General features: G+C 68.5%; 50 protein-coding genes (2 of these 50 running past the window's edge). 25 read left to right on the forward strand and 25 right to left on the reverse strand.

All coding sequences use genetic code 11. The features are described from left to right. Positions 1-1346, forward strand: the 3' portion of a protein-coding gene (locus TSB10P1A_RS05990) for a pseudouridine synthase (protein WP_186386987.1). It extends 685 nt beyond the left edge of the window; 1346 of the gene's 2031 nt are visible here — the last part of the coding sequence; the start codon falls outside the window, past its left edge; the stop codon is at positions 1344-1346. Continuing rightward, the gene (gene rsmD, locus TSB10P1A_RS05995; RefSeq protein ID WP_186386988.1) at positions 1343-1897 is read left to right on the forward strand and encodes a 16S rRNA (guanine(966)-N(2))-methyltransferase RsmD; all 555 of its coding nucleotides are present in this window, start codon (positions 1343-1345) and stop codon (positions 1895-1897) included. The genes TSB10P1A_RS05990 and rsmD overlap by 4 nt, the downstream gene beginning before the upstream one ends. A 5-nt stretch (positions 1898-1902) precedes the next feature. On the opposite strand, the gene TSB10P1A_RS06000 is transcribed toward rsmD, so the two are convergent. The 3 genes from TSB10P1A_RS06000 to TSB10P1A_RS06010 all read right to left on the reverse strand — a co-directional run bounded on the left by TSB10P1A_RS06000 (position 1903) and on the right by TSB10P1A_RS06010 (position 6335). Next, positions 1903-2184, reverse strand: coding sequence for a hypothetical protein (locus TSB10P1A_RS06000; protein WP_186386989.1), 282 nt, complete (start codon positions 2182-2184; stop codon positions 1903-1905). Positions 2185-2327: 143 nt separating this feature from the next. Continuing rightward, the gene (mutL, locus tag TSB10P1A_RS06005) at positions 2328-4229 is read right to left on the reverse strand and encodes a DNA mismatch repair endonuclease MutL (protein WP_186386990.1); all 1902 of its coding nucleotides are present in this window, start codon (positions 4227-4229) and stop codon (positions 2328-2330) included. A 159-nt stretch (positions 4230-4388) separates the two neighbouring features. After that, a complete protein-coding gene (locus TSB10P1A_RS06010; protein ID WP_186386991.1) occupies positions 4389-6335 on the reverse strand; it encodes a methyl-accepting chemotaxis protein in 1947 nt (648 codons plus the stop codon). A 291-nt stretch (positions 6336-6626) separates the two neighbouring features. On the opposite strand from TSB10P1A_RS06010, the gene TSB10P1A_RS06015 reads away from it, so the two are divergent. After that, positions 6627-7499 carry a TIGR01459 family HAD-type hydrolase gene (locus tag TSB10P1A_RS06015; protein ID WP_186386992.1) on the forward strand — a complete coding sequence of 291 codons (873 nt, stop codon included), beginning with the start codon at positions 6627-6629 and terminating at the stop codon, positions 7497-7499. Positions 7500-7709: 210 nt separating this feature from the next. On the opposite strand, the gene TSB10P1A_RS06020 is transcribed toward TSB10P1A_RS06015, so the two are convergent. Both TSB10P1A_RS06020 and TSB10P1A_RS06025 read right to left on the reverse strand, forming a co-directional pair. Then, entirely contained in the window at positions 7710-8384 is a 675-nt protein-coding gene (locus TSB10P1A_RS06020) for a protein phosphatase CheZ (protein WP_186386993.1), read from the reverse strand. 139 nt (positions 8385-8523) lie between these two features. Next, complete coding sequence (locus TSB10P1A_RS06025; RefSeq protein WP_067220588.1) at positions 8524-8907, reverse strand: response regulator; 384 nt, start codon at positions 8905-8907, stop codon at positions 8524-8526. A gap of 239 nt (positions 8908-9146) precedes the next feature. On the opposite strand from TSB10P1A_RS06025, the gene TSB10P1A_RS06030 reads away from it, so the two are divergent. The 7 genes from TSB10P1A_RS06030 (at position 9147) to TSB10P1A_RS06060 (ending at position 16092) form a co-directional block, all read left to right on the forward strand. After that, the gene (locus TSB10P1A_RS06030; RefSeq protein WP_186386994.1) at positions 9147-9602 is read left to right on the forward strand and encodes a MaoC family dehydratase; all 456 of its coding nucleotides are present in this window, start codon (positions 9147-9149) and stop codon (positions 9600-9602) included. 149 nt (positions 9603-9751) lie between these two features. Continuing rightward, on the forward strand, positions 9752-10753 hold the full coding sequence (locus tag TSB10P1A_RS06035) for a bifunctional riboflavin kinase/FAD synthetase (protein WP_186387120.1): 1002 nt from the start codon (positions 9752-9754) through the stop codon (positions 10751-10753). Beyond that, entirely contained in the window at positions 10750-11694 is a 945-nt protein-coding gene (locus TSB10P1A_RS06040; protein WP_186386995.1) for a DMT family transporter, read from the forward strand. The genes TSB10P1A_RS06035 and TSB10P1A_RS06040 overlap by 4 nt, the downstream gene beginning before the upstream one ends. 15 nt (positions 11695-11709) lie before the next feature. Then, positions 11710-12225: a signal peptidase II gene (gene lspA, locus TSB10P1A_RS06045; protein ID WP_186386996.1), complete on the forward strand. Its 516-nt coding sequence runs from the start codon at positions 11710-11712 to the stop codon at positions 12223-12225. 112 nt (positions 12226-12337) lie between these two features. Next, positions 12338-13048, forward strand: coding sequence for a hypothetical protein (locus TSB10P1A_RS06050; protein WP_186386997.1), 711 nt, complete (start codon positions 12338-12340; stop codon positions 13046-13048). A gap of 177 nt (positions 13049-13225) precedes the next feature. Further along, positions 13226-14722 carry a pitrilysin family protein gene (locus TSB10P1A_RS06055; RefSeq protein ID WP_244293002.1) on the forward strand — a complete coding sequence of 499 codons (1497 nt, stop codon included), beginning with the start codon at positions 13226-13228 and terminating at the stop codon, positions 14720-14722. Positions 14723-14766: 44 nt separating this feature from the next. Next, entirely contained in the window at positions 14767-16092 is a 1326-nt protein-coding gene (locus TSB10P1A_RS06060) for a pitrilysin family protein (RefSeq protein ID WP_186386998.1), read from the forward strand. 178 nt (positions 16093-16270) lie between these two features. Here TSB10P1A_RS06060 and TSB10P1A_RS06065 read toward each other — a convergent pair whose 3' ends face one another. Then, a complete protein-coding gene (locus tag TSB10P1A_RS06065; RefSeq protein WP_186386999.1) occupies positions 16271-17737 on the reverse strand; it encodes an EAL domain-containing protein in 1467 nt (488 codons plus the stop codon). A 265-nt stretch (positions 17738-18002) separates the two neighbouring features. On the opposite strand from TSB10P1A_RS06065, the gene TSB10P1A_RS06070 reads away from it, so the two are divergent. Next, on the forward strand, positions 18003-18200 hold the full coding sequence (locus TSB10P1A_RS06070) for a heavy-metal-associated domain-containing protein (RefSeq protein ID WP_186387000.1): 198 nt from the start codon (positions 18003-18005) through the stop codon (positions 18198-18200). Between the two features lie 24 nt (positions 18201-18224). Here the strand turns inward: TSB10P1A_RS06070 and TSB10P1A_RS06075 are convergent, their stop codons facing one another. From TSB10P1A_RS06075 to TSB10P1A_RS06085, 3 genes are read right to left on the reverse strand one after another with little or no spacing between them, the layout of a single operon-like run. Further along, on the reverse strand, positions 18225-18953 hold the full coding sequence (locus tag TSB10P1A_RS06075; RefSeq protein WP_186387001.1) for an ABC transporter ATP-binding protein: 729 nt from the start codon (positions 18951-18953) through the stop codon (positions 18225-18227). Then, positions 18950-20188 carry an ABC transporter permease gene (locus tag TSB10P1A_RS06080; RefSeq protein ID WP_186387002.1) on the reverse strand — a complete coding sequence of 413 codons (1239 nt, stop codon included), beginning with the start codon at positions 20186-20188 and terminating at the stop codon, positions 18950-18952. Before TSB10P1A_RS06080 ends, TSB10P1A_RS06075 begins: the two co-directional genes overlap by 4 nt. A gap of 4 nt (positions 20189-20192) precedes the next feature. After that, complete coding sequence (locus TSB10P1A_RS06085; protein WP_186387003.1) at positions 20193-21206, reverse strand: efflux RND transporter periplasmic adaptor subunit; 1014 nt, start codon at positions 21204-21206, stop codon at positions 20193-20195. A 308-nt stretch (positions 21207-21514) separates the two neighbouring features. Here TSB10P1A_RS06085 and TSB10P1A_RS06090 point away from each other — a divergent pair, with 308 nt between their 5' ends. Next, entirely contained in the window at positions 21515-22972 is a 1458-nt protein-coding gene (locus TSB10P1A_RS06090; protein WP_208984901.1) for a sigma-54 dependent transcriptional regulator, read from the forward strand. A 79-nt stretch (positions 22973-23051) separates the two neighbouring features. Then, positions 23052-23678 carry a hypothetical protein gene (locus TSB10P1A_RS06095; RefSeq protein WP_186387005.1) on the forward strand — a complete coding sequence of 209 codons (627 nt, stop codon included), beginning with the start codon at positions 23052-23054 and terminating at the stop codon, positions 23676-23678. A gap of 6 nt (positions 23679-23684) precedes the next feature. On the opposite strand, the gene TSB10P1A_RS06100 is transcribed toward TSB10P1A_RS06095, so the two are convergent. Continuing rightward, entirely contained in the window at positions 23685-25313 is a 1629-nt protein-coding gene (locus TSB10P1A_RS06100; RefSeq protein WP_186387006.1) for a VWA domain-containing protein, read from the reverse strand. 301 nt (positions 25314-25614) lie between these two features. Here TSB10P1A_RS06100 and groES point away from each other — a divergent pair, with 301 nt between their 5' ends. The 3 genes from groES (at position 25615) to TSB10P1A_RS06115 (ending at position 28032) form a co-directional block, all read left to right on the forward strand. Further along, complete coding sequence (gene groES / locus TSB10P1A_RS06105) at positions 25615-25902, forward strand: co-chaperone GroES (protein ID WP_186387007.1); 288 nt, start codon at positions 25615-25617, stop codon at positions 25900-25902. Between the two features lie 104 nt (positions 25903-26006). Beyond that, a complete protein-coding gene (gene groL, locus TSB10P1A_RS06110) occupies positions 26007-27644 on the forward strand; it encodes a chaperonin GroEL (RefSeq protein WP_186387008.1) in 1638 nt (545 codons plus the stop codon). A gap of 175 nt (positions 27645-27819) precedes the next feature. After that, positions 27820-28032, forward strand: a complete 213-nt coding sequence (locus TSB10P1A_RS06115; protein WP_186387009.1) for a SlyX family protein — start codon at positions 27820-27822, stop codon at positions 28030-28032. Positions 28033-28058: 26 nt separating this feature from the next. Here the strand turns inward: TSB10P1A_RS06115 and hisG are convergent, their stop codons facing one another. Genes hisG through hisS form a run of 3 tightly spaced genes read right to left on the reverse strand, consistent with a single transcriptional unit; the run spans position 28059 to position 31827 of the window. Beyond that, entirely contained in the window at positions 28059-29057 is a 999-nt protein-coding gene (gene hisG / locus TSB10P1A_RS06120) for an ATP phosphoribosyltransferase (protein ID WP_186387010.1), read from the reverse strand. An 11-nt stretch (positions 29058-29068) separates the two neighbouring features. Beyond that, positions 29069-30220: an ATP phosphoribosyltransferase regulatory subunit gene (locus TSB10P1A_RS06125; RefSeq protein ID WP_186387011.1), complete on the reverse strand. Its 1152-nt coding sequence runs from the start codon at positions 30218-30220 to the stop codon at positions 29069-29071. Then, the gene (hisS, locus tag TSB10P1A_RS06130) at positions 30217-31827 is read right to left on the reverse strand and encodes a histidine--tRNA ligase (protein WP_186387012.1); all 1611 of its coding nucleotides are present in this window, start codon (positions 31825-31827) and stop codon (positions 30217-30219) included. The genes TSB10P1A_RS06125 and hisS overlap by 4 nt, the downstream gene beginning before the upstream one ends. 269 nt (positions 31828-32096) lie before the next feature. On the opposite strand from hisS, the gene TSB10P1A_RS06135 reads away from it, so the two are divergent. From TSB10P1A_RS06135 to TSB10P1A_RS06155, 5 genes are all read left to right on the forward strand, one after another. Then, positions 32097-33248: a glycosyltransferase family 2 protein gene (locus TSB10P1A_RS06135; protein ID WP_186387122.1), complete on the forward strand. Its 1152-nt coding sequence runs from the start codon at positions 32097-32099 to the stop codon at positions 33246-33248. A gap of 40 nt (positions 33249-33288) precedes the next feature. Beyond that, positions 33289-34836 carry a glycosyltransferase family 39 protein gene (locus TSB10P1A_RS06140; RefSeq protein ID WP_186387013.1) on the forward strand — a complete coding sequence of 516 codons (1548 nt, stop codon included), beginning with the start codon at positions 33289-33291 and terminating at the stop codon, positions 34834-34836. 71 nt (positions 34837-34907) lie between these two features. Further along, positions 34908-35696: a ChbG/HpnK family deacetylase gene (locus TSB10P1A_RS06145; protein ID WP_186387014.1), complete on the forward strand. Its 789-nt coding sequence runs from the start codon at positions 34908-34910 to the stop codon at positions 35694-35696. A gap of 315 nt (positions 35697-36011) precedes the next feature. Next, complete coding sequence (locus tag TSB10P1A_RS06150) at positions 36012-36701, forward strand: Crp/Fnr family transcriptional regulator (protein ID WP_186387015.1); 690 nt, start codon at positions 36012-36014, stop codon at positions 36699-36701. A 170-nt stretch (positions 36702-36871) separates the two neighbouring features. Continuing rightward, entirely contained in the window at positions 36872-38305 is a 1434-nt protein-coding gene (locus TSB10P1A_RS06155) for an amidase (RefSeq protein WP_186387016.1), read from the forward strand. A 436-nt stretch (positions 38306-38741) separates the two neighbouring features. On the opposite strand, the gene TSB10P1A_RS06160 is transcribed toward TSB10P1A_RS06155, so the two are convergent. From TSB10P1A_RS06160 to TSB10P1A_RS06185, 6 genes are all read right to left on the reverse strand, one after another. Next, positions 38742-39611 carry an oxaloacetate decarboxylase gene (locus TSB10P1A_RS06160; protein WP_186387017.1) on the reverse strand — a complete coding sequence of 290 codons (870 nt, stop codon included), beginning with the start codon at positions 39609-39611 and terminating at the stop codon, positions 38742-38744. Between the two features lie 63 nt (positions 39612-39674). Then, positions 39675-40949, reverse strand: coding sequence for a TRAP transporter large permease (locus TSB10P1A_RS06165; protein ID WP_186387018.1), 1275 nt, complete (start codon positions 40947-40949; stop codon positions 39675-39677). 3 nt (positions 40950-40952) lie between these two features. After that, complete coding sequence (locus TSB10P1A_RS06170) at positions 40953-41459, reverse strand: TRAP transporter small permease (RefSeq protein WP_186387019.1); 507 nt, start codon at positions 41457-41459, stop codon at positions 40953-40955. A gap of 82 nt (positions 41460-41541) precedes the next feature. After that, positions 41542-42540, reverse strand: a complete 999-nt coding sequence (gene dctP, locus TSB10P1A_RS06175; protein WP_186387020.1) for a TRAP transporter substrate-binding protein DctP — start codon at positions 42538-42540, stop codon at positions 41542-41544. Between the two features lie 980 nt (positions 42541-43520). After that, positions 43521-44195: a DNA-3-methyladenine glycosylase I gene (locus tag TSB10P1A_RS06180; protein WP_186387021.1), complete on the reverse strand. Its 675-nt coding sequence runs from the start codon at positions 44193-44195 to the stop codon at positions 43521-43523. A 175-nt stretch (positions 44196-44370) separates the two neighbouring features. Next, positions 44371-45090 (reverse strand): protein phosphatase CheZ, encoded by a 720-nt coding sequence (locus tag TSB10P1A_RS06185; RefSeq protein ID WP_186387022.1) that lies wholly within the window; start codon positions 45088-45090, stop codon positions 44371-44373. A gap of 232 nt (positions 45091-45322) precedes the next feature. Here TSB10P1A_RS06185 and TSB10P1A_RS06190 point away from each other — a divergent pair, with 232 nt between their 5' ends. Together TSB10P1A_RS06190 and TSB10P1A_RS06195 are read left to right on the forward strand one after the other, a co-directional pair. After that, positions 45323-46057, forward strand: coding sequence for a DUF2927 domain-containing protein (locus tag TSB10P1A_RS06190; RefSeq protein WP_208987020.1), 735 nt, complete (start codon positions 45323-45325; stop codon positions 46055-46057). A 185-nt stretch (positions 46058-46242) separates the two neighbouring features. Next, positions 46243-46971 (forward strand): L,D-transpeptidase, encoded by a 729-nt coding sequence (locus TSB10P1A_RS06195; protein WP_186387023.1) that lies wholly within the window; start codon positions 46243-46245, stop codon positions 46969-46971. 103 nt (positions 46972-47074) lie between these two features. Here the strand turns inward: TSB10P1A_RS06195 and glcF are convergent, their stop codons facing one another. The 3 genes from glcF to TSB10P1A_RS06210 form a co-directional block, all read right to left on the reverse strand. Beyond that, positions 47075-48406, reverse strand: a complete 1332-nt coding sequence (gene glcF / locus TSB10P1A_RS06200) for a glycolate oxidase subunit GlcF (protein ID WP_186387024.1) — start codon at positions 48404-48406, stop codon at positions 47075-47077. Position 48407: 1 nt separating this feature from the next. Beyond that, positions 48408-49628, reverse strand: a complete 1221-nt coding sequence (locus TSB10P1A_RS06205) for an FAD-binding protein (RefSeq protein ID WP_186387025.1) — start codon at positions 49626-49628, stop codon at positions 48408-48410. A gap of 71 nt (positions 49629-49699) precedes the next feature. After that, on the reverse strand, positions 49700-51196 hold the full coding sequence (locus TSB10P1A_RS06210) for an FAD-linked oxidase C-terminal domain-containing protein (protein WP_186387026.1): 1497 nt from the start codon (positions 51194-51196) through the stop codon (positions 49700-49702). 242 nt (positions 51197-51438) lie between these two features. On the opposite strand from TSB10P1A_RS06210, the gene TSB10P1A_RS06215 reads away from it, so the two are divergent. Both TSB10P1A_RS06215 and TSB10P1A_RS06220 read left to right on the forward strand, forming a co-directional pair. Continuing rightward, on the forward strand, positions 51439-52500 hold the full coding sequence (locus TSB10P1A_RS06215) for a LysR family transcriptional regulator (protein WP_186387027.1): 1062 nt from the start codon (positions 51439-51441) through the stop codon (positions 52498-52500). Positions 52501-52685: 185 nt separating this feature from the next. Further along, positions 52686-53084: a cytochrome c family protein gene (locus tag TSB10P1A_RS06220; protein WP_186387028.1), complete on the forward strand. Its 399-nt coding sequence runs from the start codon at positions 52686-52688 to the stop codon at positions 53082-53084. 169 nt (positions 53085-53253) lie between these two features. On the opposite strand, the gene TSB10P1A_RS06225 is transcribed toward TSB10P1A_RS06220, so the two are convergent. The 3 genes from TSB10P1A_RS06225 to TSB10P1A_RS23535 all read right to left on the reverse strand — a co-directional run. After that, positions 53254-54666, reverse strand: a complete 1413-nt coding sequence (locus TSB10P1A_RS06225; protein ID WP_186387029.1) for a DUF3422 family protein — start codon at positions 54664-54666, stop codon at positions 53254-53256. Between the two features lie 78 nt (positions 54667-54744). Beyond that, the gene (locus TSB10P1A_RS06230) at positions 54745-56127 is read right to left on the reverse strand and encodes a TRAP transporter large permease subunit (protein ID WP_186387030.1); all 1383 of its coding nucleotides are present in this window, start codon (positions 56125-56127) and stop codon (positions 54745-54747) included. Positions 56128-56141: 14 nt separating this feature from the next. Then, positions 56142-56282, reverse strand: partial view of a TRAP transporter small permease subunit gene (locus TSB10P1A_RS23535; protein ID WP_208987021.1) — the 3' end only. The gene runs 822 nt beyond the window's last position; 141 of the gene's 963 nt are visible here — the last part of the coding sequence; the start codon falls outside the window, past its right edge; its stop codon occupies positions 56142-56144.

Below are 56282 nucleotides of genomic sequence, written 5' to 3' on the forward strand. Positions count from 1 at the left end.
TGCTGCTGACCAATGACGGCGGCCTGTCGCGGGTGCTGGAACTGCCGGCCACCGGCTGGCTGCGCCGCTACCGCGTGCGCGCCTATGGCCAGATCACCCAGGACCGGCTCGACAAGCTGGCCGACGGCATCGAGATCGACGGCGTGCTCTATGGCGCCATCGAGGCGCAGATCGACAAGGAGCAGGGCGATAACGTCTGGATGACGATCGCCCTGCGCGAGGGCAAGAACCGCGAAATCAAGAAGGTGCTGGAGCATCTCGGCCTTGCCGTGAACCGGCTGATCCGCATCTCCTTCGGCCCGTTCCAGCTTGCCGAACTGCCCGAGGGCGAGGTGCGCGAAATCCGTGGGCGGGTGCTGCGCGACCAGCTCGGCGAACGGCTGGCCGCCGAGGCCAATACCGACTTCGAGGCCCCGCTGCTGACGCCGGGCGGCGAGGCCGACGGCGACGATGCCAAGCCGGCCCGCAAGTCCGCTCCCGGTGCCGGCCCGCAGCGCGGCAAGCCCGCGGCCGGCAAGCCCATCTCTGGCAAGCCCGGAGCCGCTAGAGCCGAGGACCGTTACCTCAGTGCCCGCGAGGGCCGCGAGGCGCGCGAGAAGCCGTCGCGCAGCCGGCGCAAGGACGAGAGCCGGGCAAAGCCGTCGCGGGACGAGGCAGAATCTTCGGCCTATATCTCGCCGCGCTCGCGCTTCCGCTTCACGCCGGAGACGATGCCCCGCGCGCCCAAGGGCGACAGCCAGGCGAGCGGCGCCCGCCGGCGGATCTGGGACGAGGACGGCTCGCTGGTGGTCGACACCGCCCCCGTGTCCGACGACGCGCCGCGCGGCGCGGGCCGCGGCAAGCCGGGCGGCGGAAAGGCATTTGGCGGCAAGGCTGGCGGCGGAAAGTCCTTCGGAGACAGGAAGCCCTTCGGGGACAGGGCCGAGCGCAAGCCCTTCGCGGCCCGTTCAGGCGACGACCGCCCGCGCCGTTCCGGCCCGCGCGAGGACAGGTCGCGCGAGGACAGGCCGAGGGACGATCGGCCCCGCGAGGATCGCCCAAGGGGCGAGCGACCCTTCGGCGACAGGCCTAGAACTGACAGGCCCATAACTGACAGACCCGGAACTGACAGGCCGCGCGACGACCGCCCGAGAGGCGACCGTCCCTTCGGCGGCAAGCCCGGCGGAGACCGGTCGCGCGAAGACCGGCCACGGGGAGACCGTCCCGGGGGCGGCCGTCCGGCAGGTGGGCGTCCCGGCGGAGGCCGCCCGGGCAGCAGCCGTCCGGCGGGCAAAGGCCCCGGCGGCAAGGGTCCTGGAGGCAGGGGGCCCGGCGGGAAGGGTCCTGGTGGGGGCAAGCGCCCGTGAGGATTGTCGCCGGACGCTTCCGGGGCTCGCCGATCGAGGCGCCGCGCGGTGACGCGACGCGCCCGACCAGCGACCGGCTGCGCGAGACCCTGTTCAACGTGCTGGCCCATGGCCATGGCGAGGCGCTGCAGGAGACGCGCGTGCTGGACCTGTTCGCCGGCAGCGGCGCGCTGGGGCTGGAGGCGCTGAGCCGCGGCGCCCGCCACTGCCTCTTCGTCGAGGAGGCGAGTGCCGCGCGTGCAGCGATCCGCGCCAATGTCGAGGCGCTCGGCCTGACCGGGGCGACCAAGATCTTCCGCCGCGACGCAACGCGCATCGGCCCGGTCGGCACCATCGCGCCCTTCGACCTCGTCTTCGCCGACCCGCCCTATCGCAAGGGGCTGGGCGAGCAGGCGCTCGCCGCCTGCCTTGCCGGCGGCTGGCTGGCGCCGGGCGCGCTGGTGGTGTTGGAAGAAGACGCCAAGACTGAGATCACCCCCATCGACGGGCTGGAAGAGCTGGACCGCCGCACCGTCGGCGACAGCCAGTTCGTCCTCTTCCGCCGGGTGTAGCGCCGTCAAGACCCGGGTTGGGACGGCTCCTTGCGGCGCGGGCGGGTGCGGCGCAGTGCCGCCGTCAGGCCCTTCGGCGCCTTTTCCTCCAGTCGGATGAAGGCCTCATCGAGCCGCAGCAGCCGGCGACGGCGGGTGCGCAGCCAGCGCGTCGCCTGGCGGCTGCTGCCAAGGATCAGGATCGGCCCGCCGGCGATGAGCGGCACGCCGGTGGGGATTGGTGTCCAGACGGTCGCAAGACCGAGCAGGATCATCACCACGGCCGCCGCCCAGACGAACAGTTTCATGCGCGATCGGCTCCAGGACGGATGGAGCCCGCACGGGCGCTCCCTTGCACGCAAATGGCACGGGCGCATGACGGGCGTATGACGGGCGCATTACAGGCGCGCGAGCGGCTGAGAAAACGCCGCGCCGCGCCCTCTTCCCTGCGCTATTTGCGGCCGAACAGCCGCTCGATGTCGGAGAGCTTCAGCGAGATCCAGGTCGGGCGACCATGGTTGCACTGGCCGGAATTGGGCGTTGCCTCCATCTCGCGCAGCAGGGCGTCCATTTCCTCCGGCCGCAGGCGGCGCCCGGCGCGCACCGACCCGTGACAGGCCATGGTCGCAGCGACATGGTCGAGCCGCTCGCGCAGGCGGGTGGAACTGTCCCATTCGGCGAGATCGTCGGCAAGATCGGTCACCAGGCCGCGAATGTCGATCTGGCCGAGCAGCGCCGGCGTCTCGCGCACCGCCACCGCGCCGGGGCCGAACGGCTCCAGCACCAGACCGACGGCCTCCAACTCCTCGGCGCGCTCGGCGAGACGCGCCACATCTTCCTGTGGCAGTTCGACGATCTCGGGGATCAGGAGGCCCTGGCGGGCGACGCCGCGCTCGGCGAGCGCCGCCTTCAGCCGCTCGTAGACCAGCCGTTCATGCGCGGCGTGCTGGTCGACAATGACGAGGCCGTCCTCGGTCTGGGAGATGATGTAGGTGGCATGCACCTGCGCGCGCGCCGCGCCGAGCGGGCGCGTCTGGCGCTCCTCCATTGCCTCATTGGCAGGGGCGAAAACATGCGCGCGGGCATCCGCCGAGGGCATGTCCAGCGTCTCGAAGCCCGCCTGCGTCGCCTCGCCGAAGCCGGATATGACCGGCGCCCCGCCATCGTCTGCCTCCCCATCGTCGAGCGGCCGGAAGGGCGAGGCGCGCCAGTCGGTTGAGGCTGGCGCCGGCGACGTTGCTGAGCGCTGGTAGCCATACGTGCCGCCCGAGGCGGGGCGTAGGCCGGCGGACGGGCCGGCCGCAAAGCCTGTCGAGAAGGACGCCATCGCTGACCTTGCGGTGTGCGAGGAGGCGAGATGGCCGGCCTCCGCAAAGACCTGGCGCAGGGCGCCGACGATCAGTCCGCGCACCAGTTGCGCGTCGCGGAAGCGCACGTCGGCCTTGGCGGGGTGAACGTTGACGTCGACCTGGCGCGGGTCGAGTTCGAGGAACAGCACGGTGACCGGATGCCGGTCGCGGGCGAGCACATCGGCATAGGCGCCGCGCAGCGCCGCCATCAGCAGCTTGTCGCGCACCGGCCGGCCGTTGACGAAAAAGAACTGGGACAGCGAATTGGCCTTGTGGAAGGTCGGCAGGCCGGCAAGCCCGTGCAGCCGCACGCCCTCGCGCACCGCATCCACCGGCCGGGCATTCTCCACGAAATCGGTGCCCATCACCTGGGCGATGCGGGCTTCCAGCGCCCGCTCGCCGCTGGCCGCGGCAAAGGTCGTCGCCTGCCGGTCGCTTCCCGACAGTTCGAAGCGCACCGACGGGTTGGCGAGCGCCAGCCGGCGGACCACGTCGGTGACCGCCGCGCCTTCCGCCCGGTCCGACTTCAGGAACTTGAGTCGCGCGGGGGTGGCGAAGAACAGGTCGCGTACCTCCACCTGGGTCCCCCCCGCATGGCTGGCCGGGGACGGACCGTCCTTGCGCCCGCCCTCGACCCGGATGGCCCAGGCATGGGCGTCCGACGCATGACGCGAGGTCATGGCAAGGCGCGCGATCGCGCCGATGGAGGGCAGCGCCTCGCCGCGAAAGCCGAGGCTGCGGATGTCGAACAGGTCGTCCTCGGAGAGCTTGGAGGTGCAATGCCGCTCGACCGCCAGCGCCAACTGGTCTGCGGGAATGCCGCAGCCGTCGTCATCCACGCGGATCAACGTCTTGCCGCCGGCCGCCGTCGCCACGCAGATGCGCGCGGCGCCCGCATCCAGCGCGTTCTCGACCAGTTCCTTGACCACGCTGGCCGGCCGCTCGATCACTTCGCCCGCCGCGATCTGGTTGATCGCGTGGTCGCTCAATTGCCGGATCGTCATTCCCGGACCTTCACCTGCGAATCGCCTCGTCTCCCGGCGCCAGCATCGCCCGTTTGGCCTCGCGGGACCAGCCACCCCGGCAACCCTGCCGCGAAACGGGAAAGGAGCGCCCCGGGGCGCTCCTCTCGATGTCAGCCGTAGAGTGAAGCAGCGCAGCGTTCAGGCGGCGGCAACGCTCTTGAGGAACCGCTCGATCTCCTCGCGGAAGCGCGCCGTATGACGCGCCGCCTCGCCGGTCGCGCCCAGCACCTGCTGCGCCGAGCGGTTGGTCTCCTCCACCGCCGTGTCGAGTTCGCCGATGCTGTCGACCACGGAGCGGGTGCGGGTGGCAGCCAACTGGATGTTGGAACTGATCTCGCTCGTCGCCGCCCCCTGCTCAACCACCGCCGCGGCAATGGCGCTGGTGTGATCGTTGACGTCGTCCATGGTGTTGGCGATCTCGGCGATGGCCTTCGCCGTTTCGGAGGTCGCCGCCTGGATGGCCGCGATCTGGGCCGAGATCTCGCCGGTGGCACGCGAGGTCTGGTCGGCGAGTTGCTTCACCTCCCCCGCGACGACGGCAAAGCCCTTGCCCGCCTCGCCGGCGCGCGCGGCCTCGATCGTGGCGTTGAGCGCCAGCAGGTTGGTCTGCTCGGCGATCGCCTGGATCAAGGTCACCACCTCGCCGATCTTGGAGGCGGAGGCTGCAAGGCCGGAGACCTTCTCGTTGGTCGCCCGCGTTCTGTCGGTCGCGCGGGTGACCACCGTCGTGGTCCGCTCCACCTGTTCCGAGATCTCGTGGATCGAGGAGGAGAGTTCCTCGGCCGCGCCCGCAACGGACTGCACATTGCCGGAGGCCTCGCTCGAGGCCGAGGCTGCGCCTTCCGCCTGCTCCGCGCTGGAGGCTGCCACCGCCTCCAGCGTGCGCGCGGTCGCCTCCAGGCTCGCATTGGCGTGATCGACGGCCGCCAGCACGTCCCGGGCGGTGGCCTGGAACCCGCTGATCAGCGCGTCGACCTGCCGCTGACGCGCATCGCGCGCCTCCCGGTCGCCATGCTGGGCGCGCTCCAGCCGATCCTGCTCGATGCGGTTGTCCCGGCACACCTCGATGGCGCGGGCGATGTCGCCGATCTCGTCCGAGCGCTCGCGCCCCACGGCCTCGAAGCCGGTCTTGCCGGCGGCCAGTTCCATGATCTGGTCGGCGACCGTGCGCAGCGGATTGCAGATCGACCGCACGGCGTAGACGACCGCACCGGCGGCAATTGCCAGCAGCAGCAGGCCGACGCCGATGCCGGCCGCCCGCGCCCGTCCGGCAATCGTCGCATAGGCGGTGCGGTCCACCGCGATCACCGCGACGGCAACGGGATGCCCCGAAAAGTCGGCGACATCGATCTTGTCGACATAGAAATCGCCGGAAGCCGAGACGAGGCCGCCGCCCGCCGCCTGCGCGGCAAGGGCCAGCGGATCCATGTCGGCCGGCAGACGATTGCCGATCACTTCCAGCGTGTCGCCGCCCCTGGCGCCGAGCCGCAGGACCGCCAGCGGATAGCCGGTCTTCGCCGTGAAATCGGCGACGAACATCTCATGCAATTCGAGACCGAATTCGACCGAGCCCTTGTGCTGGCCATCGACGCGGATGGGCACGACGCCGCGGTTGCCGATGCCGGCAACGCCCTGCTCCAGGCCGGAAATGTCCCTGACTTGGGCATTGGTCTCCACCACCGTGGCACGGAAGGACGCGAGATCGTCGCCGAACTCCTCCGGCTTGTGAACCCGCAGGAAGGAGGTCGCGGGCGGCTGGTGGAACTGGAACTGGCGAATGCCGAACTGCGCCTTCAACTCCTCGAAGGCCGGGACAAACTCGTTCGCCAGCCCCTCGCGGTCGCCGGCGGCGAAGCGCTGCTGTACCGAGGCCTGCCCCGCAACCACCTTGGCCAGCAACAGGGCCTGGCGGCTTTCCGCCTCGATCTGCGCCAGTAGCTGCCGCTTGGCGCCCGCCACCTCCCGCTGCAAGGCCGTGTCCGTCAAGCTCCCGGCCACCCATTGCGAGATGGCGACAGCGGACACCGCGCCAAGCAATGCCAGCGCAATCGTCACCAGCATCATGCGTGCTCTTATCGTCTTCATCCTTGACCTCTCGACGAGACCGGTCGACGGGAAGCGGGAGCGGGAGACAGATACTTTCTCTAATTTCAATATTCAGATGTGACCAAGTCTCTACTCGAGAGTGACCAGAACATGTTGAACAATGTCTTAAGCGCACGCGCTGGAAACTGCGGCAATCCGTCCTCCAGCGCCGCGGCGCGGCGCCGTCAGCGCCCGCCCGTGCTGCTGGCGTCTTGTCCCTGTCGTCGGGGATCATCTATGGTCCGCCCGCGCGCCCTCGCGCTCCCAGTCCGCCCGCCGAAAGAGGCCTCGATGACCCAGCCCGCGCCGCTTCTCGTTTCCGGGCTTTCCGCCCTCGCACCGTCCTACCGCGCCGTCCTGTGCGACGTGTGGGGCGTTCTCCACAACGGCGTTGCGGCGTTTCCGGCCGCCTGCGAAGCGCTGGCCCGTTTCCGCAGCGAGACCGGCGGGATCGTCGTGCTGATCACCAATGCGCCGCGACCGACCGGTTCCGTGCTGACGCAGTTGGAAGCGCTCGGCGTGCCGCTCGACGTGTTCGACGACGTGGTGACCTCCGGCGATGTCACCCGTCACCTGCTGGCGGCGACGCGCGACCGGCCCGTCTTCCATATCGGTCCGGCGCGCGACCTGACCCTGTTCGAGGGCCTCGACATCCGTCTGGTCGACGAGGACGAGGCCGGGCAGGTGGTCTGCACCGGGTTTCACGACGACGAGAACGAGACGCCGGAAGACTACCGCGACCAGATGGAGCGGCTGGCGGCGCGCGGCCTGCCGTTCCTGTGCGCCAATCCGGACATCGTAGTGGAGCGGGGCACCCGCCTGGTGTGGTGCGCCGGCGCGCTCGCCCGGCTCTATGAGGACATCGGCGGCACCGTCACCATCCTCGGCAAGCCGCATGCGCCGATCTACGAGGAGGCGGTGGCGCGGGTCGCCAGGATCGCCGGCGAGAAGGTGGCGCGCGAGCAGATCCTTGCCGTCGGCGACGGGCTGCCGACGGACATCCGCGGTGCGGTCGCCAACGAGATCGACGTGCTGTTCATCACCGGCGGCATCCATGGCGCCGATTTCGGCCCTGTCGAGGCCCCGGACGAGGCGCTGGTGCGCCGCCGCCTCGCCGAGGAGGGGCTGAGCGCGCAGGCCGCCGTGCCGCATCTTTGCTGGTAGCGGCACGCAAGCGGGACCCGCACGCAACGTCCCTGCCCCCTGGCACACGAACATCTTGGTAGACGAAAAAAGGCCGGATCCCATCGGACCCGGCCTTTTTTCAGTTTCCGGCCGCTCGCGGGGGGCGCCGGCCAGGCAACTCGCGTCTCTTGGTGGACGCGCAGCAGACGGTAGGCCCCTGCGGGCCGATCTCGGTTGGCCGACCCTGGATCAGCCGAACAAGCGGTCGATTTCGTCCTGGGCATCCGACAGCATGCTGTCGACATCGGCCTGGGACACGCCTTCGCCCGCATGCTGGGGGCCGTGCAGGATCAGGTCGCGGCGGCGCCGTTCCTCGTCGGTCTCCTCGCGCGGCGCGTCGTCGCCCTCGGCGATGCGCAGCCGCTCGACAAAGGCCGAGACGCGGGCGTCAATGGCGTTCAGCGCGCTGACCACCTTGGAGATGCGCTGGCCGGTGATGTCCTGAAAGGCGCAGGCCTCGAAAATCTCGATCATCTTGTCGTTGACCAGCGCCTGGTAGGCTTCGTGGTCCGCAGCATCGGCGGCCATGATCGTTTCGGCCGCCTCCATGATCGTGTGCGTGGCGGACTCGGTCGACTCGACGATGGCATCCAGTTCCCGGCCCGCTTCCGGGATCTGGTTGTTCTTCATGTCGTTGGGGCGCAGGTTGATGATCTCGACCTTCAGCCGCGAAATCTCGTCGGCGATGGCCGTCAGTTCCGCGGTGATCGTCGGCTGGACGGCAGCGAGAAACTCGCGCATCGAGCCGGTCATCACCTCGGCGAGATCGATCACATCGTTCAGCGTCACATCGCCCTGGCGCTCCCGGTTGTGCTCCAGGAAAGAAATCAGTTGCGAGAGATCCTGCTTCTTCAAAGAGCCCATGGATCCTGTCCTTCTTGCCACGGCATCCGACGGCCGCGCATCATCCGCCTGCGCCCGGCGACCGGACGCAGCTTGCCTGCTCCCCGGCGGCGCTGCCGCCGGCTCCCTGCAGAGCCTCAATCCCCGGCCGATACCCGGCTCAGTCGGAGAACACGGCCTCGATCTTGCCCTTCAGCGTCTGTGCGTTGAACGGCTTGACGATGTAGTTGTTCACGCCGGCCTTCTTGGCGGCGATGACGTTCTCGGTCTTGGACTCGGCCGTCACCATGATGAACGGCGTCTTGCAGAGGCCGGCATCGGCGCGGACCTGCTTCAGCAGTTCGTAGCCGGTCATCGGCTCCATGTTCCAGTCGGAGATCACCAGTCCGTAGCGGCGCTGCTTCATCTTCTCGAGCGCTTCGGTGCCGTCGGCAGCGTCGTCGATGTCTTCGAAGCCGAGCTGCTTGAGCAGGTTTCGGATGATGCGGATCATGGTCTTGTAGTCGTCCACCACGAGGACCGGCATCTGAACATCCAGGGCCATTGTCTACTCCATACTGTAAATCTGCCCGACCCGCTTGAGCGGGCGTCTGATGCTTCTTCAACTCTTCAGGAGGACGACACGATCCCGTGTCTCCGCCTCCCCACGCCTTGCCACACTAGCCTGCTCCCCTGAAAACTCCGTTAATGCGGCCCCGCGATCTGACACCAAAGCTTAATTGCTTCCGCGGTCGTGAGCGACTAGCGTCCCTTGCCGACGACGGAGGAAGGACTGAGGCGACCATGCTGGCATTGCAGACACTGTATTTCGAAGATCTCTCGCCCGGACTGAGCGAAACCCTGACGAAGACCGTCAGTTCTTCGGATGTGATTGGCTTCGCGGAGGTTTCCGGCGACCGCAACCCGATCCACCTGTCGGAACACTTCGCTGCCCGGACCCCCTTCCGCACCCGCATCGCCCATGGGCTCTACACCGCCAGCCTGATCTCGGCGGTGCTCGGCACGCGGCTGCCGGGCCCTGGTGCGATCTATCTGTCGCAGACGCTGAATTTCCGCGCGCCGGTGCGAATCGGCGACGAGGTGACAGTCACGGTGACGGTCAGCGAGTTGATGGAGAAGGGAAACCGGGCGCGGCTCGACTGCCGCTGCGCCGTCGGCGATACGGTGGTGCTGGAGGGCGAGGCCATCGTCAAGGTGCCGACCCGGGCCGAACTGGAGGCGGGCGATCCGCGCGGCTGACGCGGTAACGCAGCCGCATTTGCGGCGCTTGACCTTTTGAGGGCGAATGGGCAGGGTCCGCCGGCAGTTTCGCGCCGCCTCGGGCGGCGTGCCCATTCAGCCTCCGGCCGCCCGCTGTCCCGCGCGTGTCCGGCAAGCCCTCGACGCCGATGACCGATCTCGTCTCCACCGCCTTTCCCCTCGTCACCGATCTTGCGGCGTTTCCCGCCGCCCTTGCCGACGGGGTCGTGGCGATCGGCAATTTCGACGGTGTGCATCGCGGCCACCAGGCGGTGCTCGGCGCCGCGCTGGAGATTGCCAGGGCCCAGTCGGTGCCGGCCTTCGCGCTGACCTTCGAGCCGCATCCGCGCACGGTGTTCAATCCGGACAAGCCGGTCTTCCGCCTGACGCCGGAGCCGATGAAGGCCCGCGTCATGGCCGCCACCGGGCTCGACGGCATGGTCAGCCTGCCCTTCACCCCCGCCTTCGCCGGCATCGAGGCGGAAGCCTTCGTCCACGAGATCCTGCGCGACAAGCTGCATATCCGCCACGCTGTGACCGGCTACGACTTCCATTTCGGCCGCGCCCGCCGCGGCACGCCGGACTTCCTGCGGGCCGCCGGGCAGTCCGACGGCTTCGGCGTCACCATCGTCACGGCGGAGACCGACGAGGCCGGCGAGGCGGTCTCCTCCAGCCGCATCCGCGCGGCGCTGGCCGAGGGCGATGTGGTGGTCGCCAACGCGCTGCTCGGCTATCGCTGGTCGGTGGAGGCAGAGGTGCGCCATGGCGAGAAGCGTGGCCGCGACCTCGGCTATCCGACCGCCAATCTGGCGCTGCCGGCCGAAACGGAACTCGCCCACGGCATCTATGCGGTGCGCGCCCGCATTGATGGCGGCGCCTGGCGCGACGGCGTCGCAAGCTTCGGCCGCCGCCCCACCTTCGACAATGGCGCGCCGCTGCTGGAGGTCCATCTCTTCGACTTTTCCGGCGACCTTTACGGCAAGCGGATGCAGGTCCTTTTCGCCGCCAGACTGCGGGACGAGGAACGGTTCGAGAGCATCGAGGCGCTTATCGTGCAGATGGACCGCGACAGCGCCGAGGCGCGGGCGGCGCTGGCCAGCCTTGCCCCGCTCGGTGCCGTCGACCTTGCCCTGAACGGTCCCGCAAGATGAGCGGCGGCGCTCCGGCAACCGGGGTCATGCGCGGCATCGCCCTGATGAGCGTTGCCATGCTGCTGGTGCCGATGATGGATGTGACGGCCAAGTACCTGACCGCCACCCAGCCACCGCTGCAGATCGCGCTCGGCCGCTTCGCCTTCCAGATGGTCTTCGCGGTGCTGACGGCGGCCATCGGCCCGGGCCTTGCCGTGCTGAAGGCGCCGCGCCTGTGGCCGCACCTGTTGCGCGGCTTCTTCCTGTCCGGTGCGACGGTTTGCTTCTTCACCGCGGTCGCGACCATGCCCGTGGCCGATGCCATCGCCATCTTCTTCGTCGAGCCGATGATCCTGACGGTGCTTTCGGCCTTGGTCCTCAAGGAGCAGGTCGGCCCCCGCCGCTGGGCCGCGGTGATCGTCGGGCTCGCCGGCGCGGCGATCATCATTCGTCCGGGTTTCGCGACCTTCGGCGCCACGGCGCTGCTGCCGCTCGCCGCCGCCCTGCTGTTCGCCCTCTACCTGGTCATCACCCGCAAGCTCTCGGGCGAAGGCGGCATGCTCTGCGTCCAGTTCACCGCCGGCCTCGGCGGCGTGATGCTGCTCGGAACCCTGTTCCTGGCCGCCAATGTGGCCGGCTACCAGCCAGCCGCCGCCGTGATGCCGGATCTGCCGGGCTGGGGACTGCTCGCGCTGGTCGGCGCCATCTCCTTCTTCGCCCACGGACTGATCGTCCAGGCCTTCGCAGCCGCTCCCGCCTCGGTGCTGGCGCCGTTCAACTACCTGGAAATCGTCAGCGCCACCCTGTTCGGCTATCTGATCTTCGGCGACTTCCCCGACGGTCCCACCTGGGTCGGCATTGCCCTGATCGTCGGCAGCGGCATCTATATCGCCCATCGCGAGAACCGCCGTAGCCAGGAGGAGCTGGCCGCGCGCATCAACCGCACCGGCCCGCCGGACTGAGCGAGACGAAAACGGATGACCAAGCTCCGCCTCTGGGGCCCCTCCAGCGCCCTGATCCTGACCCTTGCCGTCCTCGGCATGGTGGTCGACCAGGCCTTCAAGCTGTGGATGCTCTACGGCTTCGACATCGCCGCGCGCGGCCGCGTTGCCGTCACGCCGTTTCTCGATCTCGTGATGGTCTGGAACTACGGCATCTCCTACGGGCTGCTGCAGCAGGAGGAGGACCTTGGCCGCTGGCTGCTGGTCGCCGCCACCGCGGTGATCACCCTTCTGTTCTGGATCTGGGGTGCCCAGGCGCCGCGCCGCCTGCAGGCCGCCGGCTTCGCGCTGGTCATCGCCGGCGCGCTTGGCAACGGCATCGACAGGGTGGTGCACGGCGCAGTCGCCGACTTCTTCCACCTCCATGCCGGAGACTTCTCCTGGTACGTCTTCAACCTTGCCGATGTCTGGATCGTTGCCGGGGTGGCGGCTCTGCTGTATGACAGTTTCGCTGGTGGCCCTAATGATGCCGCAAAAAACCCGTCTGAGTAGTCGCAGTGCCCTGTACGCGGCTTGTGCGGACCAGCCGGAGCCGACCTTCCTGGTGGCCGTAGTGTCGCCGGGACGCGGGTTTCCCCCGCAAGAGCCTTGAAGGATAGCTGACGTGTCGCGTCGAAACTGGACCGGAACCCCCCTTCGCAAGTCCGCCCGGAGCCTGCTCCTTGCCACGGCCGCGGCGCTCGTGCTCGCCGGCTGCCAGCACGGAGCCGACGGTTTCAACGACGGCCGGACCAGCGACGAAGCGCCCGATGTCGCGATGATGCGCCAGTTGATGGAAGGCCTCGGAGCGGTCGATGCCCGCACCGAACAGAAGATCGACTATTCGCCGCGCGCGCCGCTCGCCATGCCGACAAAGATGGGCGACCTGCCGCAGCCGGAAGAGAAGAAGGAGATCGCCAACTGGCCCGAGCAGGGCGAGACCGATCTCCAGCGCATCCAGCAGGCGTATCGCGACACCAGCGACCTCGACCGGCAGGGCCGCAGCACGGCCCAGCAGTCGCGCGGCATCAAGGAGCTTGCCACCGGCGGCGCCAACCGCGACATCCAGCAGGAAATCCGGACGGAGAACCGGCTGGAGAGCGCCCGCATGAAACCGAACGAGCTGAACCAGCGGGTCGGGGTGGTGCGCCGGGACACGGCCGTGCTCGACGAGAACGGCGCGCCGGTGCGGCGCTACCTGATAGACCCGCCGGTTGCCTATTCGACACCTGCCGGCAACGCGCCGATGCCCAAGGTCGGCCGGGTGGCCGAACAGCCCAGGGTGTCCGACATCGAGCGGGTGATGGACGGCCAGTCGGCCCGCACCCTGCGCTGACGCGCGGGCACCGCCAGAGCCAGGAGCCTGTCCGGCCGGGGCCCTACCCCGGCCTTTTTGTTGCCGTGGACGCGTGCGCAAGCCGCGCCGCTGCGGACCTTACGAAAAGTTCACGGGTCCTTTGCCGCCCGCCCGCCTATATCTCGTCGGCAGGGACCCCTTTCCGGAGATCGTACCTTGTCGCCTCTCTCAGGACCTTTTTTCCAGCCGCCGCGCCGCGTTCCGACGGCTCGAAGCCTGCTCACCCGCCTCGCCCTTGCCGCGCTGCTGGCCATCGCACCTGCCGTCGCCGCGCGCGCCGAAGCGCCCCAGGCCGCCGATGCCGCCGCTTTCGCCGACATCCGGATCGGCGGCGACATGAGTGCCTTCACCCTCGACAACGGGCTTGATGTCGTCGTCATTCCCGATCGGCGTGCGCCGGTCGTCACCCATATGATCTGGTACAAGGTGGGAGCCGCCGACGAGCCCGAGGGCATGTCCGGCATCGCCCATTTCCTCGAACATCTGATGTTCAAGGGCACGAAGGACAATCCGGGCAACACCTTCTCCCGTCGCATCGCCGAGATCGGCGGCCAGGAGAACGCCTTCACCGCGCAGGATTACACCGCCTATTTCCAGCGCGTTGCCCGCGAGCATCTGCGCGAGATGATGGAGATGGAGGCCGATCGCATGCACAATCTCGTGCTCAGCGACGAGGTGGTGCTGCCGGAGCGCGACGTGGTGCTGGAAGAGCGCCGCCAGCGTGTCGACAGCGATCCCGGCTCGATCCTCGGTGAAACGCTCGACAGCATGCTCTTCGTCAACCATCCTTACGGCACACCGGTGATCGGCTGGGAGGATGAGATCCTCGCTCTCAACCGCCAGAACGCGATCGACTTCTACAACCGCTTCTACACGCCCAACAACGCGATTCTGATCGTTGCCGGCGACGTGACCGCCGACGAGGTGCGCGACCTCGCCGAGGCGACCTATGGCAAGGTGGCGCGCCGGGCCGAGCCGGGCGAGCGGCAGCGCGCCAAGGTCCAGGTCCTGCCGGGCGCGCGCGAGGTCACCTATTCCGATCCCCGCGTCAACCAGCCGAACATGCGCAAGGCCTGGGTCGTGCCGAGCTACAACACCGCCGAGGGCAACCAGGCCCCTGCGCTGGAGATCCTGTCGGAGATCCTGGGCGGCGGCAGCACCAGCCGCCTCTACCGGCAGTTGGTCGTCGAGCGCGGCATCGCCGCCTCCGCCGGCAGTTGGTATCGCTCGGGCGCCCTCGACGACAGCGTCTTCATGATCTACGCGGTACCGGCCGATGGAACGGAGTTGAAGGAGCTCGGCGAGGCGGCCCATGACGTGCTGAGGCAGATCGCCGCCGACGGGGTCACGGCCGAGGAATTGGAGCGCGCCAAGAAGAGCCTGCTGTCCTCAGCGCTCTACGCCCAGGACAGCCAGTCGGCGCTTGCCCGCATCTTCGGCGCGGCGCTGACCACCGGCGGGACCATCGAGCAGATCCGCAACTGGCCCGCGACCGTCACCGCCATTACCGCCGACGATGTGAAGGCCGCCGCCGCAACGCAGTTTTCGGCGTCCCCTGTCACCGCCTATCTGCGCGGAAGCGAGGCGGCGGCAACCACCCCGCCGGAGGCGGCACTGCAGGATCCGGCCGTCGCGCAGGAGGTCCAGCAATGAGCCGCTCCGCCATCCGCCCCGCCACCCCTCACGGGACATCGCCCATGAGCCTCGTTTCCGCGCTCGGCCGCGGGCTTGTTGCCTTCGCCCTGCTCTTTGCCGCCCTTGCCGCCCTCCCGCGCCCGCTCTCGGCCATGGAGATCCAGGAGATCACCACACCGGGCGGGCTCAGCGCCTGGCTGGTCGAGGACGACACGGTTCCGATCGTTGCCATCAAGTTCGCCTTCGCGGGCGGCGCGTCGCAGGATCCGGAAGGGGGCGAGGGATTGACCAATCTCCTGTCGGCAATGCTCGACGAGGGGGCCGGGGATCTGGACTCGCAGGCCTTTCAGACGCGGCTGGAGGATCTGTCGGTACGGATCGGCTTCGATGCCGGGCGCGACAATTTCTACGGCGCGATGCGCACGCTGACGCCGAATATCGACGACGCCTTCGAGATGCTGCGCCTTGCGGTCACCGCTCCGCGCTTCGATGCGGAGCCGGCCGAGCGGATGAAACGCCAGATCATCGCCGGGCTGCGCCGCGAGGCGAAGGATCCGGACGCCATCGCCGGACGCCGCTGGGCTGAACTCGCCTATCCGGGCCACGCCTACAGCCGGCCGTCGCGCGGCACCGAGGAGAGCGTCGCCGCGCTGTCGCCGCAGGATCTGAAGGACCTGCATGGCCGCCTCTTCACCCGCCAGGGGCTGAAGATCACGGTCGTCGGCGCCATCACTGCGGAGCGGCTGGCGCCGTTGCTCGACAGCGTCTTCGGCGCGCTGCCGGAGACGGGCGAGTTGACCGAGGTCGCCGACATCGCCATGGCCAGGGGCACGATGGAGCATGTGGCGCTCGACGTGCCGCAGACCTCGATCCGCATCGGTCTGCCCGGCCTCAAGCGCGACGATCCGGACTTCATCCCGGCCTTCGTCATGAACCACATCCTGGGCGGGGGCACGTTCTCGTCCTGGCTCTTCGAAGAGGTGCGCGAGAAGCGGGGCCTGGCTTATTCCGTCGGCTCCTACCTGCTGCCCTATCAGCACACCGGGGCCTGGCTGGCGGTGACCGGAACCCGCGCCGACCGCGCCGACGAGTCGGTGGAGGTGATCCGGGCGCAAATGGCGCGGATGGCCGACAAGGGACCGAGCGAGGAGGAACTGGCCAAGGCCAAGGCCTATCTCACCGGCTCCTATGCGCTGCGCTTCGACACGTCCGACAAGATCGCCGACCAGTTGCTCGGCATCCAGGTGGAAGGGCTCGGCCGCGACTATATCGACATCCGCAACGATCTCATCGAAGCAGTGACGCTGGATCAGGTGCGGGCCGCTGCCACCCGCCTGCTGAAGGGGATCGATCCGCTGGTGGTGACCGTCGGTCCGGAAAAGGGATGACGCCGACGACCTGAGGCCCCTCTCGCGCCGGAGCACGCCCCGCCAGCAACGCCCCCCTTGCGACATGACACAGCCCCGCCGGAGGACCCTCCGGCGGGGCTTTCATTCGTTCGGTAAGGCTTTCGGCGGGCCTTTCAGCCCGTACCGCTACCCGAGGTTTTCTCGCCCGGCAGGCGGGCTATTCGGCGGCGCGGCGCATATTGCGTTGCGGCGGACGTGCCTGCAGGACCTCCGGGCGCACCGGCCGCGGCGGCGAGAACAGATAGCCCTGGCCGATGCGGGCGTCGTAGTCGAGCACCTCCAGCACCTGAGCCTCGGTCTCGACATGGTCGACGATCAGTTCCATTGCATAACGGCGCAGCAGGTCGCCGAGGTCGGCCGGATGGATATGGCTCGCCGGCATGTGCTCCGTGCCGATCAGGCGGCCCGCATGCAACTTGATGTATCGGAAGCCTCGGTCCGACAGCGCCTTGAAGTCCATCTTCAGGTCTCGGACCCGATCGATCGAGAAGCGGTAGCCGAGTTCGTGCAGCGCCGCGAGGCTCTCCAGTTCCAGCGCCCCCATCTCGTTGACGTCGTCCTGGGTGAATTCGAAGGTCAACTGACCGGCAAAGCCCTCGTTGGCGCGCAGGAAATCGAGGAAACCAGGAAAGAAGCGCTCATCCACCAGCGTCTGGGTCGACAGGTTGACGAAGAGGCCGGACCGGCGGTTGCGGCTCGACAGCCGCCGCAGCACCTGGATGGCGCGGAACAGCATGAGGTTGTCGATCGCCGGCATCATCCGCGCCCGCGTTGCCTCGGCGATGAAGTCGACCGGTTCGAGATAGTTGTTCTGCGCGTCGCGGATGCGGGTCAGCGCCTCGTAGTCGCGGACCTGGCGCTGCGGCAGAGTGACGATCGGCTGCAGGAACAGGTCGACGCGGTTGTTGTCGAGCGCCTCCTGGATCACCCGGCGCAGTTCCGGATCGGGTCTCGCCTCCTCGCGAGCCCGCGCCATGGCGTGCGCCCCTGTCGGACCGGCCGGGTCCTCGGCGCGCTCCCCGGGACGGGTGGAGAGCGGCCTGTCGCCGGGAGCGGGTCCCCGCACCGCGGGAGCCTCGCCCGGATACCCCCGCAAGGGCGACTGACCGCCAAACCCCGCCGCAGGGGCATGGTGCTGGCCCGCAGGCGGCTGGCTGTAGCCCAGGGCGCGTGGCTCCTCGTAAGCGGCGAAGCGCTCGGGCGGCGGCGCGATCTGGCGCGTCTCCTGCTCGTCGATCCGCTCTTCCATGCCGGCCATCGCCTCGGCCATCTGCTTGATCAGGCTGCCCAGCACCTCGACTTCGGCGAACAGCGGGTCGATCTCCTCGCGGGTGCGGCGCGGCAGGTTGGTCTCCATGCCGCTGAGACGCCCCTCGATGTTGCTGACGTCCTCGTCGACCTCGAGCACCCGCTCCTCGAGCGCGGCGACCTTCTCGGCGATATCGCCGCGGTCGCGCTGACGGGCGAAGACGAGATGCACGACGATCATGGTGCACAGAAGGGTCAGGCCAAGCGTCAGCGCCTCGCCCGCGGGGCGGGCGAACTGGAACATCATGATCGCAGCGACAGAGGCCGCGATCACCCCCATGCAGAGGAAAATGAAGATGCTTGTCGCGCGTGCCATGCTCGTCCGGCCAAGTCCGTGCTTCCGCCGAAGCCGAATCAAACCTACCTCGAATACTGACTGAATACGACGATTCTTCCGAGTCTCCAGCCCTCATGAGGCCACGGAAGGCGGGAAAGCCTCCCGGCGCACCCTTGTGGGGATCATCAGCGGCGTCATCGGGCCGCAGCCGCGCCTCTTGACCTTCCCCTTGCTGGAAGCCCCATTGTTGCGGCGGATGACAGGTATCGCCGCCGGGCGCGGCGCAAAGGAGAGCGGAACGACCATGATCGAACTGAAGATCGACGGCATCACCTGCAACGGCTGCATCGCCTCGGTGAAGCGGGCGCTCGTCGCCGCCGACCCGGCCGCCACGGCCGAGATCGATCTCGCCAGCGGCGCGGCGCGCATCGAGACGCAGCTTCCTCGCGACCGGGTCGTGGAGACGATCGAGGCGGCCGGCTACGACGTCGTCGCCGGCTGAGCCTTTTTCCCTTCCCCTTCGCGCTCACGGGTCGGCCAGCATCCCGTCGACCAGATGCAGGCGGCGGTCCATGCGCGCGGCCATGTCGAGATCGTGGGTGACCGCGATCACGGTCTTGCCGTGATCGTCGACGAGGGCGCGCAGGATCTCGAAGACTTGGTCCGACGACTTGCTGTCGAGGCTGCCGGTCGGCTCGTCGGCCAGGATCGCCGGTGGTTCGTTGGCCAGCGCCCGCGCCACCGCCACCCGCTGGCGCTGGCCGCCGGAGAGCTGGTCCGGGCGCTTTTGCAGGTGATCGCCGAGCCCGAGATCGGCAAGTATCCCTTGCGCCCGCTCACGCATCTCGCGCGCCGGCAGCCGGCCGAGCTTGCGCATGGGGATCATCACATTGTCGGTGATGGAGAATTCGGGCAGCAGGAAGTGGAACTGGAACACGAAGCCGAGCGTCGACAGGCGGATCGCCGCGCGCCGGCGTTCGGACAGCAGATGCGTCGCTTCCCCTTCGATCAGCACCTCTCCCTGGCTCGGCAGGTCAAGCAGCCCCAGCAGATAGAGCAGCGACGACTTGCCCGAGCCGGAAGGCCCGGTGATCGCCACGAATTCGCCGGCCCGGATCGTCAGGTCGATGTCGCGCACCAAGGTCACCGGCACCGTGCCGGGCAGCACCCGGGTCAGCCGGCGCGCCTCGATCAGCGGCACCGCGACCGGCTGCGGGGCAACGGCGGTGCCGCCGTCCTTCGGGGCCGGGCTCATGACGCCCCCCGAATGATCTCGACCGGATTGAGCTTGGCCGCGCGCCGGGCCGGCAGGTAGCCGGCAATGCCGGCGGCGAGCAAGGCGAAACCGCTGGCGATCAGGTAGTGGAGCGGGCTGTAGGTCAGCGGTAGCGAGGTCATCTCCACATTGGTTCGCACCTCGAAGGTGACCGAATCGAGCCCCACCGTGATCAGGTAGCCGAGGATCGAGCCGAGCACCGCGCCGACGGCGCCGATCACCAGCCCCTCGACCAGGAAGATGCGGCGGATGTCGCCCTGGCCGAAGCCGAGCGACTTGAGGATGGCGATGTCGCGGGCCTTCTCGTGGACGATGGTCGAGACGATGGTGAAGATGCCGAAGCCGGCAACCAGCAGGATCGCCCCGACCACGGTGTACATGATGACATTGCGCACCACCAGCACCTCCATCAGAGCCTCATTCGCCTCCTGCCAGGAGGTGGCGCGATAGCCGGTCATGCGCTCGATCCGCGCGGCGACAGAGCGCGCCGCGTTGATGTCGTCCAGCTTCACCGCGATCCGGTTGACCACGTCTGGGCGGGCGAAGAGCACCTGCGCCGTCTTCAGCATCGCATAGGCGGTGGCATCGTCCGCCTGGGTGACGCCGGTGTGGTAGATGCCGACGATCTTCAGCCGCCGCACCGCACCGGACGAGGTGGACGCCGCTATCGTATCGCCGAGACGGGCGCCCAGCTTCTCGGCAACGCCGCTGCCGACCACGATACCGTTGAGATTGGCGGCGAGTTCGATGAAGGAGCCGGCGCGCATGTCGCCGCCGATCGTCGAGACCTTGAGATAGCTCGCCGGATCAACTCCCGTCAGCGACACCGCGACGTCCCGTCCGCCATAGCGCAGCACCGCCTGGCCGGCCAGGGTCATGGTCATGCGGCCGGGCAGCCAGCTCTCCAGCATCGCCCGCAGCCTTGTCGGATTGCGCAGGCCGCGGGTGTCATCGTCGGGCCGCGCGCCGATCACATTGACCGCGCCATAGAAGCTGGCGGCGGGCGGCGGCGCCGGATCGCGGGTCTCGTCGCTCACCTCCACATGCGGCATCGCGTCGACCAGCATCGCGATGAAATCCTCCTGCGATCCCTGCATCAGGGCCGCCATGGCGATGGAGAAGCCGACACCGAGCATCACGCCGAGCACGGAAACGACGCTCTGGCGCAGGCGCCCGCGCACATGGGTCATCGCGATGGAGAGGATCAACGGCACCGGCCTACCCCTCCGATGCGGCCGCAACCGCCGCCATGCCGGGTGCCAACCCTTCCGCCCAGGGCGAGACGACGCGGGCATCCGCCTCCAGCCCGTCCAGCACCTCCACCTGCTCGATGCCACGGATGCCGACCGAGACCCGCCGCTCGGCAAGGCGTCCGTCGCCGCCCAGCACCAGCACCCGATCGCCGTCCAGCGCGGCAAGCGGGATCAGCATGGCCTTCTCCACCTCGCGGACGACGATGTTGACGTCGCTGGTCATGCCGATCATCAGCGGCGTCTCCTGCGGGAAGGCGAGATAGACCCGATAGGTCTTGAGAACCGGGTCGCCCTTGGGGGTGATCCGGTCGACCCTGGCCTCGAAGCTGCTGCCGGGAAAGGCGTCGGCGCGCACCACCGCCTTCTGGCCGGCCCGGACCAGGGGAATGTCCTCCTCGTTGACATCGGCGATGATCTGCAGCGGCCGCTCCTGGCCCACCCAGAACAGCACCGCGCCGGGTTCGGCCACCTCGCCGACCTCCCCGTCGCGCCGCAGGACCTTGCCATCCATCGGCGCGCGCAATTCGTAGTCGCCGAGCCGTGCCGCCTGCGCCGCGACCAGCGCCACGTTGCGCGAATGGTCGTGCTCGGCCCGCTCGAAGGCCTGCTGCGACGCCACCCGCCGCTCCAGCAGGCCGGCGGCCCGCTCCAGTTCCTGTTCCGACAGCCGGGCGCGCGCCTCCAGTTCGGCGAGGGTGGCGCGCGCGGCGGTGGAGTCCAGGCGGCCGAGCACCTGCCCCCCTTCAACGCTCTCGCCCTCGCAACTGCACAACTCGACGATGCGCTCGCGCAGCACGCTGGTCACCTTGGCCCAGCGCACCGGCTCAACCACGCCCGTCGCATAGACCACGTCGGCGGCCCGCCCCATCTGGGGGACGGCCACGGTAACCGGCACCGGCCGGTCGAGCCACCAGCGAACGGCGGCAAAGGCGGCGGCGGCCGCTGCCAGGATCACGAGCAGGGTCAGGATACGTCTCATTCGGGCGTCCCTTTGGGCGTGTAGCGGACGGAGTGTCGCCACCGCATCGCACTGCAACCTAGCATTCGCGAAGAGCCCCACCTATCCGCAGAAATTCGTGGACCAGCAAAGCCCGCGGCGGCCCGCCGGCTGTGGATTGCGGGCCGTGATCGCAGCGACCTGTTTCACGAAACCCGAACAGAAACATTTTGTTTACCATGTCGGCTCAGAATCCATCTGCAAATCAAATCGATGCCGCGTGTTCGGCGGAAGCAAAAGGGGGTCGCCACAGCATGGAATCCATGCATGGCGCTGCGGGTAAAATCCGATTGGCCGTTCTCGATGGCGGCGGTACGACCCGCGAGTTGGCGGGTTCGATCGCGCAAGCGATGGATCATCCCTGCGGGACGCCCGTCGCCTATCACAGTTTCGAGCCGTTCTACGCCGCCAGCACCCAGGTGCGCCCCGACGTGATGATCGTCGATCTCGAAACGCTCGGCCAGGACGGACACCTGTCCCGTCTTGCCGCCGCGCAGCCGCAGGCGATGTTGATGGCGGTCAGCCCCCGGGAATCCCTCAGCCGCAGCCTTGCGGCGATGGAGGCCGGCGCGCACGATGTCATCACCCTGCCGATCGATCCGGTCGCGGTGGCCGAGCGCATCGACCGCTTCCTGATCCAGAACACCCGCCCGCCGCGCGGCGAGGGCCAGCGCCGCCAGGCCGCGCAAGCGGCGAGCGAGGCGCGCGACCTCACCGCCGGACGCGAGCCGTTCCGGTTCGAGAGCTTCGTCGGCGGTTCGGCGCGCATGCGCGAGGTCTACGACCAGATCCGCCGCATTGCCCCTTCCTCCGCCCCGGTCTTCATCACCGGCGAATCCGGCAGCGGCAAGGAACTGGCGGCCGCCGCGATCCATGCCCGCTCGCCGCGCGGTCCGGCCCCGCTCATCGCCATCAACTGCGCCGCGATCCCCGGCGAGCTGATGGAGAGCGAGATCTTCGGCCATGTGCGCGGCGCCTTTACCGGCGCCTCGGAGAGCCGTCCCGGCGCGGCGGAGGCCGCCGACGGAGGAACGCTGTTCCTCGACGAGATCGGCGAGATGGATCTTGCCCTGCAGTCCAAGCTGCTGCGTTTCGTGCAGACCGGCACGGTGCAGCGCATCGGCGATGCCCGGCCGAGGCCCGTCGACGTGCGCATCCTGTGCGCCACCAATCGCGACCCGCATGTGGAGATCGCCGCCGGACGGTTCCGCGAGGATCTGTTCTATCGGCTGCATGTCCTGCCGATCCGCCTGCCGGCGCTGCGCGACCGGCGCGAGGACATCCTGCCGCTCGCACACGCCTTCCTTGCCCGCTACGCCCAGGAAGAGAGCCGCGCCTTCTCCGGCATCGCCCCTTGCGCCGGCGAGAAGCTGCTCACCTATGACTGGCCGGGCAATGTCCGCCAGTTGGAAAACGCCATCCGCCAGGCCGTGGTGCTGCACGAGGGCGAAGCGCTGACCGCGCAGATGCTGCCGGCCTTCCTGCTCGGCGACGGCGGCCTGTCGCCCCGTCACGATCCGGCCCGCGCGCCGGCCTTCGGCGCCCGGCGCCGGGGCGGCGAGATCGAACCGCTCTGGGCGCAGGAAAAGCGGATCATCGAGGACGCCCTCGACGCCTTCGACGGCAACATCGCCAAGGCGGCGGCGGCGCTGGAGATCAGCCCCTCGACCATCTATCGCAAGCGCCAGTCCTGGACCGACCGCATCGACGGCGGCGATGGCGCCCTGTTCACCGGTTTTGCCGGATAATCTTGTTGTTTTCCGCGCGCCATTCTATACGTTGCGCCGCAAAATACGCCTTGCGGGGCTTCAACAGGGTGGGGCTTGGATGATCAGGGGCAAGTCGGTTCGTTTCGGCACTTCGGTCGGGGATGCGGTGGCTGTCGGCGGTGGGCCGCGCAAGGCGGGCTCTGCGTCCGTTGCCAGGGCTTTGGTGCTTGCCACCAGCCTCGTCCTGCTTCCTGCCACGGCGACTGCGCAGCAGACCATGCTTCCCCAGGATCTCGCCAGCGCCTATCAGGTGCTCGACGCGGCCTGGGACGAGGCGCCGCTCTCCTTCGCCGCCCTCGCCTTCGCGGAAGCTCCCGCCACCGGCTACGGGCAGTACACGCCCCGCGGCGACGCGGTCTTTGGTGCGGGCGACACGCTCACCGTCTATGCCGAGCCGGTCGGCTTCGGCCACGAAAAGACCGAGACGGGCTACGGCGTGCGGCTCAGCGCCGGCTTTGAACTGCTCAACATGTCGGGGCAGGTGCTGGCCGAACAGACCGGCTTTGCCGACCTGCGGGCCGACAGCCGCAACCGGCTGCGCGAGTTCCATGCGACGCTCAGCTTCGCTTTTGAAGGTCTGCGGCCGGGCGACTACCGACTGGTGACGAAACTCACCGACACGGTGAGCGGCAAGACCGCCTCGGCCGAGATGCCTTTCACCGTTACCGCGCCTGCGGCGCAGTAAGACTGCTCATTTCTGCAGCCGGAGTTTGGTGATCTCCTCGGCAATGCGCTCAAACGCTTCGACCAAGGCGCTGTTCGACTTCGCGTCGAAGGCCATGGAGGGGGTCGTGGCGCACTCGTTCATCATCTTGATGGTGGTCGCATCGGTGATCTGGAAGGCCACCGTGTAGATCTGCACACCGGCCTTCTTGGCGTTGGAGCAGGTCAGCTTCAGCCGCTCATCCATCCGCTGGGCAATGGTCGAGGAATTGTCCGCCCCGTTGCCCAGCCGCTCTTCCGTGCCGTAGCCATAGGCTGCGTAGTCGGTCCGGTTGAACGAGTTCTGCCCGAAATAGGTATGCTCGCCATCGGTCATGACGATGAGCACGCGGACATGCTCCTCCTCCGAATCCTTCTTCACCTCCCGTCCCTCGGTGAAGGGCTCCGAGGGGGAAAGCACCCGCCAACCCCAGATCGCACCCTGATGGATGTTGGTGCCACCCGTCGCTTCCATCGACTGAATGTCGCGGAGCACCTTCGCCTTGTCGCTGGTCAAGTCGGTGATCGGCTGGGTCTTGCACCAGTAGTTGGGGCCGGAATTCGTATTCGTCCCAAGAGACAATGTCTGGTTTCGGTACTTGCACAAGCGCTTCTGGGCATATTCCCACTGAGTCATACCGGATGAACGATAGGCCTGACTCGCCGCTTGCTGGCACGCTCCCCGGTCATCATCGAGATAGTTGTTGTAGTAGCTGTCGCCCCGGCGCCTGTTGGCAGTGGAGGGTTCATCGGGGGCGAATTGCGGGACGATCAGCGTCGCCGGGTTGGATTTGGACGGTGGCGTGTCGTCGACGTCATACGGCATCGGCCGCGCCTCGACACAGCCCAACCAGTCGGTTCTGCCAAATTGTTTGAACAACGTGAACCGGCTCGGCTTGCCGTTGACGAAATACCTGCTGTCGAACAGGGCCGGATCCGGTGTGCCATCAGCACGGGTTTCGAAATTCTTCCAGTGGACCGGCGACAGTCCCTCCCGGTCCATCCAGGACTCGGTGGCCTTGTCGGCGCCAATATTGACGTACTCGGAAAACGGCACGAGGCCGATCTTCACCCGGTCCTTCTTGTCACCGTCCTCGTTGATCTTGAACAGCGTCTCGGCGAGATCCTTGGCGGCCTTCTTCAGCGTCGTCATGCGGCTTCCGGCCATGGATCCGGAGTTGTCCAGCACCATCACCACATCGAAGGTCGCCTTGCCGACAACCGCCTCGGAGACCACCCGCACATCGATGTGACTCTTGCTCATGATGCTGCCGAGCATGGTCTGCACCGGCTTCTGCGCCCTCACCGTCACCGTGCCCTTCACCACCGACACGTCGAGCGCGACCCCGTCGGAACTCCCCTTGTAGATCGCGGCGAAATAGGCCTCGGCATTGGCCTTGACCTTCGCCTCGGACAGTCCCTGGCTGCTGTAGTTGGCAGCGAGCGCCGTCGCGTCTGCCGCCGCCTGCAGATTGACCTTCACATTGTAGGCCCGGGTGTAATCGATACCCGCGCCGATCACGAGCAGACAGACGCCGGTGCATACGGCAAGCGGCACCACGATGCTGCCGCGGCTGTCTGAGGCGAAACGTCTGGCGAGGCGCAGGAACTTCATCATGGCCCGGACCCTACACCGCCGGCCTTGCCAAAACCTTTTCAAGACCCGTCAAGGCCCCGGAAACCGCGTTTTCAGAAGGTGCGTGTCCGGGTGCCCGTCCCGGTGGATCTCCGGGTGCCTGGTGCCGCAGCAAAAAGCGGCGCGGGAGACCATTGACAGGTGCGGGAGAGGCGCCTACATCAGGCGCGCTGTTAGCACTCTCATTCACAGAGTGCCAACGTGGTCGGCGATCCGGGCGACCCCGACGGAGGGGCGCTGGCGCGACAAGTACCACGCTGGCCCCAAAAGGAAAGAGCACGACATGAAGTTCCGTCCTCTGCATGATCGCGTTGTTGTGCGCCGCGTCGACTCCGAGGAGAAGACCGCCGGCGGCATCATCATTCCGGACACCGCCAAGGAGAAGCCGCAGGAAGGCGAAGTCGTCGCCGTCGGCCCGGGCGCCCGCAAGGAGAACGGCGACCTGATCGCGCTGGACGTCAAGGCCGGCGACCGCGTGCTGTTCGGCAAGTGGTCCGGCACCGAGGTCAAGATCGACGGTCAGGACCTGCTGATCATGAAGGAAAGCGACATCATGGGCGTGGTCGGCTAAGCCGCACCGCGCTTTTTTCGTCCTTTTCGCGGTCGCTCGCCGCAAGCCTTCTTCAGGCCGCAGGCGCGACACCGCGATGATCCAAACCACATGGAGACATGAAAATGGCTGCCAAAGACGTCAAGTTCTCTTCCGACGCCCGCGACCGCATGCTGCGCGGCGTGGACATCCTCGCCAACGCCGTCAAGGTGACGCTTGGCCCGAAGGGCCGCAACGTCGTCATCGACAAGGCTTTCGGCGCCCCGCGCATCACCAAGGACGGCGTCTCCGTCGCCAAGGAAATCGAGCTTGAGGACAAGTTCGAGAACATGGGCGCGCAGATGGTGCGCGAGGTCGCGTCGAAGACCAACGACATCGCCGGCGACGGCACGACCACCGCGACCGTCCTGGCCCAGGCCATCGTCCGTGAGGGCGTCAAGGCCGTTGCCGCCGGCATGAACCCGATGGACCTGAAGCGCGGCGTCGACCTCGCTGCCCAGACCGCCGTCAAGGACCTCGAGGCCCGCTCCAAGAAGATCTCCACCTCCGCCGAAGTGGCGCAGGTCGGCACGATCTCGGCCAACGGCGACACCCAGATCGGCGAGGACATCGCCAGCGCGATGCAGCGCGTCGGCAACGAGGGCGTGATCACCGTCGAGGAGGCCAAGTCGCTCGAGACCGAGCTCGAGGTCGTCGAGGGCATGCAGTTCGACCGCGGCTACCTGTCGCCCTACTTCGTGACCAACGCCGAGAAGATGGTCGCCGAGCTGGAGAAGCCGTACATCCTGCTGCACGAGAAGAAGCTCTCGAACCTGCAGGCCATGCTGCCGATCCTCGAGGCCGTCGTCCAGTCCAGCCGTCCGCTGCTGATCATTGCCGAGGACGTCGAGGGCGAGGCGCTTGCCACGCTCGTGGTCAACAAGCTGCGTGGCGGCCTGAAGATCGCCGCCGTCAAGGCTCCGGGCTTCGGCGACCGCCGCAAGGCCATGCTCGAGGACATCGCCGTCCTGACCGGCGGCACGGTGATCTCCGAGGATCTCGGCATCAAGCTCGAGAACGTCACGCTCGACATGCTCGGCACCGCCGAGAAGGTCTCCATCACCAAGGAGAACACCACCATCGTCGACGGGTCGGGCAACAAGGCCGACATCGAGGGCCGCGTGGCGCAGATCAAGGCGCAGATCGAGGAGACCACCTCGGACTACGACCGCGAGAAGCTGCAGGAGCGTCTGGCCAAGCTCGCTGGCGGCGTCGCGGTGATCCGCGTCGGCGGTGCGACCGAGGTCGAGGTGAAGGAAAAGAAGGACCGCGTCGACGACGCCCTCAACGCGACCCGTGCGGCCGTCGAGGAAGGCATCGTCCCGGGCGGCGGCGTCGCCCTGCTGCGTGCCAAGAAGGCTGTCGAGGCGCTGACCTCCGACAATCCGGACATCATGGCCGGCATCAAGATCGTCCTGCGCGCTCTTGAGGCTCCGATCCGCCAGATCGCCCAGAACGCGGGCGTCGAGGGTTCGATCGTGGTCGGCAAGATCCTGGAGAACAGCGACGAGACGTTCGGCTTCAACGCCCAGACCGAAAAGTACGTCAACATGGTGGAAACCGGCATCATCGACCCGACCAAGGTCGTGCGCACGGCCCTCCAGGACGCGGCTTCGATCGCCGGTCTGCTGATCACCACCGAGGCGATGGTCGCCGAGCTGCCGAAGAAGGACTCGCCGGCTCCGGCGATGCCGGGCGGCGGTATGGGTGGTATGGACTTCTAAGAAGTCCTGCTCTCGAAGAGATACGGATGGGCGGCCGTCGGGCCGCCCATTTGCGTTTGGATGGTCGCTCTGCCCACATGGACAGCGGCGGGCGCAAGAGGTATGGCGAGGGCCGCAAGGCTGCCCGGAAAGGCCGGCCCGAAAGACCCGACGAGAAGAGCCGAGGAAGAGTGCAATGGACCGCGAAACGCTGGCCCGCATCGAGCGGCTGGAAGAGCAGCTTGCCTTCCAGACGCGCACCGTCGAGGAGCTCAACGAGGTGGTCACCCGACAGGCCGACCAGATCGACATGTTGAGCCGCCGCCTGGCGGCCCTGGGCGAGCATGTCGAGGAGTTGGAAGACGCCGCCGCCGGCAATGTGCCGGTGGCCAAGCCGCCGCATTACTGAGCCGGCGGGCAGGCGTTCCTAGCGCGTCAGCCGCTCACCTGGGCGGCGAGCCGCTCGAACAGCGGGTTGGCGGCGGTGAAGACGTAGTCGAGCGTCGTCACGCTGACATGCGGCGCGCCGTGGTCGCGCAGCAGCGTGGCGCAGTCGGCGGCGCGATCCGCCGGGCAGTGCAGCAGCAGGGGCTGGCCAACCTGGGTGCCGAAGGGCGCGACCGCGCCGAACTGCTCGGCCGCCGTGCGGGCGGTCAGCTCCGGCGCCTGCACCAGCGCGCGGATCTCGCGATGCGAGCGGGCCCGCTCCTCCGCCGCGATCCGGTCGAGGATGACCCTTGCGGCGGCAAGCTGCGCCGGCGTCCACTCGGCCTTCAGCGAGGCGACGAGATGCGCCTGGCTCTTCAGGATGACGCCGTCGTCCAGCACCTTGAGATTGTTGGCGGCAAGCGTCGAGCCGGTGGTGGTGATGTCGACGATGAGCTCCGCTGTGCCGGCGGCGGGGGCGCCCTCGGTCGCGCCGGCGCTTTCGACGATGCGGTAGTCGGACAGGCCATGCTGGGCGAAGAAGGCCCGCGTCAACGCCACATATTTGGTGGCGACGCGCAGCCGTCCGCCGTTGCGGGCGCGGAAATGCGAGGCGACGTCGACGAGATCGGCCATGGTCGACACGTCGATCCAGGCATCGGGCGCGGCGACGACCACATCGGCGAAGCCGAAGCCGAGCGGGGTGACCACATGCACCAGTTCCTCGGGCCGCGAGATCGTCTCATGCACGAGATCGAGGCCGGTGACGCCCAGATGCGCCTGCCCGGTGCTGAGCTCGCGGGCGATCTCGGAGGCCGACAGGAAGGCGATCTCGACCTCGGAGGCGGCAAAGCGGCCGAGCCGGCCGCGATAGTTGCGCGCCCCGCCCGGACGGCCGACCGGCAGGCCGGCACGGGCGAAGAAGTCGTGGGTGTTGTCCTGCAGCCGTCCCTTGGAGGGCACCGCGATGATCAGCGGCTGGGCGGCGGTTTCCGGCGAATGGGTCATGACACTGCGCCTCAGATCCGGTCGAGCCAGATGGAAAAGCCGGTCGCCGGGATATGGGTCTCGGCGCCAAGCAGGGCGAGCAGGCGGTCGTAGCGGCCGCCGCCGACGATCTGGCCTGCCGCTTTGCGCGAGGCCGAATGAATTTCGAAGACGAAGCCGGTGTAGTAATCGAGCCGGCGGCCGAAATCGGCGGAAAACTCGAGGTTCCCCACATCGACGCCAGCCGCCTCCAGCGCGTCCAGCCGGGCGGTGAAGCCGGCAAGCGCGGCAGCCAGATCGAGCCCCGAGCGGGTCGCGAAAGCCTCCAGCGCCGTCACCGCCTCGCGCGGACGGCCACGGATCGACAGGAACGCGGAGAGCAGCTCCGCCGCCCGGTCGGTGCCGCTGTCATGGGTGGCAAGCGCCGCCTGCTCCAGCAGCCGGCCGGCAATGTCGGCGGCGCTGCGGCCGGCGATCGGGCGCAGGCCGGAAAGCCGCAGCAGCTCGGCAACGGCCTGCTGCGCGGTTGCGGGATCGACGCCGTCGAGCGCCCGCATCAAGGCGGGGGCCGGCATCGCGCCCTCCGGCACGCCGCCGGTCATGGCGGCGATGGCCGCGTCCAGCCGGTCGCGTTCGCCGAACAGCTCGCCGAGCCGGCGGCGCCACACGGGCGCAAGATCCAGCCCGTCGAGCACGGCGCGGAACAGCGCCTCGTCGCCGATCTGGATCGTCGCATCATTGACGCCGAGCGTTGCAAGGCTCTCCAGCGCCAGCGCCAGCACATGGGCGTCGGCCTCGGCCTCGTCCGGCCGGCCGAAGCACTCGACGCCGGCCTGCATGAACTCGCCCGCGCCCTCGCGGCGCTGGCGGAACACCGGGCCGCAATAGGAATAGCGCGCCGGCGTCGTCGCGCCGGGTCCGTCGAGATGGGCGCGGCAGACCGGGATCGTGTAGTCCGGACGCAGGCACAGCTCCTCGCCGGCCGCATCGGACGTCAGGTACATGCGGCCACGGATGTCTTCGCCGATCAGATCGAGAAACAGGCTGCTCGGCTGCAGGATCGCCGGCTCGACAGTGGGAAAGCCGGCGGTCTCGAACAGGGCGGTCAGGGCCGCGTAGCGCGCGGCCTGCGGCCCGGCGGGGTTCGTGGCGGGGTTCGTGGCGGGGCTCGCGGCGGGGCTCACTGGGCCGCCCCCGCATCGCCGTCCTGCCGGGCGCGGTCCTCGGCCTGCTCGGCCAGCATCCGCCGCACGGTGGCGACGATGTCGGCCTCGGGGATGCTGACCTGCGCCGGGCGGCTCTCGCGCCAGGTGACGTTGTCGGCGATCTCGCCGGAAAGCCGCTTGCCCTCGATCAGATCCTTGATCTGAACGGTGCCCTCGGCCCGTTCGTCGCCGCCCTGGATGATGGCGAGCGGGCAGCCGCGGCGGTCGGCATATTTGAGCTGGTTGCCGAACTTCTTCCAGTTGCCCTGGTACATCTCGGCGCGGATGCCGGCGGCACGCAGCTCCTGCGTCATCTTCTGGTAGCGGGCAAGGCTTTCCGTGTCGCCGTCCATCACCGTGACCAGCACGGGGGCGACGACCTCGTCGGCCTGAAGCTTCTTCAGGTTCTTCAGCGCGCTCATCAGGCGCGAGACGCCGATGGAAAAGCCGGTCGCCGGCACATCGCGTCCGGTGAAGCGCTTGACCAGCCCGTCATAGCGCCCGCCGCCGCCGACAGAGCCGAACTGCACGACCTCGCCCTTCTCGTTGGTAACGTCGAACAGCAGCTCGGCCTCATAGACCGGGCCGGTGTAATATTCGAGCCCGCGGACGACAGAAGGGTCGATCTTGATGCGGTCCGGGCCGTAGCCGGCAGCATCTACCAAGTCGGCAATCTGCGAAAGCTCTTGGTAGCCCTCTAGGGGAATACCTCCCTCGTCCGCGTTGACCAAAAGTGCATGACACAAGAGCCGGTTTGAAAGATAACCCTTTGCATCAGGTGGATTGTTGAAGGAACTTTTCTCCGCTTCGCTAGCAGTCTCATCAGAAGCATAGTCGATAGCAATCTTGTTGATGAAAACTGCTGTCAAAACCTTCTGAATTTGCGCGCTATCCAGTCCGGCACCTTTGGTGAAATCGCCGCTCTCGTCCTTGCGGCCCTCCCCCAAAAGCAGGGCGACCCCTTCCTCTCCAAACTTATCCAGCTTGTCGATTGCCCTGAGAACCGCCAGCTTCTGTTCGGAATCGGTTACGCCTCCAGCTTCTAGTATTCCGTCGAGCACCTTGCGGTTGTTGACGCGGATGACATAGGAGCCGCGCGGGATGCCGAGTGCTTCCATCGTGTCGGCCATCATCATGCACATCTCGGCATCCGCCTGGACGCCCGGCGCGCCGACGCTGTCGGCATCGAACTGCATGAACTGGCGGAACCGGCCCGGCCCCGGCTTCTCGTTGCGGAACACCCAGCCGGCGCGGTAGCTGCGGAACGGAAGCTGGATCTCGTTGATGTTTTCCGCGACATGGCGGGCGAGCGGCGCGGTGAGATCGTAGCGCAGGCTCATCCACTGCTCGTCGTCGTCCTGCACCGAGAAGACGCCGGCATTCGGCCGGTCAGTGTCGGGCAGAAACTTGCCGAGGCAGTCGGTATATTCGAAGGCCGGCGTCTCGACCGGATCGAAGCCGTAGCGCTCGTAGACCTCGCGGATCTTCGCCAGCATCGCCTCGGTGGCGCGGATGTCGGCGGCCGAGCGGTCGACGAAGCCGCGCGGCAGGCGGGCCTTCAGCTTGGACGGTGTGTTCTTGGCCATCGGCGTATCGGAATCCATCGCGGGCGCGCGCCTTTTTCAAACATGGTCAAAAAGGAGTGCGCGATCTTGCAGTTGCCGGTTTCCTAGACGAAACGGCCCGCGCGGGCAAGGATGGCGGGGAGAGTGCCGCCGGCGCGCGCGGGGCGCCGCGGCGGATCGGCGCTTGCATTCGGGGGCGTTCCGACTATGGTCCCGCGCGGTTCCGCCGCAGTGGCTCTCGGGTCGCGGGCGGTCAAACAGACCGGATCCCCTTGATGTTCGGAGTTCCCATGCCGGGTGACGGCATTCTGCAGACGGGCGAGGCCAGCGAAACGGCGCCGCTTGGCGCAGCGCGGCTTTCCGTCGTGCTGCCGACCTATAACGAGCGCGACAACCTGCCCGTCCTGATCGACCGGCTCGACGCCGCGCTGGCCGGCATCGCCTGGGAGGCGATCGTCGTCGACGACAATTCGCCCGACGGCACCGCGGATGTCGCCCGCGCCATCGCCGCGCGCGACCCGCGCGTTCGCGTCATCCGCCGGGTGGGGCGGCGCGGCCTGTCGGGCGCCTGCGTCGAGGGGATGCTCGCCTCCTCCGCCGACTATGTGGCGGTGATGGATGCCGACCTGCAGCATGACGAGACCCTGCTGCCGAAGATGCTGGCGGCGCTGTCCAACGGCGCGGCCGATCTTGCGGTGGCCAGCCGCCATGTGGAAGGCGGCGACGTCGGCACCGGGCTTTCCGGCGTGCGCGCCTCCGGCTCCGGCCTTGCCAACCGGCTGGCGAGGGTGCTGCTGAAGGTGACCCTGTCCGACCCGATGAGCGGCTTCTTCATGATCCGCCGCACCGAGGTGGAGCGGCTGGCGCCCGGCCTCTCGTCGCAGGGCTTCAAGATCCTGCTCGACATCGTCGCCACCGCGCGCGGCTCCTTGCGCATCGTCGAGCTTCCCTTCGTCTTCCGAGAGCGCCTGCATGGCGAGAGCAAGCTCGACACGCTGGTGGCGCTCGACTTTCTGGGGCTCGTCTTGTCCAAGCTCGTCGGCGACCTGGTCTCGATCCGCTTCCTGATGTTCATGCTGGTCGGCGCGTCGGGCGTCGTCGTGCATATGGCGGCGCTGTTCGCGCTGCTGGAGATCGGCGGCCTCTCCTTCCCGGTGGCGCAGACGGCGGCGACCTTCGTCGCCATGACCACCAATTTCTGGCTCAACAACCGCCTGACCTATCGCGACCGGCGGCTGCGCGGCTTCGCGGCCCTGCGCGGCCTCTTGACCTTCTATGTGGTGTGCAGCGTCGGCGTCGTCGCCAATGTCGGCGTCGCCTCGCTGGTCTATCAGGAGGATGCCGGGCGCATCCTGGTCGGGCTCGCCGGCCTTGCCGGCGCGGTGATGGGCGCGGTGTGGAACTATGCGGCAAGCTCGGTGCTGACCTGGCGCAAGGCGTAAAGCCGCCTACGGCGCCCTGAAGCGCGACAAGGACGACGAGATGGCCGGACACGCTCCCAACAGCCAGACGCGACAGGCGAGCGGCGCGGCGGCGCAGGCGCTGCCCCTGTGGCTGCGCCCCCTGCCTCTTGCCCTGCTGGTCGCCGCCCTCACCGCTCTGCGGCTGCTGGTCGCCGCCAAGGCCGGCCTTGCCGAGGACGAGGCCTATTACCGGCTCTGGGGGCTGCATCCTGCCACCGGCTATTACGATCACCCGCCGATGGTCGCCTGGTTCGCCTTCCTCGGCCAGTCGCTGTTCGGCGACACCGCGCTCGGCCTGCGGTTCCTCTCCGTGCTGTCGGCTGCCATCGGCTCGGCGGCGATCTGGCGCACCGGCCTGCTGCTCTATGGCGCGCGCGAGGCCGGCTATGCGGTGCTGTTCCTCAATGCCAGCCTGCTGATCGGTGCCGGCAGCCTGCTGGCGACGCCGGACGCGGCGTCCGTGCTGTTCTGGGGTCTTGCCCTCTGGGCGCTGGCCGAGCTGACCGCGAGCGAGAACCCGTGGTGGTGGCTCGCCGTCGGCCTGTTCGCCGGGCTCGGGCTCAATGCCAAGTATTCGGTTCTGTTTCTCGGCGCCGGCATCGTGCTCCATCTCGTCTTCGTGCCGCAGGCGCGGCGCTGGTGGGGTGCCTGGCAGCTCTGGGCCGGCGGGCTGCTGGCCATCGCCCTAGTGCTGCCGGTGATCGGCTGGAACGCGGCGCATGACTGGGCCTCCTTCGGCAAGCAGTTCGGCCGCGCCGTGCCGGAGGGCTGGAGCACGCGCTATCTGCCGGAATTCGTCGGTGCGGTGGTCGGCCTTGCCAATCCGCTGGTGGCGGTGCTGGCCGGCATCGGCCTGGTGCGGATCGCCCGCGCGGCCCTGCGGGGCGAGCCGGCGGGCGGCCTGCTGCTGTGGACCAGCCTGCCTTTCGTCGTCTACCTCTTGGCGCATTCGCTGCATTCGCGGGTGCAGGGCAACTGGCCGGCGCCGCTGTTTCCGGTGATCGCCCTTGCCGCCGCGCTGATTGCCGCCCGGCCGCCGGCATGGCCCGGTGTGCGGGTCTGGCAGCGGTTTTCGGCCGTCGCGATCGCCCTAGGGCTTGCCGTGTCGCTGATCGTCTATGTCCACGCAGTCGTGCCGCTGACCGGCGCCCTCGCCCGCAAGGATCCGACGCATCAGATCCGCGGCTGGGCGGAGATCGGCGCGGAATTGCAACGGCTTGCGGCCGAGCAGGAGGCGGCTTGGATCGCCACCGACGCCTATGGCCTCAACGCGCAGCTTGCCTGGCAGCTCGACCGGGCGATGCCGGTGGAACAGGTCGACCAGCGCATCCGCTACGCGATGCGGCCCGATCCGGATCCCGAGCGTGTCGCCCGCCCTGCCCTCTTCATCGCCCAGGAGCGGCGCGATCCGGGCACGGAGCGCCTGTCGACCCGCTTTGCCGAAGTCGAGCAGATCGCCGTGCTGACCCGTCGGTCGGACGGCACGCCGGTCGAACGCCTTGTCGTCTACCGGGTGGCCGAGCCGCATGCCGGCACGCCGTTCGACCCGGTCTACCCGCTTCCCTGAGCCGCCCCGCAAGCCGAGCCGGCAAAATTGACACTGGTGCCGGCCGGCCCGCCGCTGCATAGAATTCCGCCATGAAACGGATCCTTCTCACCTCACCGGACTACGGCCTGGCCTTCGGCGTCGACAGGGCCCTGCGCGAGCTGATCTCGGCCGGCGCGCTGTCCGCCGTGGGGTGTCTCGTCGTCTCCGACCTGTGGTCGCGCGAATACCTGCCGCTGCGCGATACGGTCGACAGCGTGCGCCACCGGACCCTGGTCGGCCTGACGCTGACGCTCACCCATCCTTTCGCGCCGCTGTCGATGCGCGCGCGCAGCCAGTTCGGCAACCGGTTTCCAAAGGCGCGCTGGTGGCGCTGGTGGGGGGCGCTGCGGCTGCTGCCCGACGAGATGCTGGCGGAGGAGGTCGAGGCGCAGATCACCTGTTTCGAGGAGTTCTACCAGCGTCCGGCAGACTTCCTGCATGTGGCGGAGGACCTGCTCGCCGTTCCCGCCCTCGCCCGGGTGGTGCTGAAGCAGGTGGCCCTGCGCCGCTGGCCGCCGCGCATCGTGATGCCGCAACTCAGCCCGCGCGCCGCCGCGCGCTTCACCCGCGATGCGCGCGATGCCGGTCTCAAGGTGCTGGAGCGCGGCCCCGACTTTCCCGAGGCCATCGACCAGGGGGCCCATGCCCAGCATCTGCGGCGCGGGCTCGACGGGCTCGCCGACCGCACCGTCGTGTTCTGCCAGCCGGGCGAGATCGACGACCGGCTGCGGCGGGCGGAACCGCGCGCCCGGCTCGATACGCGCAGCGCCCAGTTCGCCTTCTTCCGCGGGGATACGTTCCCGCTGCTGCTGATGGAAAAGGACATTTTCCTGTATTGACGCGCGGCCCGAAGGCCAGAAACGCGAAAACCGGCCCCCCGCGGGGATGGGGGGCCGGTTTTTCGGGAGGGGCGCTGCCAGGTCAGGAGAGCAGCGCCTGTTGTCCTTGATATAGGGGCGCGGCGGTCCGGTTACAGTGACGACGGTCACATAATCGCTTTGCTGCGGGCGAAACCGCCGTACAATGGCGCAACGGGGCCATTCCGGTCCGGCGCGACGGGGCAGTCGCACCGGCGCATCCTCCAGTTCATGCGGCATTCATGCGCCAGCCCCGACACTGCGCGTCCATCGTGGCGACGAATCGAGGCAGGACACATGGTCGAACTGAGGAACTTCCTCGAGAACAGCTTCTCCATGGAGGGGCTCGACTGCAATCTCGCCGCCGGTCTCGCCGCGCTGGCGCGGCCGATGTCGGTGAAGCCGGGCGCCATCCTGTTCGAGTCCGGCGATCCCGGCAACGGCTGCTACGCGATCCTGGAAGGCTCGCTCAAGGTCTCGATCGTCAGCGTCGAGGGCGACGAGCAGTTGCTGGCCGTGCTCGGCCCCGGCGCCATCGTCGGCGAGCTCGCCCTGCTCGACGGACGGGCGCGCTCGGCCACCGTCACCGCGCTGAAGCCGACCCGCCTCGCCTTCATCGAGAAGCACGCCTTCGAGCGCTTCGCCGACGAGAACCCGGCGCTCTACCGCCACATGCTCTACATCGTCGGCCAGCGGCTGCGCCAGGCCAACGACGTGCTGGCGGCCCGTTCCTTCCTGCCGCTGCCCGGCCGCGTCGCCCAGACGCTGCTGCAGCTCGCCGACACGTTCGGCAAGCCGGTCGACAAGGACCGCATCCTGATCCACTACAAGCTGTCGCAGGCCGACATCGCCAACATGGCGGGGGCGGCGCGCGAAAACGTCAGCCGCGTCCTCAACGACTGGAAGCGCGCCGGTACGATCAGCCGCATTTCCGGCTATTACTGCCTGGAAAAGCCGGACTGGCTGCGCCGCGCCTCGGCGCTGTAGGAGCCTGCCTGTTGCGGGGCGCCCGCCCTTGGCATTCGCGCTGAAACATGTGACATTTCAAGTAACTGGCGCGAGGGGGGCTTCAGTCTCCCGCGCACAGTCCCGCCCCGTTTGCCGCCGGCCGGCCCTGCGCCCGCACAGCCGGCGGCCCAGCCCCAAGGGTTCCGCCGATGTCGTCACAAGAGCTGCTCGAACTGTCCGCCGTCGAGCTTTCGCGCAAGATCCATGGCCGCGACGTGTCGGCCCGCGAGGTGATGGAGGCGACGCTGGCGCGGATCGAGGCGGTCAATCCGGCGATCAACGCCATCGTCTCGCTGCGCGACGGCGATGTGCTGCTGGCCGAGGCGGAGGCGGCGGACGTCGAGCTCAGTGAGGGGCGCTCGCGCGGGGTGCTGCACGGAATCCCGCAGGCGATCAAGGACCTGGCGATGACCGCCGGCATTCCGACGACGATGGGCTCGCCGGTCTTCGCCCGCCAGGTGCCGGAGGAGGACGGCATCCAGGTGGCGCGCATCCGGGCGGCCGGCGGCCTCTTCATCGGCAAGACCAACGTGCCGGAATTCGGCCTCGGCTCGCATACCTACAACCCGCTGTTCGGGCCGACGCGCAACCCCTACGACAGGACGCGCAGCGCCGGCGGCTCCAGCGGCGGGGCGGCGGCGGCGCTGGCCGCGCGCCTGCTGGTGGTGGCGGACGGCAGCGACATGATGGGATCGCTGCGCAATCCGGCCGGTTTCTGCAACGTGCTGGGCATGCGGCCGAGCTACGGCCGGGTGCCGTCGGGACCGGGGCCGGAGAGCTTCTTCGACACGATGGCGACGGAAGGGCCGATGGCGCGCAGCGTCGACGATCTGGCGCTGCTGCTGTCGGTGCAGGCCGGGTACGACCCGCGCGCGCCGCAATCGCTGCCGGGCGACGGGTCCGAATTCGTGCCGCCGATCCGGTCCGACATTGCCGGTCTCAGGGTCGGTTGGCTCGGCGATCTTGGCGGACATCTGCCGTTCGAGCCGGGACTGCTGGAGCTGTGCCGGGCCGCGGTCGACGTCTTCGCCGGGCTCGGCTGCCGGGTCGAGGAGCCGGTGCCGGGCTTCGATCCGGAGCGGATTTTTCAGGCCTGGGCGGATCTGCGGAGCTGGCGGGTCGCCGGAAAGCTCGGCGGCCTCTATGAAGCGGCGGCGACCCGCGACAAGCTGAAACCGGCGGCAATCTGGGAAATCGAGCGCGGCCGCGCGCTGGCGCTGGCGCGGCTGGAGGAGGCGAGCGTGGTGCGCAGCGCCTTCCACCGGGCGGTGCTGCGGCTGTTCGAAACGGTCGACATCCTGATCCTGCCGACGGCGCAGGTGTTTCCGTTCGACGTCGATCTCGACTGGCCCAAGGAGGTTGGCGGCCGGGCGATGGACACCTACCACCGCTGGATGGAAGTCGTTGTTCCGGCAAGCCTTCTGGGCCTGCCCGTGGTCGCGGTCCCGGCCGGTTTCTCGGCGTCCGGACTGCCGGCGGGCCTCCAGATCATCGGCCGACCGCGCGACGATCTCGGCGTCTTGCGGGCGGCGAAAGCCTATGAGCAGGCGACCGACTGGCTGGCGCGCAAGCCGGCGCTTTGACGCAAAAAAGAGGCCGCTCCGGGGGAGAGCGGCCTCCGGGCCGGTCGGCCGATCGGGCAGGCGTTCCGGCTGAGACCGAGAGCGTTTGGTCGAGCGGCAGATCGGGATTGCCGTCGCGCTTTCGATCTCAAAGGTTTTTACGCGGGGACGGCGGCGATAGATCACGCCCTTGCGGAAAGCTGCTGAAGTAGGCGCCAACCGCTTGTTCGGTAAAGACAATCCGAATTGAGAATTTTCGAGACGGATTTTGCAAAATTTTGAGAAATTTTGCGTTTTCCGGTCCAAACCCGTCTCAATTTTCTCGAAATCGGCGCGCGGCGGGCATTCCGGCCCGCAATAGCGACTTGTCCCCGCCGCGCAGCGCGAGCGGCAAAAACCTTATCCCCGCCTGCCGCCGGTGTGAGATAGTGTCATGAGATAGTGTCACGAGATCGTGTCACTCGCGACGGTCGGCGTAGTTCGCCTCTTCCTCGTAATAGGCGTCGAAGCCGACCGCCTTGCGCAGGGAGGCGAAGTCGAGCAGCGCCGCGTCGGGATGCTGGCCGGCCTTGATCACCTGCAGCGCCTCCTGCATGGCGCGGGTCACGGCGGAGAGCAGGGTCAGCGGATAGGCGGCGAGCCGGTAGCCGATGCGCTCAAGCTCGGCATGGGGCAGAAGCGGCGTGGCGCCGCCCTCGACGAGATTGGCCATGTGGATGCCGGGCACCTCGCGGCAGATCCGCTCCATCTCCTCGACGGACTGCGGCGCCTCGACGAAGAGCAGGTCGGCGCCGGCCTCGCGGAAGGCGGCGGCGCGCTCCAGCGCCTCGTCGAGCCCGTGGCCGTGGCGGGCGTCGGTGCGGGCGAGGATGAGGATGTCGGCGCCCTCCTCGCGGGCATCGACCGCCGCCTTGATGCGGTTGACGGCCTCGGTGCGGTCGACGACCAGCTTGCCACGGGTGTGGCCGCAGCGCTTGGGCGCGACCTGGTCCTCGATCATGATCGCGGCAAAGCCGGCCTGGGCGTAGCCGCGCACGGTGCGCTTGACGTTGAGCGCATTGCCATAGCCGGTGTCGCCGTCGCCGATCACCAGCGCGCCGGTCGCCGCGCAGACATTGCGGCCGGTGTCGACCATCTCGCCATAGGAGATGAGGCCGGTGTCGGGCGCGCCGATGCGGGCGGCGGAGACGGCAAAGCCCGACATGAAGGTGACGGGAAAGCCGGCATCGCCGATCAGCTTGGCCGACAGGCCGTCGAAGCAGCAGGGCATGACCGTGAGCGGGGTCGCGGCAAGATGGGCGCGCAGGCGCGCGGCGGGAGAGGACATGGACATGCCTTTCAGTCAGGAACCGGGCGGCGGAAACCGGGCAGCAGAAACCGGGCGGGGCGCCTACAGCCGGAAGGGAATGTAGAGCGCGATGCCGGGCCACCAGAAGATGGCGGCGGCGCAGACCAGCATGATCACGAGGAACGGCAGCACGCCGGAGGCGACCTCGCCCATGCTGGCCTTGCCGACCGCCTGTATCACATAGAGATTGAGCCCGACGGGTGGGGTGATCAGCGCGCATTCGATCATGATGACGAAGAAGACGCCAAACCAGACCGGATCGATGCCGAGCGCCATCAGCGCGCCGGAGAGCACCGGCACCATGATCAGGATCATCGACAGGGATTCCAGGAACAGGCCCATGACCAGCAGCACCAGGGCGACCACCAGCACGAACATGCCGGCGGTCGAGATGTGGTCGGACAGGAACAGCGAGATGTCCTGGGGAATGCGATAGAGGGTGATCGCCTTGCCGAAGACCTTGGCGCCGGCGACGATCAGCAGGATCGCCACCGTCGTCGTCATCGCCTCGGCGACCGCGTCGCGGAATTTCGGCCAGTCGAGGGTGCGCAGGATCGGCCCGACCACGACCAGCGAGCCGAGGAAGCCGACGGCCGCCGCCTCGGTGGGCGTGAAGATGCCGAGATAGATGCCGGAGATCACCAGGCCGGCGAGCAGCACGGTCGGCAGGGCGCGGATCGCGGTGCGGCGGCGCTCGTCCCAGCTTGCCTTGGGGCTCGGCTGGTAGTCGGCGGCAAAGCTCGCATAGAGCACCGACCAGACGATGAACAGCGCCATCAGCAGCAGGCCCGGCCCGACGCCGGCCAGGAACAGGGCGATGATCGATTCCTCGGTGATGACGCCATAGACGATCATCGGGATCGACGGCGGAATGAGAATGCCGAGCGTGCCGCCGGCGGCCAGCAGGCCGAGCACGAAGCGGCGCGGATAGCCGCGCGAGGTCATTTCCGGGATCGCCACGGTGCCGATGGTGGCGGCGGTGGCGACCGAGGAGCCGGAGATCGCCGCGAAGACGCCGCAGGACAGGATGGTGGCGATGGCGAGCCCGCCCGGCCAGTGGCCGACCCAGGCCTGCACGGCGGCGAAGAGATCGCGCCCGACGCCGCCCTTCAGCAGCACGTTGGACATCAACAGGAACAGCGGCACGGCGATCAGCACGAAACTGTCGGCCGCCGACAGCAGCCCCTGCGGCACCATCAGCGGCGAGAAGCCGCCGAAATAGAGCAGGCCGAAGCCGAGGCCGGCCAGGGTGAAGGCGACCGGCACACCGACCAGCAGCAGCGCGAACAGCGCCAGGAGGATGAGAATGGTGGTCATCGTCTAGTGCTCTACCGAACCGCGGGGAAGACTTTCGGCCCCGCCGGTGGCGACGCGCAGCGCCTCGACCAGCGCCTGCAGGCCGAGCAGGGCGAAGCACAGCGGCAGCGAGACCTGCGCCCACCAGGCCGGCAGGTTGAGCATGGAGCCGGTGGTGCGGCCGCGCTGGAACGAGTCCCAGGCGATGCCGCCGCCGTCGCGGACGATGACCGCCGCCAGCGCGGCGATGAACAGCAGCACGAACACTTCCTGCACCTGGCGCAGGCGCGGCGACAGCATGTCGGTCAACAGGGTGATGGTGATGTGCTGGCGGCGATGCAGCAGGATGGCGGCGCCGCCGAAGGTCGCCCAGACCAGCAGCATGCGCGACAGTTCCTCGGCCCAGATGGTCGGCGCGATGAAGACATAGCGCATCACCACCTCGTAGCCGAGCATCAGGGCGGTGGCGAAATAGGCCCATCCGGCGACCGTCCCGAACAGGCGGGAGACGGCGTCGATCACACGCAGCATCGGCGGCAACCCCAGTTTTTGCGGAAGATCCGGGAGCGCCGGGGCGGAACGGGCCGCCCCGGCGCAGATGTCGGACAGGCGATCAGTCGTTGAGGGCGCGGGCGGCGGCCAGCACCCTGGCGCCGAGCTCGCCCGAATCGGCGAGGAACTGGTCGTAGACCGGCTGCGCCGACGCCTTCCAGGCCTCGATCTCCTCGGCGGTCGGCTCATAGACGGTCATGCCGTTCTCGAGCGCGGCCTTGTAGGAGGTGGCCTCGATATCGGCCATGCGGTCGCGCACGTCGGTCTCGGCGAACAGCGCCGCCTCGTTGATCCAGGCGCGGTGCTGCTCCGGCAGGCCCTGCCAGAACCGCTCGTTGACGACGACGATGAACTCGATGTCGGCATTGTTGGTGACGGTGATCGTGTCCATCACCTCCCACAGGCGCCGGGCATCGACGCCGGACACGCCGGTCATGCCGACATCGACGGTGCCGCGCTGATAGGCGATGTACTGCTCCGAGCCGGAGACCATGGTTGGCGCGCCGCCGGCGGCCTTGATCCATTCGCCGAGGGTCTTGCCGAAGACGCGGACCTTCTTGCCCTTGAGGTCGGCCGGGGTGCGGATCGGGCCACCCTTCGACAGCAGCACGGAGCCGCCATAGGCCTGCCACCACAGGACGCGGGCGCCGGTGTCCAGGATCGCCTCGTCGAGCGGCCCGCGCACCGGGCTGCCCGGCGCCACCGCCTTGCGCACCAGCTCGTCGCTGTTGAGCAGGAACGGCATGTAGAAGACGTCGACCGCCGGCACGTCGCCGACATAGCGGGTCAGCGAGGCGACGCCCATCTCGATGGAGCCGGAGCCGACCGCCTGCGGCACCTCGTCGTCCTTGTAGAGCTGGGCGGAATCGTAGATCTCGACCTTGATGTCGCCGCCGGAGATCTCTTCCACCTTCTGCTTGAAGATGGAGAGATTCTCGCCGAGATGGCTCTTCATCGGCAGTTGCAGCGTGATGCGCAAGGTGGTGGTGTCGGCAAGGGCCGCGGACGCGGTCAGCGCCAGGCCGGCGGCAAGGCCGATGGCATAACGGGCAAGTTTCATCTCAGTCCTCCCCAGGGGCGGCTCCCGGCGCGCCCGCAAGCGGCACCGTTCGAACGGCACCTGTCGTTGCGGCCGGATCGCCCTGCGTCGTGCGGCGCGGCCCGGCCAGTTGGATCCACGCATCGCGGGCCGGCAACCGCTGCCGGTTTCCGGGCCGATGCTGTCGGGGCACGGCTGCGAGGCGGACAGGGCGAGAGGGGCAAAACCGCAAGCCCCGTGGCCGCCGCCTCATGGCAAGCCCTTGTGGCAAATGCGATGTCAGCTAAGCCGATGCGACGGGCCGGTGCAACCTCGTTGTGATCGCAGCCGCAACTCGGCATGGGATAGCCGGCGGGGGATGGCGGGTGTGGCGGTGGCGGTGGGGGGATGGCGGGTGTGGCGGGGGATCGCGGCGCTGGCGGGTGTGGCAGCGGTCAGGCACGAGAGGCGGGCGGCGGAAGGCCTCAGGCTGCCGCTTTCGCAAGACCATGAGACCCAGCGGATACTGGATACCCGCCTTCGCGGGTATGACAGCCGTGGAGTGGAGCGAACACCTTCCGTCTCACGCCCGCCTGACGGCGCTTGCCGTATCCATCCCCACGACCGTCGTGGCTCGCCGGTCCCGGCTCGGCGCTGGCGCGCCGTCCGGGAAGACGCCGGAGAGGTGGGAGCCGGCAAAACGGCAGCAGCGAGTGGAGCGACACGCCGTCCCGCCTCACGCCGGCTGAGGGTGCCAATGGGTCCCGGCTCTGCGCTGCGCGCGGCCGGGATGACCTTCCGAGGGGGAGGCGAGGACTGAGCATCCTCTCGGGCATCACCCCCGGTCGCACGCAAGCACGCGCCGGTCACCCCACCCACGGATGTCACCCCGGCCGCAGGCGAAGCCGGAGAGCCGGGGTCTATTGGCTGCCAGAGCGGCGGCGGGGACGCGGCGAACCGTCGTCTGGCCGGCTCTGCGCTGCGCGCGGCCGGGACAGCCGAGGGGGAGGAAAGGCCGCGCCTTACGTCGGGCGGACCAGCGCCTGCCGCTGCCGCTCGACCTCCTCGCGCACGCAGCAGCCCTCGAGATGGTCGTTGACCAGCCCCATGGCCTGCATGAAGGCATAGACGGTGGTGGGGCCGACGAAGCTCCAGCCGCGCTTCTTGAGGTCCTTCGACAGGGCGCGGGAGGCCGCCGTCTGGGCGAGCACCGAGAGCGAGGCATGGTCGCAGCGCTCGGGCCGGTCCTGCGGTCCGGGCTCGAAGCTCCAGACATAGGCGGCGAGCGAGCCGCGCTCGGCCGCAAGATCGCAGGCGCGGCGGGCATTGTTGATGGTCGAGACGATCTTGCCGCGATGGCGGACGATGCCGGCGTCCTGCAGCAGCCGCTCGACATCGGCCTCGCCAAAGCGGGCCACCGCCTCGAAGTCGAAACCGGCGAAGGCGGCGCGGAAGCTCTCGCGCTTGCGCAGGATGGTCAGCCAGGACAGGCCCGACTGGAACCCCTCAAGGCAGAGCTTTTCGAACAGGCGCCGGTCGTCGGTGACCGGGCGGCCCCATTCCGTGTCGTGATAGGCGAGATAATCCGGCTTGTTGCCATGCCACCAGCAGCGGCAGCGGCCGTCCTCGCCGCGCAGCAGGCCGGGCGGAAGATCGTCCTGCGCCGCCGCCCCGCCGGTGTCGAAAGCCTCGCTCATCATCCCTCCCCGGCCCGCGGCCGCGCCAATCGTTCGCTCTTTGTTCTTGATAGCAGGAACGGCAAGGCTTGTGAAGCGATGCCATTTTTTCGCTCGCGCCGGACTCACTGCGGTCGCCGGCTCCGCGGGGCGGGCGTCGCGATGGCGACGGGGCACGGGATGGCGGGGTCCGCGATCAGGCGAACAGGGCGTCGATGTCGTCCTGGCTGGCGACGCCGTCGTCGGTGTCCAGCGAGGGGCCGTTGAGCAGGGCGGCGTCGCCCTCGCGCACGGCGCGCTCGTCCGGCTCGATCGTCTTGAAGGTCTCGATGCCGCCCCAGATGTCCATCATCCGGATGATGCGGTCCTCGATGAAGCGCAGCGTGGTGATGACCTTGTTGATGCGCTGGCCGGTGAGGTCCTGGAAGTTGCAGGACTCGAAGATCTGGACGACCTTCTCCTGGATGTCGTTGGCAAGATCCGCGTCCTGACCGCGCAGGCGCGCGGCCAGCGTGTTGGCCGTCTCGTCGATGAACTCGGCCGCCGAGAGAATGCTCTCCGTCGCCCCTTCGGTGCCGTGGACCACCGCGTCGAGCTCGTTGGTGACCCGGTTCATCTCCTGGCCTTCATGGCCGGTGGTGTGATGCAGCGTGGCGATCTCGCGCTTGGTCCGGGCGATCGCCTCGTAGATCGAATCGAGCTCGGCCTTCAGCTTCACCGCCTCGCCCAGTTCATGCTTGAACTGCTCGAGCATCTGGTTGCCGACCTCCTCGGGCGGGCGAATCATCGCCTTGATCGAGGCGATTTCCGCCATCAGCGCCCGATACTGGATGTCCGACCCTTGCGCGGAGCCGCTGTCGGCGCTCGACTGCTGCAGGAGGCTCTCGGCTCTAAAGGCTCGTCTGGTGGCCATCATGGTCGGGGTCGTCTCCAGATCTTCTAGGTCAGGCGATGTCGGGACAGGCAATGGGGGCGCCGGACTCCTGCTATAGCCGGCGAGGATTTAAGGAATGGTTCCGGGCATGGCTGCCGCAACGGCATTTTCGACAGGGGGCGAGCTTTTGCGTTCCGCTCCCCTGCCCGGTTCTGTATGCTGCCCGGCGGCGGTCGACGCCTGACTGAGATGCCGTTACCGGGACACCGAACCCTTGCGCCGACCGCTGTCGCGACTGATCCTGCTGCTATGCCTTGCCCTGCCGGCCGTTGCCGGCGGCGCGGCAATGACGCGCGCGGCGCCTCACACCTTCTCCACCGAGGAACTGATCGACGGCTTCATGAAGACCGTCTTCGGGCTGGAATACCGCTCGTGGAGCTGGCAGCCCTATCTCGTCAAGAAATACACCGGGCCGGTGCGCTTCTACGTCCACAACATGGCGGCGAGGGACCGGCGGCCGACCGTCTATCGCTTCATCGAGCAGATCGGCGCCGGGATCCGCGGCCTGTCGACGATCATCGTGCCGACGCCGGAGGAGGCGAACTTCCACGTCTATGTGGTCGATCGCGGCCAGTATCGCGACGTGGTGCGGCGCCACATCTACAAGGACCCGACCGCCGACGTGCCCGGCCGCTGCCTGGTGCGGGTCGTCTCCGACCGGCGCGGCATCTCGCAGTCGGCGGCGGTGATCGTCTCCGACGAGGGCGACTTCCTGTTCCGCCGCTGCCTGGTGGAGGAGCTGCTGCAGGGCCTGGGGCCGATGAACGACGACGATTCGCTGGTGCATTCGGTGTTCAACGACCGCTCCCGGCACAGCCGCTTCACCACCTTCGACCGGCTGCTGCTGAACATGCTCTACCATCCGCGCATCCAGCCGGGCATGAGCCCGGCCCAGGTCGAGCCCCTGCTGCCGGCGATCGTGCGCGAGATCCGCCCGCTGGTGAACTGACGCGCCGCCGATTCACGCGGCGTTCACCATGTCCTTCAACCCGGCGCTAACCAAACGGAGAGAATCCCGCCCAGCTTGCGCCAGGGTTTACGATTGGCTGCCACGCAACCGCTACCTTGAAGCAATCCGCCGCCAGACCGGCCGGCGGCCTATCGTGGTGCGACGAAGAGGTTGCGAGTACGTCGATGAGCCGAACAGGTTTTCTCCTTGCCGCGGCGATGCTGGCCGGCGCGATGGCGCTGTCCCCCGCCAGGGCGGATTATCGCAGCGGCGCCGGCGCGCCGCCGCTTCTGCTGAGCCCCGACCTGACCGAGCCCTGGGTGATGCAATTGCAGCCCCACCGGCGCCAGATGCGGTCGCAGGTGACCACCCGCCCGGTGATGCGCCAACCGCAGACCCTGCAACAGGTGCGCCATATGGGCGTCGCCCCGGCGGTGGCGGCCCGGCCGCAGCCGCCGCAGCGCCAGGTCGACCCGCGCTTCCTGCCGACCACCGTCGCCTATGACGGCAAGCACAAGCCCGGCGACATCGTCATCGATACCGAGGCGCGCTATCTCTACCTGGTGGAAAAGGGCGGCTTTGCCCGCCGCTACGGCGTCGGCGTCGGCCGTCCCGGCTTCGAATGGGCCGGCACGCACACGGTGACGCGCAAGGCCGAGTGGCCGGACTGGCGCCCGCCGGCGGAAATGCGCAAGCGCCAGCCGCACCTGCCGGTGCACATGGCCGGCGGCCCGAAGAACCCGCTCGGCGCCCGCGCGCTCTATCTCGGCTCGACGCTCTACCGCATCCACGGCTCGAACGAGCCCTGGACCATCGGCCGGGCGGTATCCTCGGGCTGCATCCGCATGCGCAACGAGGACGTGATCGACCTCTACGACCGGGTGCCGGTCGGCGCCAAGGTCCACGTCCGCTAACCGTTTTTCTGCAAGGTCCCCGCAAGCGACCGCCCCCGGACGGTTCCGCCGCCCGGGGGTTTTCGTTTGGCGGTTTTCGTTGTCGAGCCGGCAGCTTGCCGCCTCAGGCCGTGGCGGCAAGACCCGTCTCGGCCAGGAGCGCCGGCTCCGGCCCGCCATAGGCCCAGTCGAGCAGCAGCACCGTGTGCAGCACCGGCAGGTCGGTGCCGCTGCCGATCTGGGTGATGCAGCCGACATTGCCGGTGGCGACGAGATCGGGCGCGGTCTTCTCGATATTGGCGACCTTGCGGTCGCGCAGGCGGCGGGCAAGGTCCGGCTGCAGGATGTTGTAGGTGCCGGCCGAGCCGCAGCACAGATGCCCCTCCGGCACGTCGCGCACGGCAAAGCCGGCGGCGGTGAGCAACTGCTTCGGCTGGCGGGTGATCTTCTGCCCGTGCTGCATGGAACAGGCCGAGTGATAGGCGACCGTCAGCCCCGTGGCGCGCACCGGCGCGCCCAGATCGAGGCCGGTCAGGTACTCGGTGACGTCCTTGGCCAGCGCCGAGACTTTCGCGGCCTTTTCCGCATAGGCGGGATCGTCCTTCAGCATGAAGCCGTAATCCTTGATCGTCGTGCCGCAGCCGGACGCGGTGATCAGGATGGCGTCGAGCCCCTCGCCCTCGATCTCGCGCGTCCAGGCATCGACATTGCGGCGGGCATCGGTGAGCGCCTGCTCCTCGCGGCCCATGTGATGGACCAGCGCGCCGCAGCAGCCCTCGCCCTTCGGCAGCACCACCTCGACGCCGGCGCGGGTGAGCAGGCGCACGGTCGCCTCGTTGATCTCCGGCGCCAGCACCGGCTGGGCGCAGCCGGTGAGCAGGGCGACGCGGCCCTTGCGCGCGGCGCTAGCTGCCGGATAGGCGCTGCCCGGCTTCAGCGAGGAGGGCGAGGGCGCCTTCAGGGGCGCGAGCGAGAGCATGGCGCCGAGCTGCTTGAACGGACCGCCAAACGCGCGCAGCACGCCGGCGAAGGGCCGGGCATAGAAGGCGGCGGCCAGCGACAGGCGGAAGCGGCCGGGATGCGGCAGCACGAAGGCGAGCAGCGCGCGCACCAGCCGGTTGCCGAGCGGGCGGCGATAGGTCTTCTCGATATGGGCGCGGGCATGGTCGACCAGGTGCATGTAATGCACGCCCGAGGGGCAGGTCGTCATGCAGGAGAGGCAGGACAGGCAGCGGTCGATATGGCGCACGGTGCGGGCATCGGCCGGCCGGTCGTTCTCCAGCATCTCCTTGATGAGATAGATGCGGCCGCGCGGGCTGTCGAGCTCGTCGCCGAGCAGGGCGAAGGTCGGGCAGGTGGCGGTGCAGAAGCCGCAATGGACGCATTTGCGCAGGATCTTTTCGGACTCCGCCATATGCGGGTCGGCAAGCTGATGGATGGAGAAGCTGGTCTGCATGTCAGTGTCCCGCCGTCATGCGGCCCGGGTTGAGGATGCCGTGTGGGTCGAACTGCTCCTTCAGCCGGGCCGACAGGGCGGCGAGCGGACCGGGCTGGGGCTGGAACACGGGGATGGACGAGCGCAGCGGCGCGGGCGCGCGCACCAGGGTCGCATGGCCGCCGCCGCAGGCGGCAATGGCGGCGCGGATCGCCTCGGCGCGGGCATCGACGCCCGGCACGGCGAGCCAGACAAGGCCGCCCGACCAGTCGTAGAAGGCCGTGCAGGCGAACTGACCCACAAGCTGCGCGACAACAGCGGGACCGGCGGTCGGGGCAACCGAGAGGCGCCAGACGAGATCGTCGCTGCCGGCGAAGGCCTCCGCATCGCGCACCGCCCGCCACAGGGCGCGGGACGCGTCAACCTCCACCCGCGCGACCGAGCGGCCGGCGCCGCCGAGCAGGGCGCGCAGCCGCTCGAACCGGTAGTCAACGGAGGGGCCGAACCCCTCCAGCCGCAACAGGGTCGCGGGACCGGAGAGCCTATGGCCGCGCGCGGCAAGATCCCGCGCGACGGCTTCCGGCAGATGCGCGGCGGCCGAAACCTCGGCCGAGGAGCCCATGGCGGCGGTCATCGCGGTGGCGGCGTCCGCATCGGCAAGGCCGGACAGCAGGAAGGTCGCCTCGGTCTCGGCCCGCGGCAGCACCTTCAGCGTGAGGCGGGTGGCGACCGCCAGCGTGCCCCAGGAGCCGGTCAGGGTGCGCGGCAGGTCGTAGCCGGTAACGTTCTTCACCACCCGGCCGCCGGACTTGAAGATCTCGCCGCGCCCGGACACCGCGTCCATGCCGAGCACATGGTCGCGCGCGGCGCCATGCTTCAGCCGCTTGGAGCCGGACAGATTGGCGGCGATGACGCCGCCGAGCGTGCCCTGCCCCGCCGGCCGGCCGAGCAGCGGGCCGTAGTCGAGCGGGTCGAAGGCGAGTTCCTGGTTCTTTGCTGCGAGCGCCGCCTCGATCTCGGCGATCGGCGTGCCGGGCAGCGCGGTGAGGACCAGTTCCTCCGGCTCGTAGAGCTCGATGCCGGCAAGGCCGGACATGTCGAGCACCTGGCCGGCCTGCACCGGGCGCCCGAGGGCGCGCTTGGAGGCCTGGCCGACGATCTCCAGCGGCTCGTGCTCGGCCGCCGCCCAGCGGACGACGTCGCGGGCCTCCTCCGCCGTGCGCGGCTTGAACGTGTCGGGCATCTTGTCTTCTCGTGCTGGCTTGCGGGTCGAGAGGGGCGGGTCGAGAGAGGCGGGCTCGAGAGGCGCGCGCGTCAGAACCGGGGAATGTCGGGAAACGGCAACTGCCCCTTGCTGACATGCATGCGGCCAAGCTCGGCGCAGCGGTGCAGCTCCGGAAAGACCTTGCCCGGATTGAGCAACTGCTTGGGATCGAAGGCGCATTTGACCCGCTGCTGCTGCTTGAGATCGTCCTCGGAGAACATCACCGGCATCAGGTCGCGCTTTTCGATGCCGACGCCGTGCTCGCCGGTCAGGACGCCGCCGACCTCGACGCAGAGCCGCAGGATGTCGGCGCCGAAATCCTCCGCCCGCTCCAGCTCGCCCGGCTTGTTGGCATCGTAGAGGATCAGCGGATGCAGGTTGCCGTCGCCGGCATGGAAGACATTGGCGCAGCGCAGCCCGTGCTTTTCGCTGAGCTCGCGCATGCGGGCGAGGACCTGCGGCAGGGCGCGGCGGGGAATGGTGCCGTCCATGCACAGATAGTCGGGCGAGATGCGCCCGACCGCCGGGAAGGCCGACTTGCGCCCGGCCCAGAAGGCGAGGCGCTCCTCCTCCGAGGTGGAGACGCGCAAGGAACTGGCGCCGTTGCGCCGGGCGATGGCCTCGACCTCGGACAGAAGGTGATCGACCTCGGCCTCCGGCCCGTCGAGTTCGACGATCAGCAGCGCGCCGGCATCGCGCGGATAGCCGACATTGACGAAGTCCTCGGCGAAGTTGATGGCCAGTTCGTCCATCATCTCCATGCCGCCGGGAATGATGCCGGCGCCGATGATCTCGGCGACGCACTGGCCGCCGGCCTCGCTGGAGGGAAAGCCGACCAGCGCGGCGCGCGCCATCTCCGGCTTCTGCAGGATGCGCACGGTGACCTCGGTGACGACGCCGAGCAGGCCTTCCGAGCCGGTCATCAGCGCGAGCAGGTCGTAGCCTTCGGCATCGAGATGCTTGCCGCCGAGGCGGATCACCTCGCCGGTGATCAGCACCATCTCGAGGCCGAGCACGTTGTTGGTGGTCAGCCCGTATTTCAGCGAGTGCACGCCGCCGGAATTTTCCGCGATGTTGCCGCCGATGGAACAGGCGATCTGCGAGGAGGGATCGGGCGCGTAGTAGAAGCCGAGATGCTCGACCGCGCGGGTGATGCCGAGATTGGTGACGCCGGGCTGGGCGACGACGGCGCGGTTGGCCGCGTCGATGTCCAGCACCTTGTTGAACTTCATCATCGACATCAGCACGCCGTCGCCGAGCGGCAGGGCACCGCCGGACAGCGAGGTGCCGGCGCCGCGCGGCACCACCTTGACGCCGTTGTCGTGGCAATAGCGCAGCACCGCCGAGACCTGCTCCACGGTTTCCGGCAGGACCACGACCATCGGCATCTGGCGATAGGCGTTGAAGCCGTCGGTCTCGTAGACCCGCATGCCGATGTCGGTGTCGATGACGCCCTCGCCCGGCACCATCTCCTTCAGCGCCCGCACGATCTCGTCGCGGCGCGACAGGACGGCCGCGTCCGGCCTGGGCATGGCAATGCCGCTCATGTCGTTTCCTCCCTCGGCACGAATCGCGCCGGCCTGCGTGATCCGGCAGTCGCGCGCCGGCGTAGTATCAAGGATAAGCGGCTTCCTGGAAACTCCGCTCCAGCGGACGGGTCGGAGTTTCCGGGCGTCTCTTGACCTAAGGTGCGATTGCGGACGGCGATGGCAACCCGCATAGCATGGCAAATAGCTCGCACGCGATGAAGTGTTGAAAATCTATAAAAACAATTTCCTATGGGTTGAAAATGACCGATTTTGCCGACATGGAAATCTTCGCAAGGGTGGTGGCGGCCGGCAGCATGTCGGCGGCCGGACGCGAGATGGGCCTGTCGCCCGCCGTGGTCTCCAAGCGGATGCGCCGGCTGGAAGACCGGCTGGGGACAAGGCTGTTGCAGCGCACGACGCGGCAACTGGCGCTGACCGAGGCCGGACAGGGCTATTACAAGCGGGTGGTGGCGATCCTCGCCTCGATCGAGGAGGCGGAAAGCTATGTCAGCCGCCGCTCGGCGCTGGCACGCGGCACCTTGCGGGTGAGCGCGCCGACCGCCTTCGGCCGCATGCATATCGCCCCGCATCTGGGCGCCTTCCTTGCCGACAATCCGGACCTTTCCTTCAACCTCGACCTGTCGGACGAATTCATCGACATCGTCGGCGAAGGCTATGACCTTGCCATCCGCATCGCCGAGTTGGAGGATTCCAGCCTGGTCGCGCGGCGGCTGGCGCCGGTCCACCGGGTGCTGTGCGCCGCCCCGGCCTATCTCGACCGGCGCGGCGCGCCGCAGACCATCGGCGAATTGCAGGACAAGCATGCCTGCATCTCCACCACCCAGCAGGAGCTGTGGCGGCTGGCCGGGCCGGACGGACCGGAGATCGTGCGCACCGGCGGGCCGATCCGCACCAATTCCAGCGAGGTGGTGCGCGAGGCGCTGCTGGCCGGGCTCGGCATCGCCCTGCGCTCGACCTGGGACATCGGCCCGGAACTGCGCGAGGGCCGGCTGCGCATCGTGCTGCCGCACTACCGGGCCTCGAAGAATGTCGGCCTGCACGCGGTCTATCCGAGCCGCCGCTTCCTGCCGGCCAAGGTGCGGGTGTTCATCGACTTCCTGGCCAGGCTCTACGGCCCGGCGCCCTATTGGGACGAGGGGCTGGACCAGTGGCTGGCGCGGCCGGGCGAGGACGGCGAGGCGCCGGACGGGCGGATGGACGGGCAGTTCGACGGGCAGTTCGATGGACGGCTGGATGGGCGGCTGGATGGTCAGAGCGCCGACATGACGGGCGGCAGGATCGGCGAGGTCTCGCCGGCCTGAGGCGCGGCGAGGATCGTGGTTCTCCCATCTGGCAAACGCGGCCGCGACCCTCTACCTTCGCAAAATGCGACATGTTGCCTCGCTCCAGGCAGGATGACGCCAAGCCGGATCGTGATAGGGTCGGCCCCCGCGACCGACCGTGCTCGGCCGACCCGACGAAGAGAGAAATCCTGGGAGAACAGACTATGAAGCGTCTTGTGTTGCTGGCCGGTGCCGCCCTCCTCGCTGCCTCCGCGAGCGCGCAGGCGGATGGCGATGCCGCCGCCGGCGAGAAGGTGTTCCGCAAGTGTATGGCCTGCCACGCCGTCGGCGAAGGCGCCAAGAACAAGGTGGGGCCGCATCTGAACGGCGTGGTCGACGCGGCCTGGGGTCATGTCGACGACTTCAAGTATTCCACGCCGCTGCTGGACGGCAAGGCAGCCGGCAAGGTCTGGGACAACGAGACGCTGCACGCCTATCTCACCAACCCGAAGGACGTCATCCCGAAGGGCAAGATGGCCTTTGCCGGCCTCAAGAAGGAAGACGAGCGCGCCGACGTCATCGCCTATCTGGCGCAGTTCGCCCTCGACGGCAGCAAGCAGTGACCCGGCCCGCCGCGGGCGGGAGCGCATAAGCGCCAGAATGCCGGCATCAGAGTTTCAAGGGAGCCGTTCCCCCGAACGGCTCCCTTTTCATTGGGGGATCTGGGGGAGCCGCCTCGTCCGGGAAGACGAAAAGAGAGGTCGTGCGCGCCCCTCTCCCTTTCCCACGCCTTCACCTTTCGCCGTGGTCCTCGTCGCTGTGGTGGCGGCGGATGCGGCGGACGGTGAGGAAGACGGCGGCGAGCACCACCGGCACGGCAAGGCCTGTCATCAGCTCCGGCGAGGGCAGCATGGCGGCCAGCGGCCCGGTCTTGGCGCCCTTGGCGAGATAGGCGATCAGCCCGACCACATAATAGCTGACGGCGGCGACCGACAGGCCCTCGACGGTCTGCTGCAGGCGCAGTTGCAGCCGCGCCCGCCGGTTCATCGCGGCAAGCTGCGAGCGGTTGTCCTGCTGCAGCTCGACATCGACGCGGGTGCGCAGCAAGGTGGCGGCGCGCGCCAGCTTTTCCGCCAGCTTGACCTGCCGCTCCTCCAGCGTCTCGCAGGTGCGCATGGCCGGCGCCAACCGGCGCGACAGGAACTGGCTGAGGGTGAAATAGCCCTCGCGCTGGCGCTCGCCGAAGATCTCCAGCCGCTGGCGGACGATGCCGTAATAGGCGCGGCTGGCGCCGAAGCGATAGGCGCTCTCCGCCGCGCTCGCCTCCAGATCGGCGGCAAGGCGCGTCAGCTCGTCGAGCAGGGCGCGGTTGGCCTCCAGCCCGACGCTGGTGCGCATGCGCTCGGCCAGCGCCAAGAGCGCCCCCTCGATCGCCGAGACGCGCGGCATCTGGCGCTGCGCCTCGGCAAGGCCGAGCATGGCGAAGACGCGGTAGGTCTCCAACTCCAGCAGCCGCTGGCTCTGGGCGCCGGCCTGCACCGGCGACAACCCGCGGTCGCCGACAAGGATGCGGGTGAGGCCGTCGCGGTCCTGACGGAAATCGGTGGCGATGACCGAGGCGCCGCCATCGGTCTCGGCCACGCACAGGCTCGCCCGGTCGAAACGGGCGAAGCGCCGCTCGAAGGCGGAACTGTCGGCCGGCACCACATCGAGGCGCGCCGCCACCATCATCGGCCCCGGCGCGCGGAACCGCGCCCCGAAGGGATGGCCGGCCGGGGCGCCGTCGATCGCGGCGGCCGGATCGAGCGGCCCGTCCCAGGTATAGGTGAGGAACTCGCCATGCCGCTCGCGCCGCAGCACCCCCTCGCCGATCTCCACCAGATGGTGCCGCTCCGCCTCGCCCGGCCCCTGCAGGCCGAGGGAGCGGCAATAGCCGGCGAACCAGGCGCGGTCGGCCTCGGCCGCCGCCTCGTCGACGGTGAAGCCGTAGCGCAGGAAGACGCGCGGCCCGACCTGCGGCCGGAACGGGCGGGCATGCAGCTCGCCGAGCACGAAGTCGCGGGAGGGATGCACGGTGAAACCGGGCAGCCGCGGCTCCGCACCGCCACCGTCACCGCCACCACCACCGCCCTCGTCGCGGGGGCCGCCCCGGCCATCGCCGCCCGCCTGCGGGCCCCCCCCCGCCTCGCTGTCGCTGTCCGCCATTCCGGCGCCCCCTCGCACGCAAAAAAGCCTGCCCCGCCCGCGAGCGCGGACGGGGCAGGCTGCATTAGGCCACAGGCGTCAGTTGCCGAGCAATGCGTTAGGTAGCCACAGGACAATGCCGGGGAAGACAATGCACAGGGCAAGGCCGAACAACTGCAGCAGCACGAAGGGAATGATGCCCTTGTAGATCTGCTGGATCGTCACCTGCGGCGGCGCCACGCCCTTCATGTAGAACAGCGCGAAGCCGAAGGGTGGTGTCAGGAACGATGTCTGCAGGTTCGTCGACACCAGGATGGTGAACCAGATCAGCGCCACCTCCCCGACGCCCTCGAAACCGGCCAGGTGCATGCCGAAGTCGAGCTTGGCAACGATCGGGCCGAACACCGGCAGGACGATCAGGGTGATCTCGATCCAGTCGAAGAAGAAGCCGAGGAAGAAGATCATCCCCATCAGCACGAAGAGGATGCCCCAGGGACCGACGCCCGCCCAGGCGATGAACTCGTCGATCAGCGCCTCGCCGCCGAGCCAGCGGAACACCAGCGAGAAGCAGGTGGCGCCGAGGAAGATGCCGAACAGCATGGCGCCGGTCAGCGCCGAGCGCTGGCAGACGTCCTTCATCACCTGGAAGGTGAGCTTGCGGTTGAGGAAGGCGAGCAGGGTGGAGCCCGCCGCGCCGACGCCGGCCGCCTCGGTCGGGGTAGCAAGGCCGGCGAAGATCGAGCCGAGCACCACGACGATGAGAAACACCGGCGGCACGAAGCTCTTGAAGATCATCGCCCAGAACTCGGCCCGATTGGTCGGGCCGATGTCGTCGGGCAGCGGCGGGGCAAGCTGCGGCCGCACCCGGCACAGCACCATGATGTAGAGCGCATAGAGCGCCGACAGCAGCAGGCCGGGGATGACGGCGGCGATGAACACGGTGCCGACCGGGATCGACATCAGGTCCGACATGATCACCAGCATGATCGAGGGCGGTATCAGGATGCCGAGAGTGCCCGAGGCGGCGATGGTGCCGGTGGCCAGCGGGATGTTGTAGTTGCGCTCCAGCATCACCGGCAGCGCCAGCAGGGTGATCATCACCACCGAGGCGCCGATGATACCGGTGGTGGCGGCCATGATCGTGCCCATCAAGGTCACCGACAGGGCGAGGCCGCCGGGAACCCGGCGGGTCAGCACCTGCAGGCAGTAGAGCAGGTCCTTGGCGACGCCGGACTTCTCCAGCATCGTGCCCATGAAGATGAACATCGGGATCGCGACCAGGACGGGATTTTCCATCGTCCCGCCGAAGATGCGGTTGGGGATGATGACCAGCCGCGCGACGTTGAAGGCGCCCAGTTCCTGGGCCAGGAAGGCGAAGCCGAGGCCGACACCGCCGAGGATGAAGGCAACGGGGAAGCCGGTGAACAGCAGCAGCGCGAGCGCCACGAACATGAAGACCGGCAGAAGTTCGATGAATGTCATGTGTCGAGCTCCGGTCAGTCCGCGATCGGTCCGTTGGTGGCCACGTCCTTGGGCAGGTCCGCGTGATGGGTGCCGGCATAGTCGCCGGACCGCTGGTTCAGGTAGGACGGGCCGAAGAGATAGACGACACAACGGAACGCGGCGGAAACGCCGGC

Origin of the sequence: Stappia sp. TSB10P1A, from assembly GCF_900185725.1 — a bacterium.
Taxonomy (GTDB): Bacteria; Pseudomonadota; Alphaproteobacteria; order Rhizobiales; family Stappiaceae; genus Stappia.

Bases quoted from the DNA above. Each gene is read 5' to 3' on its own strand.
- TSB10P1A_RS06170 (WP_186387019.1), bottom strand. From the start codon at position 41,459: ATGCTGCGTGTGATCGACGCCGTCTCCCGCCTGTTCGGGACGGTCGCC.
- TSB10P1A_RS06030 (WP_186386994.1), top strand. From the start codon at position 9,147: ATGCTGGCATTGCAGACACTGTATTTCGAAGATCTCTCGCCCGGACTG.
- glcF (WP_186387024.1), bottom strand. From the start codon at position 48,406: ATGCAGACCAGCTTCTCCATCCATCAGCTTGCCGACCCGCATATGGCG.
- TSB10P1A_RS06150 (WP_186387015.1), top strand. From the start codon at position 36,012: ATGGTCGAACTGAGGAACTTCCTCGAGAACAGCTTCTCCATGGAGGGG.
- dctP (WP_186387020.1), bottom strand. From the start codon at position 42,540: ATGAAACTTGCCCGTTATGCCATCGGCCTTGCCGCCGGCCTGGCGCTG.
- groL (WP_186387008.1), top strand. From the start codon at position 26,007: ATGGCTGCCAAAGACGTCAAGTTCTCTTCCGACGCCCGCGACCGCATG.
- mutL (WP_186386990.1), bottom strand. From the start codon at position 4,229: ATGACGATCCGGCAATTGAGCGACCACGCGATCAACCAGATCGCGGCG.
- TSB10P1A_RS06015 (WP_186386992.1), top strand. From the start codon at position 6,627: ATGACCCAGCCCGCGCCGCTTCTCGTTTCCGGGCTTTCCGCCCTCGCA.
- TSB10P1A_RS06025 (WP_067220588.1), bottom strand. From the start codon at position 8,907: ATGGCCCTGGATGTTCAGATGCCGGTCCTCGTGGTGGACGACTACAAG.
- hisS (WP_186387012.1), bottom strand. From the start codon at position 31,827: ATGGCCAAGAACACACCGTCCAAGCTGAAGGCCCGCCTGCCGCGCGGC.
- TSB10P1A_RS06215 (WP_186387027.1), top strand. From the start codon at position 51,439: ATGACCGATTTTGCCGACATGGAAATCTTCGCAAGGGTGGTGGCGGCC.
- TSB10P1A_RS06095 (WP_186387005.1), top strand. From the start codon at position 23,052: ATGATCAGGGGCAAGTCGGTTCGTTTCGGCACTTCGGTCGGGGATGCG.
- TSB10P1A_RS06035 (WP_186387120.1), top strand. From the start codon at position 9,752: ATGACCGATCTCGTCTCCACCGCCTTTCCCCTCGTCACCGATCTTGCG.
- TSB10P1A_RS06225 (WP_186387029.1), bottom strand. From the start codon at position 54,666: ATGGCGGACAGCGACAGCGAGGCGGGGGGGGGCCCGCAGGCGGGCGGC.
- TSB10P1A_RS06040 (WP_186386995.1), top strand. From the start codon at position 10,750: ATGAGCGGCGGCGCTCCGGCAACCGGGGTCATGCGCGGCATCGCCCTG.
- TSB10P1A_RS06145 (WP_186387014.1), top strand. From the start codon at position 34,908: ATGAAACGGATCCTTCTCACCTCACCGGACTACGGCCTGGCCTTCGGC.
- TSB10P1A_RS06020 (WP_186386993.1), bottom strand. From the start codon at position 8,384: ATGGGCTCTTTGAAGAAGCAGGATCTCTCGCAACTGATTTCTTTCCTG.
- TSB10P1A_RS06220 (WP_186387028.1), top strand. From the start codon at position 52,686: ATGAAGCGTCTTGTGTTGCTGGCCGGTGCCGCCCTCCTCGCTGCCTCC.
- hisG (WP_186387010.1), bottom strand. From the start codon at position 29,057: ATGACCCATTCGCCGGAAACCGCCGCCCAGCCGCTGATCATCGCGGTG.
- TSB10P1A_RS06115 (WP_186387009.1), top strand. From the start codon at position 27,820: ATGGACCGCGAAACGCTGGCCCGCATCGAGCGGCTGGAAGAGCAGCTT.
- TSB10P1A_RS06100 (WP_186387006.1), bottom strand. From the start codon at position 25,313: ATGATGAAGTTCCTGCGCCTCGCCAGACGTTTCGCCTCAGACAGCCGC.
- TSB10P1A_RS06075 (WP_186387001.1), bottom strand. From the start codon at position 18,953: ATGAGCCCGGCCCCGAAGGACGGCGGCACCGCCGTTGCCCCGCAGCCG.
- TSB10P1A_RS06070 (WP_186387000.1), top strand. From the start codon at position 18,003: ATGATCGAACTGAAGATCGACGGCATCACCTGCAACGGCTGCATCGCC.
- TSB10P1A_RS06160 (WP_186387017.1), bottom strand. From the start codon at position 39,611: ATGTCCTCTCCCGCCGCGCGCCTGCGCGCCCATCTTGCCGCGACCCCG.
- TSB10P1A_RS06205 (WP_186387025.1), bottom strand. From the start codon at position 49,628: ATGCCCGACACGTTCAAGCCGCGCACGGCGGAGGAGGCCCGCGACGTC.
- groES (WP_186387007.1), top strand. From the start codon at position 25,615: ATGAAGTTCCGTCCTCTGCATGATCGCGTTGTTGTGCGCCGCGTCGAC.
- TSB10P1A_RS06010 (WP_186386991.1), bottom strand. From the start codon at position 6,335: ATGAAGACGATAAGAGCACGCATGATGCTGGTGACGATTGCGCTGGCA.
- TSB10P1A_RS06185 (WP_186387022.1), bottom strand. From the start codon at position 45,090: ATGATGGCCACCAGACGAGCCTTTAGAGCCGAGAGCCTCCTGCAGCAG.
- TSB10P1A_RS06180 (WP_186387021.1), bottom strand. From the start codon at position 44,195: ATGAGCGAGGCTTTCGACACCGGCGGGGCGGCGGCGCAGGACGATCTT.
- lspA (WP_186386996.1), top strand. From the start codon at position 11,710: ATGACCAAGCTCCGCCTCTGGGGCCCCTCCAGCGCCCTGATCCTGACC.
- TSB10P1A_RS06085 (WP_186387003.1), bottom strand. From the start codon at position 21,206: ATGAGACGTATCCTGACCCTGCTCGTGATCCTGGCAGCGGCCGCCGCC.
- TSB10P1A_RS06000 (WP_186386989.1), bottom strand. From the start codon at position 2,184: ATGAAACTGTTCGTCTGGGCGGCGGCCGTGGTGATGATCCTGCTCGGT.
- TSB10P1A_RS06060 (WP_186386998.1), top strand. From the start codon at position 14,767: ATGAGCCTCGTTTCCGCGCTCGGCCGCGGGCTTGTTGCCTTCGCCCTG.
- TSB10P1A_RS06135 (WP_186387122.1), top strand. From the start codon at position 32,097: ATGCCGGGTGACGGCATTCTGCAGACGGGCGAGGCCAGCGAAACGGCG.
- TSB10P1A_RS06195 (WP_186387023.1), top strand. From the start codon at position 46,243: ATGAGCCGAACAGGTTTTCTCCTTGCCGCGGCGATGCTGGCCGGCGCG.
- TSB10P1A_RS06165 (WP_186387018.1), bottom strand. From the start codon at position 40,949: ATGACCACCATTCTCATCCTCCTGGCGCTGTTCGCGCTGCTGCTGGTC.
- TSB10P1A_RS06065 (WP_186386999.1), bottom strand. From the start codon at position 17,737: ATGGCACGCGCGACAAGCATCTTCATTTTCCTCTGCATGGGGGTGATC.
- TSB10P1A_RS06210 (WP_186387026.1), bottom strand. From the start codon at position 51,196: ATGAGCGGCATTGCCATGCCCAGGCCGGACGCGGCCGTCCTGTCGCGC.
- TSB10P1A_RS06140 (WP_186387013.1), top strand. From the start codon at position 33,289: ATGGCCGGACACGCTCCCAACAGCCAGACGCGACAGGCGAGCGGCGCG.
- TSB10P1A_RS06155 (WP_186387016.1), top strand. From the start codon at position 36,872: ATGTCGTCACAAGAGCTGCTCGAACTGTCCGCCGTCGAGCTTTCGCGC.
- TSB10P1A_RS06230 (WP_186387030.1), bottom strand. From the start codon at position 56,127: ATGACATTCATCGAACTTCTGCCGGTCTTCATGTTCGTGGCGCTCGCG.